At 50.1% G+C, this 43,671-nt stretch carries 48 protein-coding genes, 1 pseudogene and 1 riboswitch; of the genes and pseudogenes, 28 read left to right on the top strand and 21 right to left on the bottom strand.

Annotated features, from left to right (window positions below; genetic code table 11):
• Nucleotides 1-161: pseudogene (locus tag AC0QH1_RS14455) on the bottom strand (photosystem II q(b) protein); the annotation flags it as partial.
• 244 nt (nt 162-405) lie between these two features.
• Nucleotides 406-702 carry an NfeD family protein gene (locus tag AC0QH1_RS14450; protein WP_324631874.1) on the bottom strand — a complete coding sequence of 99 codons (297 nt, stop codon included), beginning with the start codon at nt 700-702 and terminating at the stop codon, nt 406-408.
• A gap of 43 nt (nt 703-745) precedes the next feature.
• Between AC0QH1_RS14450 and AC0QH1_RS14445 the strand changes: the two genes are divergently transcribed.
• On the top strand, nt 746-1,033 hold the full coding sequence (locus AC0QH1_RS14445; RefSeq protein ID WP_324631872.1) for a hypothetical protein: 288 nt from the start codon (nt 746-748) through the stop codon (nt 1,031-1,033).
• 27 nt (nt 1,034-1,060) lie between these two features.
• Here AC0QH1_RS14445 and AC0QH1_RS14440 read toward each other — a convergent pair whose 3' ends face one another.
• Nucleotides 1,061-1,267, bottom strand: coding sequence for a hypothetical protein (locus tag AC0QH1_RS14440; protein ID WP_324631871.1), 207 nt, complete (start codon nt 1,265-1,267; stop codon nt 1,061-1,063).
• Between the two features lie 22 nt (nt 1,268-1,289).
• Between AC0QH1_RS14440 and AC0QH1_RS14435 the strand changes: the two genes are divergently transcribed.
• Nucleotides 1,290-1,430, top strand: coding sequence for a hypothetical protein (locus tag AC0QH1_RS14435; protein ID WP_324631870.1), 141 nt, complete (start codon nt 1,290-1,292; stop codon nt 1,428-1,430).
• A 232-nt stretch (nt 1,431-1,662) separates the two neighbouring features.
• On the opposite strand, the gene AC0QH1_RS14430 is transcribed toward AC0QH1_RS14435, so the two are convergent.
• The 4 genes from AC0QH1_RS14430 to AC0QH1_RS14415 all read right to left on the bottom strand — a co-directional run bounded on the left by AC0QH1_RS14430 (nt 1,663) and on the right by AC0QH1_RS14415 (nt 4,714).
• A complete protein-coding gene (locus AC0QH1_RS14430; RefSeq protein WP_324631869.1) occupies nt 1,663-1,869 on the bottom strand; it encodes a hypothetical protein in 207 nt (68 codons plus the stop codon).
• A 513-nt stretch (nt 1,870-2,382) separates the two neighbouring features.
• The gene (msrA, locus tag AC0QH1_RS14425; protein ID WP_324631868.1) at nt 2,383-3,063 is read right to left on the bottom strand and encodes a peptide-methionine (S)-S-oxide reductase MsrA; all 681 of its coding nucleotides are present in this window, start codon (nt 3,061-3,063) and stop codon (nt 2,383-2,385) included.
• 51 nt (nt 3,064-3,114) lie between these two features.
• Nucleotides 3,115-3,378: a hypothetical protein gene (locus AC0QH1_RS14420; protein ID WP_324631866.1), complete on the bottom strand. Its 264-nt coding sequence runs from the start codon at nt 3,376-3,378 to the stop codon at nt 3,115-3,117.
• Nucleotides 3,379-3,475: 97 nt separating this feature from the next.
• Entirely contained in the window at nt 3,476-4,714 is a 1,239-nt protein-coding gene (locus tag AC0QH1_RS14415) for a permease (RefSeq protein WP_324631865.1), read from the bottom strand.
• Nucleotides 4,715-5,189: 475 nt separating this feature from the next.
• Here AC0QH1_RS14415 and rppB point away from each other — a divergent pair, with 475 nt between their 5' ends.
• On the top strand, nt 5,190-6,548 hold the full coding sequence (gene rppB / locus AC0QH1_RS14410; RefSeq protein ID WP_324631864.1) for a two-component system sensor histidine kinase RppB: 1,359 nt from the start codon (nt 5,190-5,192) through the stop codon (nt 6,546-6,548).
• 153 nt (nt 6,549-6,701) lie between these two features.
• Nucleotides 6,702-6,908 carry a hypothetical protein gene (locus AC0QH1_RS14405; protein ID WP_324631863.1) on the top strand — a complete coding sequence of 69 codons (207 nt, stop codon included), beginning with the start codon at nt 6,702-6,704 and terminating at the stop codon, nt 6,906-6,908.
• Nucleotides 6,909-7,275: 367 nt separating this feature from the next.
• Here AC0QH1_RS14405 and AC0QH1_RS14400 read toward each other — a convergent pair whose 3' ends face one another.
• The gene (locus tag AC0QH1_RS14400) at nt 7,276-7,848 is read right to left on the bottom strand and encodes a DUF981 family protein (protein ID WP_324631862.1); all 573 of its coding nucleotides are present in this window, start codon (nt 7,846-7,848) and stop codon (nt 7,276-7,278) included.
• 140 nt (nt 7,849-7,988) lie between these two features.
• Here AC0QH1_RS14400 and AC0QH1_RS14395 point away from each other — a divergent pair, with 140 nt between their 5' ends.
• Nucleotides 7,989-9,497, top strand: a complete 1,509-nt coding sequence (locus AC0QH1_RS14395; RefSeq protein WP_324631861.1) for a multicopper oxidase family protein — start codon at nt 7,989-7,991, stop codon at nt 9,495-9,497.
• Between the two features lie 74 nt (nt 9,498-9,571).
• Here the strand turns inward: AC0QH1_RS14395 and AC0QH1_RS14390 are convergent, their stop codons facing one another.
• Nucleotides 9,572-10,180: a cytochrome b/b6 domain-containing protein gene (locus tag AC0QH1_RS14390; RefSeq protein ID WP_324631860.1), complete on the bottom strand. Its 609-nt coding sequence runs from the start codon at nt 10,178-10,180 to the stop codon at nt 9,572-9,574.
• A gap of 294 nt (nt 10,181-10,474) precedes the next feature.
• Between AC0QH1_RS14390 and AC0QH1_RS14385 the strand changes: the two genes are divergently transcribed.
• The 4 genes from AC0QH1_RS14385 (at nt 10,475) to AC0QH1_RS14370 (ending at nt 14,018) form a co-directional block, all read left to right on the top strand.
• Nucleotides 10,475-11,038, top strand: a complete 564-nt coding sequence (locus tag AC0QH1_RS14385) for a manganese efflux pump MntP (RefSeq protein WP_324631859.1) — start codon at nt 10,475-10,477, stop codon at nt 11,036-11,038.
• Between the two features lie 144 nt (nt 11,039-11,182).
• Nucleotides 11,183-11,866, top strand: coding sequence for an SDR family oxidoreductase (locus AC0QH1_RS14380; protein WP_324631858.1), 684 nt, complete (start codon nt 11,183-11,185; stop codon nt 11,864-11,866).
• A gap of 70 nt (nt 11,867-11,936) precedes the next feature.
• Entirely contained in the window at nt 11,937-13,106 is a 1,170-nt protein-coding gene (locus AC0QH1_RS14375) for a pyridoxal phosphate-dependent aminotransferase (protein ID WP_324631857.1), read from the top strand.
• Nucleotides 13,107-13,220: 114 nt separating this feature from the next.
• On the top strand, nt 13,221-14,018 hold the full coding sequence (locus tag AC0QH1_RS14370) for a glucosamine-6-phosphate deaminase (RefSeq protein WP_324631856.1): 798 nt from the start codon (nt 13,221-13,223) through the stop codon (nt 14,016-14,018).
• Nucleotides 14,019-14,244: 226 nt separating this feature from the next.
• Here the strand turns inward: AC0QH1_RS14370 and AC0QH1_RS14365 are convergent, their stop codons facing one another.
• A complete protein-coding gene (locus AC0QH1_RS14365; protein ID WP_324631855.1) occupies nt 14,245-14,712 on the bottom strand; it encodes a peroxiredoxin in 468 nt (155 codons plus the stop codon).
• A gap of 179 nt (nt 14,713-14,891) precedes the next feature.
• Here AC0QH1_RS14365 and AC0QH1_RS14360 point away from each other — a divergent pair, with 179 nt between their 5' ends.
• Nucleotides 14,892-15,527: a tetratricopeptide repeat protein gene (locus AC0QH1_RS14360; RefSeq protein WP_324631854.1), complete on the top strand. Its 636-nt coding sequence runs from the start codon at nt 14,892-14,894 to the stop codon at nt 15,525-15,527.
• Nucleotides 15,528-15,650: 123 nt separating this feature from the next.
• On the opposite strand, the gene AC0QH1_RS14355 is transcribed toward AC0QH1_RS14360, so the two are convergent.
• The 3 genes from AC0QH1_RS14355 to AC0QH1_RS14345 form a co-directional block, all read right to left on the bottom strand.
• Nucleotides 15,651-17,609, bottom strand: a complete 1,959-nt coding sequence (locus tag AC0QH1_RS14355) for a heavy metal translocating P-type ATPase (protein ID WP_324631852.1) — start codon at nt 17,607-17,609, stop codon at nt 15,651-15,653.
• 102 nt (nt 17,610-17,711) lie between these two features.
• On the bottom strand, nt 17,712-18,608 hold the full coding sequence (locus tag AC0QH1_RS14350; RefSeq protein WP_324631851.1) for a metal ABC transporter permease: 897 nt from the start codon (nt 18,606-18,608) through the stop codon (nt 17,712-17,714).
• Between the two features lie 29 nt (nt 18,609-18,637).
• The gene (locus AC0QH1_RS14345; RefSeq protein ID WP_324631850.1) at nt 18,638-19,447 is read right to left on the bottom strand and encodes a metal ABC transporter ATP-binding protein; all 810 of its coding nucleotides are present in this window, start codon (nt 19,445-19,447) and stop codon (nt 18,638-18,640) included.
• A 96-nt stretch (nt 19,448-19,543) separates the two neighbouring features.
• Here AC0QH1_RS14345 and AC0QH1_RS14340 point away from each other — a divergent pair, with 96 nt between their 5' ends.
• Nucleotides 19,544-20,584, top strand: coding sequence for a metal ABC transporter solute-binding protein, Zn/Mn family (locus AC0QH1_RS14340; protein WP_324631849.1), 1,041 nt, complete (start codon nt 19,544-19,546; stop codon nt 20,582-20,584).
• A gap of 101 nt (nt 20,585-20,685) precedes the next feature.
• On the opposite strand, the gene AC0QH1_RS14335 is transcribed toward AC0QH1_RS14340, so the two are convergent.
• Together AC0QH1_RS14335 and AC0QH1_RS14330 are read right to left on the bottom strand one after the other, a co-directional pair.
• Nucleotides 20,686-21,075, bottom strand: coding sequence for a hypothetical protein (locus AC0QH1_RS14335; RefSeq protein WP_324631848.1), 390 nt, complete (start codon nt 21,073-21,075; stop codon nt 20,686-20,688).
• 134 nt (nt 21,076-21,209) lie between these two features.
• Complete coding sequence (locus AC0QH1_RS14330; RefSeq protein ID WP_324631847.1) at nt 21,210-21,407, bottom strand: hypothetical protein; 198 nt, start codon at nt 21,405-21,407, stop codon at nt 21,210-21,212.
• A 496-nt stretch (nt 21,408-21,903) separates the two neighbouring features.
• Here AC0QH1_RS14330 and AC0QH1_RS14325 point away from each other — a divergent pair, with 496 nt between their 5' ends.
• The 10 genes from AC0QH1_RS14325 to cobW all read left to right on the top strand — a co-directional run bounded on the left by AC0QH1_RS14325 (nt 21,904) and on the right by cobW (nt 28,316).
• Complete coding sequence (locus tag AC0QH1_RS14325; protein ID WP_324631846.1) at nt 21,904-22,149, top strand: DUF7219 family protein; 246 nt, start codon at nt 21,904-21,906, stop codon at nt 22,147-22,149.
• Between the two features lie 148 nt (nt 22,150-22,297).
• The gene (locus tag AC0QH1_RS14320; RefSeq protein ID WP_324631845.1) at nt 22,298-22,885 is read left to right on the top strand and encodes a Crp/Fnr family transcriptional regulator; all 588 of its coding nucleotides are present in this window, start codon (nt 22,298-22,300) and stop codon (nt 22,883-22,885) included.
• Nucleotides 22,886-23,026: 141 nt separating this feature from the next.
• A riboswitch (cobalamin riboswitch) is annotated at nt 23,027-23,204 on the top strand.
• A gap of 23 nt (nt 23,205-23,227) precedes the next feature.
• Entirely contained in the window at nt 23,228-23,371 is a 144-nt protein-coding gene (locus AC0QH1_RS14315) for a hypothetical protein (RefSeq protein ID WP_324631844.1), read from the top strand.
• Between the two features lie 83 nt (nt 23,372-23,454).
• The gene (locus AC0QH1_RS14310; protein ID WP_324631843.1) at nt 23,455-23,640 is read left to right on the top strand and encodes a hypothetical protein; all 186 of its coding nucleotides are present in this window, start codon (nt 23,455-23,457) and stop codon (nt 23,638-23,640) included.
• Between the two features lie 8 nt (nt 23,641-23,648).
• Nucleotides 23,649-24,425, top strand: coding sequence for an energy-coupling factor ABC transporter permease (locus AC0QH1_RS14305; RefSeq protein ID WP_442957315.1), 777 nt, complete (start codon nt 23,649-23,651; stop codon nt 24,423-24,425).
• Between the two features lie 3 nt (nt 24,426-24,428).
• Nucleotides 24,429-24,725, top strand: a complete 297-nt coding sequence (locus tag AC0QH1_RS14300; protein ID WP_324631842.1) for an energy-coupling factor ABC transporter substrate-binding protein — start codon at nt 24,429-24,431, stop codon at nt 24,723-24,725.
• 49 nt (nt 24,726-24,774) lie between these two features.
• Entirely contained in the window at nt 24,775-25,572 is a 798-nt protein-coding gene (gene cbiQ, locus AC0QH1_RS14295; protein ID WP_324631841.1) for a cobalt ECF transporter T component CbiQ, read from the top strand.
• Between the two features lie 42 nt (nt 25,573-25,614).
• Nucleotides 25,615-26,466 (top strand): energy-coupling factor ABC transporter ATP-binding protein, encoded by an 852-nt coding sequence (locus AC0QH1_RS14290; protein WP_324631840.1) that lies wholly within the window; start codon nt 25,615-25,617, stop codon nt 26,464-26,466.
• A 129-nt stretch (nt 26,467-26,595) separates the two neighbouring features.
• The gene (locus AC0QH1_RS14285; RefSeq protein WP_324631839.1) at nt 26,596-27,015 is read left to right on the top strand and encodes a DUF1636 domain-containing protein; all 420 of its coding nucleotides are present in this window, start codon (nt 26,596-26,598) and stop codon (nt 27,013-27,015) included.
• A 239-nt stretch (nt 27,016-27,254) separates the two neighbouring features.
• Nucleotides 27,255-28,316, top strand: a complete 1,062-nt coding sequence (cobW, locus tag AC0QH1_RS14280) for a cobalamin biosynthesis protein CobW (RefSeq protein ID WP_324631838.1) — start codon at nt 27,255-27,257, stop codon at nt 28,314-28,316.
• 337 nt (nt 28,317-28,653) lie between these two features.
• Here the strand turns inward: cobW and AC0QH1_RS14275 are convergent, their stop codons facing one another.
• Nucleotides 28,654-29,346 (bottom strand): tetratricopeptide repeat protein, encoded by a 693-nt coding sequence (locus AC0QH1_RS14275; RefSeq protein ID WP_324631837.1) that lies wholly within the window; start codon nt 29,344-29,346, stop codon nt 28,654-28,656.
• Between the two features lie 677 nt (nt 29,347-30,023).
• Here AC0QH1_RS14275 and AC0QH1_RS14270 point away from each other — a divergent pair.
• The 3 genes from AC0QH1_RS14270 to AC0QH1_RS14260 are packed head-to-tail and all read left to right on the top strand — an operon-like array spanning nt 30,024 to nt 32,371.
• Nucleotides 30,024-30,338 (top strand): hypothetical protein, encoded by a 315-nt coding sequence (locus AC0QH1_RS14270; RefSeq protein WP_324631836.1) that lies wholly within the window; start codon nt 30,024-30,026, stop codon nt 30,336-30,338.
• Nucleotides 30,301-30,606 carry a hypothetical protein gene (locus tag AC0QH1_RS14265; RefSeq protein WP_324631834.1) on the top strand — a complete coding sequence of 102 codons (306 nt, stop codon included), beginning with the start codon at nt 30,301-30,303 and terminating at the stop codon, nt 30,604-30,606. Before AC0QH1_RS14270 ends, AC0QH1_RS14265 begins: the two co-directional genes overlap by 38 nt.
• 37 nt (nt 30,607-30,643) lie before the next feature.
• Entirely contained in the window at nt 30,644-32,371 is a 1,728-nt protein-coding gene (locus AC0QH1_RS14260; protein WP_324631833.1) for a succinate dehydrogenase/fumarate reductase flavoprotein subunit, read from the top strand.
• A gap of 408 nt (nt 32,372-32,779) precedes the next feature.
• Here AC0QH1_RS14260 and AC0QH1_RS14255 read toward each other — a convergent pair whose 3' ends face one another.
• Nucleotides 32,780-33,694 (bottom strand): tetratricopeptide repeat protein, encoded by a 915-nt coding sequence (locus AC0QH1_RS14255; protein ID WP_324631832.1) that lies wholly within the window; start codon nt 33,692-33,694, stop codon nt 32,780-32,782.
• Nucleotides 33,695-34,627: 933 nt separating this feature from the next.
• Between AC0QH1_RS14255 and AC0QH1_RS14250 the strand changes: the two genes are divergently transcribed.
• Nucleotides 34,628-35,647 (top strand): hypothetical protein, encoded by a 1,020-nt coding sequence (locus AC0QH1_RS14250; RefSeq protein WP_324631831.1) that lies wholly within the window; start codon nt 34,628-34,630, stop codon nt 35,645-35,647.
• Between the two features lie 124 nt (nt 35,648-35,771).
• On the opposite strand, the gene AC0QH1_RS14245 is transcribed toward AC0QH1_RS14250, so the two are convergent.
• The 3 genes from AC0QH1_RS14245 to AC0QH1_RS14235 all read right to left on the bottom strand — a co-directional run bounded on the left by AC0QH1_RS14245 (nt 35,772) and on the right by AC0QH1_RS14235 (nt 38,867).
• On the bottom strand, nt 35,772-36,953 hold the full coding sequence (locus AC0QH1_RS14245) for a homocysteine biosynthesis protein (protein ID WP_324631830.1): 1,182 nt from the start codon (nt 36,951-36,953) through the stop codon (nt 35,772-35,774).
• 151 nt (nt 36,954-37,104) lie between these two features.
• Complete coding sequence (locus tag AC0QH1_RS14240; RefSeq protein WP_324631829.1) at nt 37,105-38,346, bottom strand: AI-2E family transporter; 1,242 nt, start codon at nt 38,344-38,346, stop codon at nt 37,105-37,107.
• A gap of 272 nt (nt 38,347-38,618) precedes the next feature.
• Complete coding sequence (locus AC0QH1_RS14235) at nt 38,619-38,867, bottom strand: hypothetical protein (RefSeq protein WP_324631828.1); 249 nt, start codon at nt 38,865-38,867, stop codon at nt 38,619-38,621.
• A gap of 386 nt (nt 38,868-39,253) precedes the next feature.
• Here AC0QH1_RS14235 and AC0QH1_RS14230 point away from each other — a divergent pair, with 386 nt between their 5' ends.
• The 3 genes from AC0QH1_RS14230 to AC0QH1_RS14220 are packed head-to-tail and all read left to right on the top strand — an operon-like array spanning nt 39,254 to nt 41,897.
• Nucleotides 39,254-39,958, top strand: a complete 705-nt coding sequence (locus AC0QH1_RS14230) for a PspA/IM30 family protein (protein ID WP_324631827.1) — start codon at nt 39,254-39,256, stop codon at nt 39,956-39,958.
• A 14-nt stretch (nt 39,959-39,972) separates the two neighbouring features.
• Nucleotides 39,973-40,902 carry a phosphate ABC transporter substrate-binding protein gene (locus AC0QH1_RS14225; RefSeq protein WP_324631826.1) on the top strand — a complete coding sequence of 310 codons (930 nt, stop codon included), beginning with the start codon at nt 39,973-39,975 and terminating at the stop codon, nt 40,900-40,902.
• A 59-nt stretch (nt 40,903-40,961) separates the two neighbouring features.
• On the top strand, nt 40,962-41,897 hold the full coding sequence (locus AC0QH1_RS14220; RefSeq protein ID WP_324631825.1) for a phosphate ABC transporter substrate-binding protein: 936 nt from the start codon (nt 40,962-40,964) through the stop codon (nt 41,895-41,897).
• 377 nt (nt 41,898-42,274) lie between these two features.
• Here AC0QH1_RS14220 and AC0QH1_RS14215 read toward each other — a convergent pair whose 3' ends face one another.
• Nucleotides 42,275-43,345 carry a C39 family peptidase gene (locus AC0QH1_RS14215; RefSeq protein ID WP_324631824.1) on the bottom strand — a complete coding sequence of 357 codons (1,071 nt, stop codon included), beginning with the start codon at nt 43,343-43,345 and terminating at the stop codon, nt 42,275-42,277.
• Nucleotides 43,346-43,671 lie beyond the last annotated feature (326 nt).

The raw sequence follows: 43,671 nt of genomic DNA, 5'->3' as shown, positions 1-43,671 counted from the left end.
GCGACGAACGCGATGATGTAGCAGACGGTGGCGGTGAGCAGAGTTGGAATCATCAGCACGCCGAACCAGCCGATGTAGAGGCGGTTTTCGGTGCTAGCGACCCACTCGCAGAACCGGTCCCACAGATTGGCGCTTTCGCGCTGCTGTAAGGTGGTCGTCATAGTTCTTATGATTGCTATTTGGTTTTCAAGGTTATGATGTTTCCTATATTAACGAAATTGTGAAGGTTTGTAAAGGGGTTGAGGAATAGTTTTGCTTAACTGTGTCATAAGCAGGACTTATGAAAGGTAGAAGCCCTGAATTGGCAGCATTTGAGTATTCTTTACCATCTGTCCACCCGATCGCCTTTTCTGAGAAGGGGGCGCGGTTCGGGTGGGGAGGAAGCACCCCGAAGCGATCGCCTATTTATAAGGTCTGGCGATGGGGCGGTTCGAACACGCCGAGGGGTTGGACTAATAATGTAATCCCTTCAATCCCCACCACCCGAACTAAATCCCCCGGACCTAAGACGATTTCTTGATGACAACTCGCGGGCCAATAGCTATCGCGAAAATGCACTCTCCCCGGTTTATACGGTCCTTGAATCATTTCATCCACCACCGCAATTTCCCCGGGTCGCCCGATTTTATATTTCAGGTTGGAGTCGGGATAATCGTTGGCTGGGGTACGGGAAGAATCGGGCCATTTGAAAAGACCAAACATACTTTTGATGCTGAACTCTACGATTCCACCCTAAACTTTTTAAATGGCTCAAAGCGAGGGGAAAGTGTCAGTATGTTATCTGGTTGAAACGGGGCGATGTGACTGGGCGATCGCATGGCGCAATGGGCTAAAAGAGTGGACGGTTCTCCATCTGGAAGCCGCGCCCAGGGCGGGTAAGCGCGAACGTGAGAAGGATAGGCAATCTACCCATTGCTGTGGCGATCGCTGCCCGCGATTTTCTCACCGAGGCGATCGGTTTCTAAAGGCGGGAATTCCACCCACCTGGATGGGAAGAAGTGATATGTGCATCGTTCGTTTGGAAAACCGATAGGCGGTAAAGTGAGATGAAAAAACCGCATTACTCCGATTCCTTGCACTCCTCTCCATAGCCAATATTTTGTCCGGTTTCGGTCTGCTGGATGCAATAAACATTCTCCTGGAGTAATGCTTCTACAGCATAATAAATGGTAATCACCCAAAACAGAATGACAAAGGCCAAAAGTCCGAATTGCGCTGGGGTGATGAACTTCCGAAGGGGTTCTCGATCGCCGTTTTTCTTGCTCATTATGTCCCATAGGATAAGAGCGATGGCGAAAAAGTTTCATCCTCCATTGGGATTATGTTTGGCAAAGGATATCCGAGGGGCGTTTTGTCAATTGCGGCGATCGCCTCCCGATTATCCCTTCCGCCACGGGACTTCTGAGGGCGGGGCGAACGGGAAAAATTGAAAAATGGAAACGAGCAGAAATACTTACTCTTAATTGTTCGTTGTTGGGGCTTAATCTGGAATTTTTAATGATTGATGTGCCGTAAGGGAGTGTTTGAAATAACACCGCGATCGCCCGCTATTTTTTCACTCCCCTGTGTTTGCGATCGTCCGATCGCATTTAAGTTCGAGGTTAGGGTAGCGCGATGGAGTGCAAAAACAAATCATCGCCACCCGTCATCGCGTTGCCAAGTTTATTTTTGCAGGGGTGAATTCTCCAACGCAGACAGGAAAGAACGAGGAGACACTCGTTCGGATACCATTTCCCGCTCGCAACGCTGTTGTGGTTTAAGCTTGCTCAACAGTGCCGCCCAGTTCATGGTGAGGATGCGCGGCAAAAACAAGCAGACCGCCGCGTTTAACAAGGTCAATAAAGTAAAATCTACCCAATTGGTTAGCATAGCTTTCCCCCTTTCTTTCTTACAGGATTATCAACTTGTTTTTCTCTCCAACTTAGTATGAAGGCAAAGAGAGGAAAATGGAGAACATCTCTCATTCAAATTACTTTTAGTTCCTATAACTTTTTCTAAATACCCGAGGAAATACTTACTCCGGGTTCGGGGCGGATTTTGGGGGGATTTGATGCCTTTTCATATCCGAGGCGCAGGGTGAATGAAACTGCCGAAGGGCAGAAACACTGGGGTTTGGGAGCGGCTTGCAATTGAGCCGGTATCGCAGACTGTAGCGGCGGGCAAAAACAAATCCCACAATAGTGTACACCAAATGCCACCGATTGCGGTACTCAAATCGATTTAATTTGCTAAGTTTTGTTGAGCTGAGGATTGAGAACCGGCAACGCAGTTGACCCACTGCGGAAAAAACCCCCAGCGCAGCTAGGGGCAGATTTTAATGATGCCGACAAGCCATAAGTGGTTTTACTTATTGAATGGCCGAGATTTAAGAAGCGGGATTGTTTACCCTCGCGAGGCCACAATTTTCTGCAACTTCTGGCGAGCTGTATCAGAAAAACCAAATTCTTTAATTTCCTTTTGCAAAGAAGACAACTGGCCATACCCACTGAGATAGCCGTTCGTTCGAGCGGCGACTGTGGAGTTAATAAACTGGGCATCTGTATAAACGCCCTCGAACTCTTGCATCAAATCGCGATCGCCGCGCAAGCGATATTTTTGATGGTAATCTTCGGCGAGGTAAAACTGCTGGATGGGAGCAATTTCCGTATAAATTTCGCTGTTTTGTTTCTCGGATTCGCGCTTTTTGGTCTCTTCCAGCAGTTGTTTTTGTTCGTCAGAATGATAGAAAGCGGCGGACATATACTGTCGCTTCACGCTGGGACGAGTAGGGTCGTGGTTGAGCCAAAAGATATCGAGCAATTCCGCGTAAGAAAGTTGATTCGGGTCGTAATCGACCTGTACGGTTTCGATATGGTCGCCGAGGCTGTAATAGGTGGGATTGAGCTTCGTTCCCCCCGTGTAACCCACGCGGGTGCGAACTACACCGGGAAGGCAACCAAACCGAGCATCGGGCGACCAAAAACATCCCATACAAAAGGTAGCGGTTTCGGTATTTTCCGGCATTTGGGCATCCAGGGGAAGGGTATTTGCGGGTGCGGCTTGAAGATTTTTTGATGGACTCATGGTGATTTTTATTAATAAATTGAACTGACAGCATTTGTGAGAAAAACAGTGCTACTGGGCTAAAATCCAGGCATAGGTTAAGAGGAGGAGAAAGGCAATGCCGAGAATGGTTTCTCTGCGATCGCTCCACAGATTGCTCCAGTTTTGAAACAGAGCGTTGAAGGCGGCGCGACGTTCTCGCCCTAATTCCCCCATCAGATATTCCACGCGATCGTCTACTTCTTGGAGGGAAACTTCTCCTCGGCGATAGGCGGCTTCGAGTTCATCGAGTTTGCGCCAGTATTTCTGGGTGGCTTGTAGCAGATTCGGTATCATAGAAGATGTAAAATTAGCTTTCGTTAACTTTTGTAAACATTCTAACGAATCTGCTGGGGGAGGGGGGTGAGGAAATCCTCACCAAGATGGATCGGATCTAGACGAAGAAGGTGACAATCAAACCGCCAGCCAACCAGATATAAGAGGCGATCGCCAGCCAAAAAACCACGCGCTCGATAATTCCGCTTTTGCCACCACCACCGTGATGCATTCCCCCCTGCTTTTTGTCGCCAGCAAAACGCAGCCAAGCGAGGATTCCGGTTACGATCGCAAAGGCGAGATTCAAAAAGAAGGTATAGTCGATCGCAAAGCGCTGGGTTTCTGTAGATCCGCCGGTGCCGGTTTGGGGCAATACTCCCAACAGGGAAAAGCCATAGTGCAACGCGATCGCGGAACAGACTAACGATGCCAAAAATACGCCGAGAATGTAAAATGCCATTTTCCAGCCATAATATTTGGCATTAATGCGAATGACGGGAAACACCACCAAATCGCTAAAAATAAAGGCCATAATTCCCGCAAAGCTGACGCCATTGCTAAACAAAACCGCCGCCAAAGGAATATTACCCATCGAACCGATAAAGGTAAAAAATGCGGCAAGAGGACCGACAATCGTATTTTCTAAAATTGCTAAAAAGCTGGGGTTGCTTCCTTCGCCAGACCCGATAAAGAGGGTTTGAAAAAAGGAGCGCGGCACAAATACGGCGATGACACCGGCGACGGTAAAACCAAAGGTGACATCTTTCCAAACCATCTTCCATTCCATAAAGTATTTGCGGGCAACTTGTCGCCATCCATCAATACTTTTGATTTTTTCTTTCCAGTTTGGCACATTTTCCTCATCCCCGGATTCGTCTTCTCCTTCGCGATTTCGCAGTCGCCTGCGGGCTTTTTCGATTAAGGTTTTCGGGCGGGTGAAGCGAACGAACAGCCACATAAACAGGATGAGCAAAATTCCGCCCAGATATTCGCCCACCACAAACTGCCAACCGAGAAAGATAGCAATCAGAAAGCCCAGTTCGACAACTAGGTTTGTCGAGGCTAATAAGAAGGCTAAGGAAGGGACAAATCCCGCACCTTTTTTAAAGAGAGATTTGGTGCCGGCGAGGGCGGCGAAGCTACAGGAACTAGAAATAAAGCCGAAAAATGTGCCGAGGGCAACGCTTCCCCCACCGGCTTTGCCCATTGTCTGCTGCATTCGTTTGCGAGTCACAAAGACTTGAATGGCGCTACTGATAACATATCCCAGTACAAACGCCCAGAGGGCTTTCCAAAAAAAGCTTAGGGAAGTAAGGACTGCTTCGCTATACATTTGCAAAAAATTCGCGTCGTTCATATAGAATACCTACTGTGGTTAAAGGTCAGAAGTTAGCAAAAAATGCCGATTGCGGTTGCCATTGGTTGGATTTAGTCAGCGGGCAAAGGAGAATTAGCACCGCTGAGGCGGCGATCGCGCTCAGATTTCTTACGATTCGGCGAGGGGATTGGATCGGGTAAATGAGCCATGAAGTTGTCCTCCATCGATTGATTACTGTAATGAGTTTAGGAAGTTGGAGGAACAGGCGCGTCTATCTAAGGGAGGAATGCGGGTGAATTTTCCCGGATATCGCGTCATTTCATCCTCATTTCATTTTTGGGTGATAGGCTAAGAAATTATGGCTTTTTTCCATTGCTTGCTCGGAATCGGTATGGGATTATGATGGGTTTAAACGCCGTTGCCTTGACGTCAGCTTTCCCGCCATCGATAGGATTGAGAGTTAATCGGGTAGGGTAAAGAAAGGGGGGCGATCGCGAATACCAAACGAGGAACCATGAACCAGGATCGACTATTTCAACAAACTCGCTTCCGACTCGCTGGTTGGTATGCTGGCGTGATGGGCGTGATTCTGAGCATCTGTGGATTGGGGGTTTACGAGGCGATCGCTCACGCCCATTGGATGACCCTCGATCGCGAAGTGTCTTCGGTGGCGGGCACGCTGCACGATAGTCTGACGCCGTTTCTAAAGCAATCTCCTCGCCTGGAACCGGATTTAAAACGCCTATTACCGGACTTGTGTTGGGTGGGTGCAAAAGAAGAAATTCCCTGTGAGGAATTGAGGGATTTAGAACCGGAAAATCCGCAGGCGATCGGGGCAATTCATCAAGGCAGTTATTACGTGCGATTTATCGATTTGTCGGGGAATGCGATCGCCGTGGCGGGAAGAATGCCTTCGGAATTGCCCCCTGCACCGCTGACAGAACGGTGGCAAACATTAATCGATCCGTCTGGCACTCGTTATCGCCAAATTTCGTTGTTATTGCATACCCGCGATCGGCAAAAGTGGGGGTATTTGCAAGTGGGTCGAAGTCTGCGCGACTTTCAGGATTATTTGGCGTTGGTTAAACTGATTATGATTGTGGGATTGCCGATGGCTTTGTTGTTTGTGGCAATTGCGAGTTGGGGGTTGGCGGGGTTGGCAATGCAGCCAATTTTTCAATCCTATCAGCAAATTCAACAATTTACCGCAGATGCTGCCCATGAATTGCGAACGCCGTTAGCAGCAATTCGGGCAACGGTGGAATCGACCTTGCGAATGAAGGAATTAAGCAAAACAGAAGCGCTGGAAACGTTGAAAATTGTAGACCGTCAAAATCATCGCTTATCTCAATTGGTAAAAGACCTTTTGTGGCTCTCGCGCATGGACAGACAGGTGTTGCCCGTTACCCGAGAAACCTGCTGTTTGAATGATATTATTAGCGATGTGGAAGAGGAGGTAGCCGCCCTGGGGATCGCCGCAGATGTTACCCTCACCACTGAGATTCGCGTCAAAAATTTATTGCAGGTCAAAGGGAGTGAAGAACAGCTTTATAGATTGGTGTTTAATTTAGTGAGTAACGCGATTCAATACACGGAAAGAAGAGGAAAGGTGATGGTCATTTTAAAGCGAGAAAATACCCAGGCAGTTATTCAGGTGGCAGATACGGGAATTGGCATTGCTGCCGCAGATTTGCCGCGTATTTTCGATAGATTTTATCGGGTAAATAGCGATCGCTCTCGCCACAGTGGGGGGTCGGGTTTGGGATTGGCAATTGCTCGGGCGATCGCGGCAAGCCACAATGGTACCATTCAGGTGCAAAGCGAATTGGGCAAGGGCAGTGTTTTTACCCTGTATCTTCCGGCGATCGATTAACTGCACCAACACTAAATCGTGGTCGCAAAAGCGGGGATGTTTTACAACATTTTACAAAAAAAACGCTCGTCAAATAGCAAGTGCGCCGATTTTTTGGCTTCTAGGTGTTAAAATAAAGACAAGCACCAAAAAGTATGGTGACAGGAGGTTCAAATGAGCAAAAAAATAGTAAGTTGGATAGCAGTATGCGGCGCGATCGCTGGGGTCAGTACCATAGCAGCACTGCCGGCGATCGCTCATTCCGCCAACAATTTCCACCACAGAGAAAGCGTGACGGAACAGACCGAAATTCACCATCGCGGTACGCCTCACCGAGGTCGCGGTCGAGGCGGCGGTAACGGGGATTGCCCTCGGTGGTAAACGTAAGGCAAATTAAGCCATCGGGGTGGTAAAAAGCAGTATCTCGGAAAGCGGTAAAATCGGGGGGGTTCCCCTTATCGCGCGGGGCAAAACAGGCGATCGACACATAAAACTCAGCGACCATTTTCCGAGATTAATGGGAACAGTGCTGCTGCGCTTCCGAGGACTCTCTCATCTGGCATTTCTCCTAATTTTGATACTCGATCCATCAGGGCGGGCAATTTCATCCCGATTTCATTTTTACCTGTAACGCTAAGTTGTGGGGGAAAAGGGGCGATCGCGCATTTGAAGGATGACTGAGAACCCCCGAAAAAACAGCGCCTTGCAATTGGAAGACGCCGATAAAGTTAGCAATAATTCAGGAGGTTTATTTCAGAGTTGGAGGTGTCCAATTTTGGTATTCTAGCATGTGACCCCAGTAGGCTTTATAGCCCGTAAATGCCCAAATTAGGGCGGCGATGGCGATGGCGATCGCGCCGACAATGCGGAAGGTTTTGTTGGTTCGCAGATAAAGTGCTGGGGTTGACAGCACGCCCCCCAATCCGGATATAATAAAACCCAGGCCAGAGAGGAACGGTTGGCGGGTCAAACTTAAATTAATGATTCGCAAGCCAATCAACATGGCAGCGGCACCGGCAAAAAAGGCGTAAATCGTGACGGTAATCATTTCCCAACCGGCGGCGAGGGCAATGGCGGCACCGACAAAAACGATGCCAAACAGCACCGACATTTCCCCAAAAGCAATGTTAAAACTGCCCGGAACCGGCCAAGTTAAAATCATGTGAAAGCCAGTTGCAAGGGCGATCGCACCAGTCATCCCAAATCCAGGAATCCAGCGTTTTTGATAGGAATCATTGAGTCCGCGATAAACGTAATATGCCAGGAGAGCGTGCCCTGCCACTAAATTAATTAGCATTAAGGTGATATAATTGATAAACACGATTTACCTCTGTTAGTTACTCAATCGATTGTTTTGGTGGTTTAGACCTGATTACAACAACGATTGGACTCTATTATAGCGGATGTCAGCTCGAATGAAAGTGGAAGCGATCGCATTATAGAAGTTAAGAGAAAAGTGCCATGAAACGCAGACAATTTTTCACTCTTAGTAGTGCTAGTGCGGCGGCGATATTGATGAGCCGATGTGCCGCATCCAATCAGATAAAAGCCCAGCCAACCCTATCGGAAAGCTATGCCAGTAATGGCAGTCTTTTAGAGCTTTCCCTGGATGCGCGCCAGAGTCAGGTATCCTTGGGGGGTACGCAAGCGAATTTGCTGACTTTCAACGGACAAATCCCCGGGCCGCGATTGGAAGCGCGGGGGGGAGATACGGTGCGAATTCGCTTTTTGAATAATTTACAAAATCCGAGCAATTTGCACTATCACGGATTGCACGTACCGCCTACGGGAAATGCGGACAACGTGTTTTTAAGCGTACCGCCCGGGGAACGTTTGACCTATGAATTTACCCTACCAAAGAATCATCCGCCGGGGACGTTTTGGTATCATCCCCACAAACATGGGTTTGTAGCGGATCAAGTGTTTGGCGGTTTGGCGGGTTTATTTATCGTGCGCGGGGAACTGGATGAGATTGCGGAAATTAAAGCGGCGCGGGAAGAATTTGTGGTTTTAAAAGATTTTTCGATCGGGCAAAATGGGCAACTTTTGCCGCCCAATCCAATGGAAAAAATGCACGGGCGCGAGGGAAATTTGGTGACGGTAAACGGTGAAGTGCGCCCGAGATTTTCGATACCGGAAAAAGGACTGCTGCGCTTGCGTTTGCTTAACGCATCCACCTCTCGGTTTTATCGGTTGTCCCTGGAAGAGCATCCGTTTTATATCATAGCTACCGATGGAGGTGCGATCGCCGAACCGGTGGAAACAAACGAAGTGCTACTCACCCCGGGAGAGCGAGTGGAAGTGCTGGTGAAAGGCGATCGCCCGCCGGGAGAATATCGCTTGTTAGACCTGCCCTACAACCGTGGCGGAATGGGAATGATGGGTGGCGGTCGAATGGGGCCGGGTGGCAGAATGGGACCGGGTGGCATGATGGGAGGCGGAATGATGGGTCGCGGGAACATGAGGCGCGGTTCCGGGCAGGGGAATAATGGGGAGACTCGCACATTAGCTACCCTGCGCTATGGCGATCGCGCGCAACCTGAAGTGCCTTTACCGAAGCAATTAATCCCGGTAGAAACCTTACCGGAACCGAATGGCGTGAAGCGCTTTACCCTGAATCACGGTATGGCCCCGGGAAGGGGGATGATTTTCTTAATTAATGGCAAAGCATTCAAGGGCGATCGCATCGATACCCAAGTGCAACTTAACCGCATTGAAGACTGGGAACTGACCAGCACTGGCACGATGGATCACCCCTTTCACTTGCATACAAATCACTTTCAAACTATCAGCCGAAACCAGCAACCGGAACCCTATCGCGCGTGGAAAGATACGGTATTAGTGCGGCGCGGCGAAGTGGTTCGCATCCGCGTTCCCTTCCGGGATTTTCCCGGAAAAACGGTTTATCACTGTCACATTCTCGACCATGAAGATTTGGGAATGATGGGCAATATTCAGATGCAAGCGTAGGAGCAAAGGGTGGTTTTTTGGGCAGTTGTCGGTTTCCTGGCTTTTTCCGACAACTGCTCGATGAATTTGCCCGATTAAAACCTCGGGCGGCGCAACCACTGGCGAATTTTATGCGGCCATAAGCGAGGATGCTCGTCCGGACGATATTGCCTGTCTATCATGGAAATAAAAAGCGGGACGCCTCCTACTTTTGCACTCATTAAGAGATGGATGGCGATCGCCACCAACAGGATGACCCAAGCGATGAGATGGAGGAAGTACCAGAGGCGATCGCTTTCTCCTTGGGGAAGCCAATTTTCATCCTGAAATTTACCAGAAATCACCGCTAAACCCGCCGCAAATAACATCGCCGTATTGGTCAAGCGATGCAGACTGTACCACCAAATCGGTTTTCCCACTAAGCGTAATTTTTCCCAAGAATCCGGCTGAATCAAGCGTTTTTTGCCGATTCGGATACTATAAAAAGCAAAGGCCAAAAAGATAAAAAATGCAAAAAAACCAAAGGTGCCGTGAATGTCGATTAAGCTGCGATTGGCTTGGGAAAGAGCAAGTCCGCCAAATTGGCGGTCCCAACTGTCATAAACCAAAAATCCCGTAATCAGGGCACCGATCGCCAAGAAGGCATTGAGACCGTGCAGTAGGCGCAGCAGCAATGGCTGATAAGGTTTCGTGCGAGGAGACATATTCCGTTTTTTTAACCCAACCCTTTGATTGTAGGAGATTTTGAGGTAGAGGTGAATTGAACGCGATCGCAGGTTTTCCATGCTTGCGGTTTATATCATCCCTTGTCCCTCTAGCAGGCTGGGTGACAGTTTGAAAAATGATTTAAAAATGAAAAATAGCCGCAAAACCGACGATTCCGATAGCAGTATTTCTGATATTTTGTTCATATTTGATTCATATTTAAAAAATGTTGCAAACAAATATTTTTTCTGTTATCTTTGCAAAGATAAACTATGTAATTGCAGGCAAGGCCGGTGAGTGTACTAACGATTCTGCTGACATCTTTCGGATTGGCAATGGATGCCTTTGCGGTGTCTATTAGCAGTGGCATCACCTTGAAAAAAGCAAGAATAGAAGATGCGCTGCTGGTGGCGACATTTTTTGGGGGATTTCAGTTTTTGATGCCCTTAATCGGTTGGGTAGCCGGACTGGGGTTAAGAGGGTTTATTGCCAGTGTAGACCACTGGATTGCCTTTGCGCTGCTGGGGTGGATCGGATGGCAAATGATTGTGGAATCTCGGGAAGTCGGATGCGAAGCAAAAGGAGAGAATCCGAGAAATTTGTATGTGTTATTGGGATTAGCGATCGCGACGAGTATTGATGCCTTGGCAGTGGGATTGAGCTTTTCCCTGCTCAACAGTGCGATCGCCGGGTTAGTGGTAGCGATTGGCATCGTCACATTTGTGCTTTCCTTTTCTGGAGTTTTTATTGGCAATAAATTTGGCTGTGTATTTGAAAGCCAAGTGGAATTAATCGGCGGAATCATCCTGATTGGGATTGGATTCAAAATCCTCATTCAAGATTTAATGTTACTCTAACTGTCTCTGGCGTGGGCATTCCTGTGCATTTGCATTCCCCAGAAAAAGTGGCGCTGTAGGGGGAGACGCTGGGAATTGCGGATGGTGCTTGTTATCGGTTAAACTAGAAACCAATGCAGGGATAATCAGCATCAGATAAATGCCATGAAAAAGTTAATTGTTATCGCTGGCGTGAGTCGCGGGTTGGGTCGAGTAATGACCGAGAAATTTATCGAATTGGGGCATACCGTCTGTGGTTGCGCCCGATCGCCGGAAGCGATAGAACGCCTTTCCCAGGAATTCGGGAATCCTCATTCTTTTGCCACGGTGGATATTGCCGATGACGCGCAGGTGAAAACCTGGGCGGAAAGCGTTTTAGCGCAGCATTCGCCGCCGGATTTGCTGATTAATAATGCGGCATTAATCAACGAACCGGCCCCGCTGTGGGAAATTAGCGCTGCAGAATTTTCTCAATTAATCGATGTAAATATTAAAGGGGTGATGAACGTAATTCGCCACTTTGTTCCCGCTGCGATCGCGCGCCAAAGTGGGATTATTGTCAATTTCAGTTCCGGTTGGGGACGGTCCACTTCGCCGCAAGTGGGGCCGTATTGTACCTCCAAATGGGCGATCGAAGGACTAACGCGATCGCTGGCCCAAGAATTGCCCCCCGGGATGGCAGCGATTCCGCTAAATCCGGGTATCATTCATACCGAAATGCTCGACACTTGCTTGGGAAAAGAAGCTGAAACCTACATTTCTCCGCAACAATGGGCGGAAAAAGCCGTGCCGTTTTTGCTTCAATTAAAACCGAAAGATAACGGAAGTCCCCTCACAGTTCCCGCATAGTCGGGCAATCTCGTTTCCTTCACTTGCTGTTATTTGATAAATTGAATGCAGTGTACTGAGGAAACGAGAAATGGAAACCCCTTTTTCGCGAATGCAGGCGGTCCAGTCGCCGATTATTCCGGTGGTGGGGGAATTGATTCGCAATTCTCCCGGAACTATCTCTCTCGGACAAGGGGTGGTGTATTATCCGCCCCCGCGAGAAGCATTCGATATGATTCCGCAATTTTTGGCCGATCCGAACCAGCACAAGTATAAAGCGGTGGAAGGAATTGCGCCGTTACGAGAGGCGATCGCGGCAAAACTGGAAGCGGAAAATCAGATTCCCATCGATGAAGACAACTGCATTGTGGTGACTGCTGGGGGAAATATGGCGTTTATGAATGCCATTTTGGCGATTACTTCCCCAGGGGATGAAATTATTATCCAAACCCCTTATTATTTCAACCACGAAATGGCGATCGCGATTGCCAGTTGTAAAGCGGTGTTAGTAGGTACCGATGAAAATTACCAGCTTCGTCCCCAAGCGATCGCCGATGCGATGACCGAAAAAACCAAAGCGGTGGTGACAATTTCGCCCAATAATCCCACTGGGGTTGTTTACCCGGAATCCACATTGCGCCAGGTAAACGAACTGTGCCAAAACCATGACATTTATCATATCCATGACGAGGCATATGAATATTTTACCTATGGCGACGCCCAACATTTTTCCCCCGGGTCGATCGCCTCGAGTCGCGATCGCACCATTTCTCTGTTTAGCCTGTCTAAAGCCTATGGATTTGCCTCTTGGCGGATTGGCTACATGGTCATTCCCTCTCATTTGCTAGTCCCGGTGAAAAAAATTCAAGATACGATTTTGATTTGTCCGGCGGTAATTTCTCAGTGGGCGGCGTTAGGGGCTTTAAAACTGGGTCGCGCGTATTGTGAGGAAAAAATTAAAGCCATTTCCGAGGTGCGAGAAATCGTTCTAGACGCCCTCTCGGAATTAACGGATTTCTGCACCATTCCCGAAGCCAACGGGGCTTTTTATTGCTTCTTAAAAACCCAGACAGCGTTACCGCCAATGGAAGTGGTGGAACGATTGATTAAAGAGTATAAAGTGGCCGCAATTCCCGGCACTACATTTGGCCTCGAAAACGGCTGTTATTTGCGCGTGGCTTATGGGGCGCTGGAAAAAGAAACTGCCGCCGAAGGGATTAATCGGTTGGTTCGAGGTCTGAAAGCGATTGTACGGGCTTAAATCGGAACTGTTGTAGAGACCCTCGCATTTTGGGTCTCTGCATCATTCACCTAACAGTTAGCTATAATAAAAGCAGTCAATGAAGCGTAAATTTCAAGGCAATATACTACAATTATGTCCTCTCCATCCAATTCCTCTCCAGGTTCTCAACCCCGGCAAATTTTTTCTGTAGATAACCTCACCGTGCGGCTTTATGAAAAATCAGCCGAATTGGCACGTGACGCCGGGAAAATGGCAGGGGATTATTTGCAAGAAATCCTGGTTCAGCAGGGGGAAGCGCGGGTTATTTTAGCCACGGGAAATTCGCAAATCCCGTTTTTAGAGGCGTTCACATCTCGGGAAATAGATTGGTCGTGCATTACATTTTTTCATTTGGATGAATATCTGGGAATTGATGGAAATCATCCCGCGAGTTTCCGGCGCTACCTGCGCGATCGCGTGGAAAAGCGGGTGAAGCCGGCAGCATTTCACTACATCGAAGGGGATGCAATAGAACCTTTTGCGGAATGCGATCGCTATGGGCAATTGTTGTTAGAAAAACCCATCGATTTGTGCTGTTTGGGAATCGGAGAAAACGGTCATTTAGCGTTTAACGAACCTTCGGTGGCCAATTTTGCCGATCGCGAAGCGATTAAGCTGGTTAAATTAGATAGAGCCACGCACCAACAACTGGTCAATCAAGGGCATTTCCCCGAGGCGGAATCCGTGCCCAAATATGCGTTTACCCTGACAATTCCGACGATTTGTGCGGCAAAAAAAATCATTTGTCTCGCGCCGGAATTGCGAAAAGCAACCGCCGTGAAGCAGATGTTAAGGGGAAGCATCGCCCCAGAGATGCCGACGAGTATTTTGCGATCGCAATCCCAGGCAATTTTATTTTTAGATAAAGAATCGGCGAGCAAACTCGGATAGCAAGAGGGGAGAGTTGCCAAAGCATTGGTGGGGTTGATTTGACTTGATTTTAAATGCTTGCAATTTCGGAAAAATTTGGTATAATAGGGGAAATTTTAGCCAAAAACCAGAACCCACGCGATCGCCGGATGGAGACAGGGGATAACTGAGTGGAAGTGGCGGGCAAAAACAGAGGGATACGACGATTGTCGCATCCCGCGCGATAAACCAAGCAAAGGTTTGCGGTTTAAACCGTTGCGCTTTCAATTTCGCCCAAGGTTTTGAGGGATTCTTCCACGTGAGCGTTAAAATTCATCATCGAATTAAAGATGTGGCGGACGATCCCCTGTTTGTCTATCACATAAGTGACCCGCCCGGGAAGGATCGCCAGGGTGGAAGGAACCCCATAGAGTTTGCGAAGTTTTTGCCCGCGATCGCTCAATAAAGTAAAGGGCAAATTGTACTTGGCGCTAAAGTTTTGGTGAGATTCCACCGAGTCGCTGCTGACGCCGAGGACCTCCGCGCCGGCTTGCTGAAACTGTTCGTAGCGATCGCGGAAGGCGCAAGATTCTTTCGTGCATCCGGGGGTGTCGTCTTTCGGATAGAAGTACAAGACGACGCTTTTTTTGCCGATAAAATCGCTGAAACTGACGGTTTCGCCGGTGTGGGCGGGTAAGGAAAAGTCCGGCGCTTTGTCTCCAACTTGAACTGCCATAACGGTGACTTGTCTAAACGCTGAGTAAAATGTTAACTTTTGTTATAGTAGCGCCATTGGCATCAGTAATGAAGCGCGATCGCCGTGGAAGTTGAGATCGCGAAAAGCTTGTTCCGGATCGCCCTCTGGTTTGGCAACTCACACAAGTTCCAGCAGTTGCGTCGGAGAAGCATACTTAAGTGATATCAATCGACTCGTTTATTTTGCCGATGCGACAATCCCTCGCGATTGGCGTCTCGGCGTGCTGTCTCACCTTAGTTAGTCAGCCGACCCTCTCCCGGGAAACGCCACCCTTGGTGCAACAGAGAAACCCATCACCGAGTCCCACAGATCTGCAAGAGGCAGAAGTTTACAATAACCTCGGGGTAGATTGGGCGAGTCAGGGAAGATTTATCGAAGCGATCGCCGCATTTCAGCGAGCGATCGAACTCTATCCCGACTATGAAAATGCCTACAATAACCTCGGCATTGCTTACGCCTCCCTCGGCGACTTTTCCGCAGCAGTTGATGCCTTTGAAAGCGCGATTGAAATCAATCCGCGCAATTGGGAAACCCATAACAATCTCGGCAGCGCTTTCGGTTCCTTGGGTCGATTTCCCGAAGCGGCAGATGCGTTTCAAGAGGCAATTTTTCTCAATCCCAATATTCCGGATTGCCATTATAATTTTGCTTTAGCCTTGTTAAACCAAGGGAAACTTTCCGAAGCGATCGCGCCTTTGAAAAAAGCCCGAACCTTGTACCTACAGCTCAATAACCGCCCCGCTGTAGATGAAATCAACCGCCTTTTGCAGCGAATTGAAAACCAACAGTTTTGAATAATTTTGCTTAGTTTTGATGGGGAAGCAAAGCCTCGGTAAAAGCATTTTCATCCTCTGCCTAGGCGGACGAATGCCTTTGCCTCGGCGCGATTTTAATTGCCCGCTTTTTATGATTTTTCCTTACTTCAATTTCAACAATCGCATGGCATTGAGGATTGCCAACAGTGCCACCCCCACATCAGCAAAAACCGCCGCCCACATGGAGGCTAAACCCACCGCGCCCAAGGCGATAAACCCTGCTTTAATTGTCAGGGCAAAGGCGATATTTTGCCAGACAATTTGGCGCGTTTTTCTGCCGATTTGCATAGCTTCTGGTACTTTTGATGGTGCATCAGTCATCATCACCACATCTGCGGTGTCAATTGCCGCATCGGAACCTAACGCGCCCATTGCGATGCCGATATCCGCTCTCGCGATCGCCGCTGCATCATTAATTCCATCGCCGACAAACGCCAGTTTGCGGTTTGTATCCCTGGTGGATAATAGCTTTTCGATCGCCTTTACTTTTCCTTCGGGCAATAATTCGGCATAATAGGAATCTAACTGCAATTGCGATGCCACTTTCTCCGCCACGGTACGATTGTCCCCGGTGAGCATCATCACGCGATCGACCCCTTGACGTTTGAGCCATTCAATCGACGCCGCCGCATCTTCTTTAATTTCATCCGCAATCACCAGATATCCCGCATAGGAATTGTCCACCGCCACATGCACCACGGTTCCCAAACTCTCTGGCGAGGAGCAGGCAATTTTTTCTCGCGCCATCAACCGCGAATTGCCGACGAGAATGGTGCGATCGCCAACCAACGCCCGAATCCCCTCGCCGGCAATTTCTTCCGACTTGCTTGCCCGATCCGGATCGAGAGTTTTGCCATAAGCATCGCGGATGGATTTCGCTACTGGATGATTGGAATGTAACTCTGCGTTAGCAGCAATTTCGAGCAATTCTTCCGCGTTCCAATCATTTTTCGGCACGATTTCCTGAACTTGAAATACCCCTTTCGTCAGGGTGCCGGTTTTGTCAAAGACCACCGTACCGATTTGGGTTAAACTATCTAAAAATGTCGAGCCTTTCACTAAAATTCCCCGTTTCGCCGCCGCGCCAACTCCGCCAAAATATCCCAAGGGAATACTAATCACCAATCCGCAGGGACAAGAAATCACTAAAATCACTAATGCCCGGTAAATCCATTCCTGGGAAGTTGCGCCGGGAATGAAAAGCGGCGGTAACAGTGCGGTGAGCAGAGAAATCGCCACTACCACGGGGGTATAGTAGCGGGCAAATCGGGTGATAAATTTTTCGGTTTTCGCCTTTTTACTTCTGGCATTTTCCACTAATTCTAACATCAGGGAAATGGAAGATTCGGCGAAGGGTTTGGTAACGCGAATCCGCAGGGTGTTGGATTGATTGACCATGCCGGCTAAAACCATTTCGCCTTCGCGCACTTTCCGGGGCACCGATTCCCCGGTTAAGGCGGAAGTTTCCACTTGAGAGATGCCCTCGAGAACTTTGCCATCTAAGGGGATTTTTTCCCCAGGTTTGACGAGAATAATGTCGCCGATATCCACTTGTTCTGGGGAGACTTCTTGCAGTTGTCCGTTCTTCTGAAGGGTGGCGCGATCGGGACGAACTTCTAGCAAGGATTTAATCGACCGACGAGAGCGACTGACGGCTTTTTCTTGGAAAAATTCTCCCACTTGATAGAATAACATGACGCCCACCGCTTCGGGTAATTCATGGATGGCGATCGCGCCTAAAGTTGCCACCGTCATCAAGAAATTTTCATCAAAAATTCGCCCGCGCCGAATATTGCGCCCCGCATTGCACAAAACGTTCCATCCGCTAATAAGATAAGCGGGAATAAAAACCAGATATTCGCCAATATGATACGGAGTCTCCTGTAACGTTTCTCTCCAGATTAACCCCAACAGGAATAAACCCACCACCACTCCGATGGAAAGTGCTTTTCCTTGCAAGTCTTCTTCTTTTTCTTGGGTTTGATTCGGGTTAGCCGTTTGATTGTCTGTCTCCCCACTGCAACTACAACAGCCAGATTTGGCAGAACTGCGATCGCTCATTTTTTTACCGATATATTACAATACATGAATAAACTTTCAGGTATGATAGCAAAAAAACAGCGGCACTGGGTACCGCCGGGAAAACCTTATAAAATTTTAAGACTAACGCTGATGCTGAAATAACCCTTTGATTTCGCGCCACAACGCCGACTCGCCGGTATTCGCCTGGGGATGAGTCAAAATTCCTTGACTGGGACTAAATAACAGTGCCAGCAGGAAAAAACTGGATGCCACGAGGACGATCGCCGGACCGGAGGGAATGTTTTGATAGTAGCTCAGATACATGCCGCTAATGCTCGAAAGCATCCCTACCCCTGCACCCACAACCATCACTTGATGCAAGCGCGGCACCAACAAATAAGCGGTGGCGGCGGGAGTAATAATTAAGGATAACACCAGCACCACTCCCACGGCTTTCATACTAGCAACCACCGTCATGGCAATCAAAACCATTAAGCCAAAATTGAGCAAATTAACCGGTAAACCTGCCGCTTCCGCACCCAAGGCATCAAAACTGTAAAATAACAGTTCTTTGTACAACAGAATCACCACCAGCAAAATCACTACAGCAATGATGGCAGTTTCGCGCACTTCCCCCGCCGTCACGCCGAGAATGTTGCCGAATAAAAAGTGATTGAGGTCGATTTTATTATCTTTTTGGATGAGGGTAATCAGGGTGATGCCGAGGGCAAAAAATGCGGATAAGACTATGCCCATTGCGGCATCTTCTTTGATAGGCGATCGCCGCCGAATCCAGGCAATAATGCCGGTACTGAGTACCCCGGCGATAAAGGCACCGACAAAGATATTAGCACCCACCATAAACGCGATCGCCAATCCGGGTAGTACCGAGTGGCTAATCGCATCGGCTAATAATGCCAATCGCTGCACCATCAGATAGCTGCCAACCACCGCACAAATTAAACCCACCAGAATGGCGACAATTAGCGATCGCTGCATGAAACTATATTGCAGGGGTTCGAGTAATCCGTCTAGCATAAGCGGGGAAAATAGAGAATCAGGCTACATTAAGCGGCGACATCGGAAAAGAAAGAAACTTGTCCGCCATAGGCGCGGTACATATTGTCTGGGGTGAGGACTTGTTGGCGGATGCCACAGGCAATTAACTCGCGATTGAGCAAAATCAAATCGTCAAAATGGGTAATCGATTCGCCTAAATCGTGATTGACCACCAGGACGATTTTGCCTGTGGCGGCAAGTTCGTGAAAAATATCGAAGATAACCGCTTCAGTTTTTTGGTCGATGCCGACAAAGGGTTCGTCAAAGCAGTAAATATCTGCTTCTTGGGCGAGCGATCGGGCGAGAAACACGCGCTGTTGCTGACCCCCGGAGAGTTCGCCAATTTTGCGATGTTTAAAATGGCTCATGCTCACCCGTTCTAATGCCGTGGCGGCAATCCGGCGACTGACGGCGCTGTAGCGACGGAACCAGCCGATTTTTTTCACTCTTCCCATCATTACCACATCCCACACCGTGGCGGGAAAGGTCCAGTCAATTTGCGATCGCTGGGGCACGTATGCTACCCGATTTCGTTGGTTCATTAGGGGTTGGGCGCGATAAAGCACCGATCCGCGAGTTACGGGGGTTAATCCAAGCATGGCTTTCATTAAGGTGCTTTTGCCCGCGCCATTCGGACCGATGATGCCGGTGAGTCGCCCGGGGCGGATCGTGCAGTTCACATCGGCGATCGCGGTGACTTGGCGGTAGGCGACCCCCAGATGACTGATGCCGATCCCTTGGGAATCTCTGGGGCGAGAAGTTCCCAGGTCGAGTCTTTGAGTGGCGGGGGTTTTGGGAGATAAAGGTTTGATGTTCATTTGAAAAATTTAATGGGGTCTTCTATCCCAGCTTATGACAAAAATGAGCAAAATATGAGATAAATATGAAAGAAATGTGAAAAGAAATGTGAAGCAATGATGAAAGCGATCGCTCACCGGAAGAGTTCCGATGCACAATTGGGGTCTAGCACTGATTCGAGATTCTCCCCTTCTGCTTTTTATTTTCAACCCCCGAAAGCCTTGTGGCATCTAGCAGTGGGGGTATTTCTCGGGTGGTGGTTAACCAGTTGCACGGAACCGCAGGTCAATTCTGGCGCGCAAACAGGCGACGAGGATCCGCAGGTGGTTTCCACCAGCACCATCCTCACCAACTTAACTGAGGCGATCGCCGGCAACGAAATCCAACTGACAGGCATTCTCGAACCCGGTGCGGATCCCCACATTTACGAACCCGTTCCGGAAGACTCGATCGCCTTCGAGGAAGCGGATTTAATTCTCTATAACGGCTACAATCTAGAGCCAGAGCTGATTAAGCTGATGAATGCGGCGGGAGTGGGTGCGGCAAAGTTAGCCGTGGGAGAGCAGGTGCCCTCTCTGGAAATGGAATACGTTGGGGCCACCGAACCGGATCCCCACGTGTGGGGCGATGTGGAAAATGCGATCGTCATGGTTAACGCCATTCGCGATGCCTTAATTGAAATTTCCCCGGAAGATGCGGAAGTGTTTGCCGAAAACGCCGCGCAATACAAGGCGAGATTGCAACAGCTCGATCGCTGGATTGTCGAGCGAATTGCCACCATTCCGCCGCAGAACCGCTTACTGGTGACTACCCACGATGCGTTTGCATATTATTCCCAAGCCTATGGACTCGAAACCCTCGGCACTTTAATTGGCATCAGCACTGAGGAACAACCCAGCGCCCAGACAGTGACGAATTTGGTGGAGAAAATCGTCCAGGCGCAGGTGCCGACTATTTTTGCCGAAACCACTATTAATCCGAAGTTGATTGCTACTGTAGCGGAAGAAGCAAATGTTAAATTAGCCGATCGCGAATTGTATTCGGATTCGATTGGTTCCCCAGGTAGCGAGGGGGATTCCTATATCAAAATGATGGTGTCCAATACCCGCACTTTGGTGGAAAACCTCGGGGGTACCTACCAGCCTTTTGAGCCATAAACACCGATAAGATTGGGGGGAAGCGGTAAGGCGAGAGAGGCGTTCCCCCCTGGGGGGAACGAGTTAACATCCATTTTGAAACATGGGAGAAAACCGAGTTTTTAGCGTTGGATTGGGGATGATTTGAAGTAGCCGGCGGATGCGGCTTTTTTGGCTTTTTGGTTTAACAGCAGTTCCCCTTGTTGGTTCACACTAAAATCGATTCCGGGCATGAATCCTTTGCCAATTAATTGTTTGTAGAGAGAATGGCGCGTTAGGGTTTGGATTTCCCGGGTTACATCTTGAGGAATTGCATTTTCGATCGCCCAGGAAACCGTCTCGGGTTCAAACCACACCAAGCGCTCGATACTGACGAGCATCACACCGATGAAATCGGCGGGACTCATCTGGGTTTTCAGATGTTGGATCGCGTCAGCGGCGATCGCCCGGTTGCGGGTCATTATCGCGCGAACTATTTTGCCGGTTTGTCGTTCTAGCTCTAAATTATTCATTCGCGATGGTTGCTTTGCGTTTATCTCCAGTCAGCGCCCACGGATGGGTGAGCGATCGGACAATCTCCGTATAGGCTAATTCTACCCTGAGATAGATGAAAGTCTACCGGTCTGATGATGTAAAATATTTAGATTTATGGGATAATCAAACGGAAATCATCTACAGTTGCAGCGGTGGGCAAAACGGCCAAAGTGCCTGCATGCAACTGTTTTGCGTTCCGAGACGGCTCGTTCCCGAGGGCGATCGCCCACCCCGAGGGGAAATTCCCAAGGGACGGAATGAGCGATCGTTTGGTGACAGAGTGAATGTCTCTGGCACCAGATGGATCCACCGAAACCCCCTTTCACCATCAGGGTGTTCTGTCTTAGCCGCCGCGTGGGGTTTCCCCCGCGCGATCGCAATTCTCTGCCTCGGAATGCTATTGTGGGTACCTCTTTGCTCTCAAATTGCAAATCCTTTACAAAAATGTGAAAAATACGTAACACCCGCAAGCTACTGAATAATCTACCTTTTGATTGATTTTAAATCGATTCCCGTGAGATAAATTGAGAGGAAATCAGACAGTATCAGGAGGTTGTGCGATGTAAATTTCACTGACAGTCGATTGACTTTTTTGTTAGATGAAGGCAAGAACAATGGAATGCAATGAGCAACCGAATCGCCAAACCCCCCGAGGCGAGATCCGCAAGGGCGATCGCTCGCGGTTGTTGCTAGATGGAACCTTTTTCCCCCATTATTGAAATGGTGGCCGGGTTACTTTATCGGTGAATTCCGGTAGCCGTCCTGATTTTCCAGTAGATAGAAAGGGACAAGGTTGGAGTAAAGCCATGACAGACAAGTTTAACTTTTTACATCCTAGAAGTCGCTACTATGGCGAATTCACCCCAGAAAACATGATGTTTAATGCCAATTTGCAGGAATTTGCCCATCGGGTGAGTTTGATTAGCGGCCTGGAAACGGGGGGAAAGTTAGCGCCGGAAGAGGCGTACCAAGAAATCAAAACGCTTTGGAAAAACCTGAAAAAAACGAAAAAACAATTGGGAATCGGTCAGAACTCGACGCCGGGAGAATAAATACCCCGAGGACGAGAGGGAGGCGGGGTGGGATTGCCGTAGCTGAAAAAACGGATCCCAGTTGACCCAGCAAAATCGATTGCAGTTCGCCTCCTGCGATCGTGACCGAACCTGACAATTTCGAGATAACTTATCAAATCACAGTTTTATGATGACCATTGCATCTTTGGCTTCCGTTTCAGCTCTACCGGCGCGGCGAACCTTTAGCCGCAAAGACTTGATTCCCCTATGGAAAGACGTGCTGTGGAAAATCGAACGTGGCATTGTCCGCAGCATGACTTGGAGTGAAGAAGGTAGCGCGATCGCCACCGGCTATTGGGGACCGGGGGATGTGGTGGGACAACCCGTGTCTTGCATCAAAGGCTATCAACTCGAATGCTTAAGCGATGTGGAAGTCAGCATGATTTCCGCCCAACAGTGGCCCCAATCCTTAGACGCCATCCGCACCCACGCCCAGCAAACCGAACAACTCTTGAGCATCATTCATTCCAAACAAGTGGATCGCCGCTTACTGCAATTTTTATTTTGGTTAGGGGGCAAATTTGGCCGTCCTGTGGAAGGGGGGCAGTTAGTTGAGGTGCCCCTGACGCATCAGGAAATCGGCGAAGCGATCGCCATCTCGCGCGTCACCGTCACCCGCCTCCTGCAGCGATTCGAACGGGAGGGGGTTCTGCATCGCCCTCGCCGCAGCGCCTTTATATTGTACGATCGCTTCACCCTGCAGCCCCCGGCGTAGGGATTTAAAAGCACTCAGAAAAGCGAGGATACAGGCGAACCCGGCGTTCGCCTTTTTTTTGCCCGTCTCCATCCAGCACACCTGCAGCACCCCCTCAAAAAAATTGATAGAGCGCTCTAGAAAAATCGCCTCGGTATGATAAGATATGTTCTTAATGTCGGTTCTGATGGGGGTCAGCCATCAGACAACAGGGGGAAAGTCCGGTGCAAAGTCCGGCGCTGTCCCGCAGCTGTAATGAGAGGGATGGGTCTGAACGTCAAACAGCGCGCTTCCCATTCGGTCTCTGAGTCAGAATACCCGCCGACAGGATGGTAAACTTTTGAATTCATCTGCGAGGTACGGATGAGAATGGAATCGCGACAGCAAAAATGGGTAACGGCGATCGCGGCACTGGCTCGTGATGGTGCCTCGTTTGACATGCATCGGATTTTTCTGACCCCAGGGCAGTTTTTTTTTGTGGTAAAAAAGCGCGTTTTTGGGGCTTAAATATAACTGATTCGGACAGCATTCGTTCCCTGTGGGGGCAGTAGGGCAGAAAAAATATCTGTCGCCACGGGTGAGATTTGGCGATGCCTATCGGGAAAGCCCTCACAAAACTCCCGCGTTTCAAACTCCCCCCACAACCATCCGTCGAGGCGATCGCTCGATTGTTTGAACTCAAACTCACAATGGATCCGCCGTTCGTGGGTCGGGGAAATCCGGGCAACCCAAACCCGGATTACGAACCTGCACTTTCTCTCTCTTTGAGCCAGTAAGCAACAACATGAAGCAAAAGTTAGCGTCTGTTTTTAACCCCCGGGGTTTCGCGCAATTCCTCCTATTCGGCGTGGGATTTGGCGTCACGGTTTTGTATCCAAAACCCGCCCAAGCCATGCATATTATGGAAGGATTTTTACCCGTAGGCTGGGCAATTTTTTGGTGGGTCGTGTTTCTGCCATTTTTCGTTTTAGGGTTGCGATCGCTCAACCGCATAGTACGAGAAAATCCGGAAATGAAACTGCTCCTCGCCCTCGCCGGTGCATTTACCTTTGTCCTTTCCGCCTTAAAAATTCCTTCGGTGACGGGAAGCTCTTCCCACCCCACCGGTACCGGATTGGGAGCCATGTTATTTGGTCCGCTAACAATGGCAGTTCTCGGCACGTTAGTCTTGTTGTTTCAAGCCCTACTATTGGCGCATGGGGGCTTAACCACCCTAGGAGCAAATGCCTTTTCAATGGCAGTAGTCGGACCGTTTGTCGCCTATGGCGTTTATCGCGCGATCGCCACCAGCACCGGTAAAAATCAGGTGGCCATTTTTCTCGGTGCAGCACTGGCTAATTTGACTACTTATTTGGTCACTTCCATTCAACTGGCCCTGGCATTTCCCGCTCCCGTGGGAGGCATTTTTGCCTCATTTCTCAAATTTGCCGGCATCTTTGCCCTGACGCAAATTCCCCTGGCAATTAGTGAAGGATTGCTCACCGTAATGGTGTGGAATTGGTTAGAATCTTATAACCGAGAAGACCTGGAAGTTTTGAAACCCATCAAACGAGGAGGATAAGCCGTGAATGCTTCAAAAACCAGATGGAATAATTGGCTATTGCTCGCTGGCGTTATCCTGCTTGCCACCATTCCATTGATTGTAATTCGCGATTCGGAATTCGGCGGAGCAGATGGACAAGCAGAAGAAGCGATCGGCGAAGTTAAGCCCGAGTACGAGCCTTGGTTTGGCCCGATTGTCGAACCGCCCGGAGGCGAAACGGAAAGTCTGTTATTTGCCTTGCAAGCGGCAATTGGCGCGGGAACCATCGGCTATGCGATCGGAGTATTTAAAGGGCGATCGCAACATCGGTTAAAATAAAAGTTCTCGTGATGACACTCACCGACTCTGGGGCAGTAAACTCGGCAGAATGCATCTGGAAATCGATACCCTCGCTTATAGAAATCGTCTGTCTAGTTTGCCACCAGAACAGAAGTTAATTTTCGCAGTAGTGTTGTTGGCAATTGCAGCGATCGCCCATCCTCCCACTCAAATTGCGATCGCGATTTGGATGGCACTGTGGATATTGGCCTATGCGAGAATTCCCCCGCGAGTGTATTGGAAACTGATGGCAGTCATGTCGGTATTTCTGTTAATGAGCTTGCCCGCTTTGGCGGTGCAAATTGTGTCCTCGGCGCAGATAAAAATCATCGCCAGCGATGCCTGGAAGGGAGCCAACTTCGGGCAATGGTACGTTTATATCAGTCGCAGCGGTATCGGACAAGCCGCTTTAATTGCCATCCGCAGTTTGGCGAGCATCAGTTGCTTGTTATTTCTGCTGTTAACCGTGCCGTTTGTTCAATTGTTGCAGACCTTCCGCCGCCTGGGAATGCCCGCCCTGCTGGGGGAATTGTTGTTATTAATGTACCGTTTTGTGTTTATTCTGCTGCAAACTGCTTATCAGTTAAAAACCGCACAGGAAGCCCGGGGGGGATACCGCAGTTGGACGCGATCGATGCACAGCATTAGTTTGCTCGTCAGTCAATTGCTGGCCCGCAGTTTGCAGCGCTATCAACAGTTTTCTTTGGGCGTCGCCGCCCGAGGATTTGAAGGCGAATTTCGGGTTGAATCCCTCCGGCAATCGTGCTATTCTAAACGATATGCTTTAGAAGCGGCGATCGGCTGTATTGTATTAGGGGGATTGGAGGTCTGGATGCGTGTCAGTTAATATCGCATATTCGGTATCCACCGCGCGTCAGATTAAGGCAAAATGATGAACCATCCGCTGCTAAAATTTGAGGAGGTTTACTACCGCTATCCCGGGGGAGAAACCCCTGCCATAAACGGACTCAGCCTGTCGGTACCGGCGGAAAAAAAAAGTGCGTTGGTGGGACAAAATGGTTGTGGTAAATCCACCTTGTTATTGCTAGCGGATGGGTTGCACAAACTGGAAAAGGGAACGATTGCATGGCGCGGGGAAGCGTTGACCTACGATCGCCACCGATTAAAGCGCTGGCGAGAGCGAATCGGACTGGCGTTTCAAGATCCAGAACAACAATTAGTTGCCGGTACGGTGGCGGAGGATATTTCCTATGGATTATGTAACCTAAAATTAGCGCCAGCAGAAATCCACAAAAGGCAAGAACGAGCGATCGCGGATTTTGGCTTGCAAAGCTTAGGCGATCGCCCCTTGCATCACCTGAGTTTAGGACAAAAACGCCGCGTCGCCCTCGCCGGCGTCATGGCCCTGCAACCGGAACTATTATTACTCGACGAACCCACGGCGTATTTAGATAAAATGCAGACGCGACATCTGATTGCCCAACTCGATCGCATTCATGCAGCCGGCACCACCATTGTGATGGCCACCCATGACTTAAATTTAGCCTATGAATGGGCCGATTGGATATTTATCTTGCATCGGGGTCAATTGGTGATGGAAGGAGAAGCAACCGATATCTTCGATCGCCGCGATATTCTGGAACAATTGCAACTCGGTTTCCCGATTTTATGGGAAGTTTGGCAAGCGTTACCCCCGCAGATGCGGTTGCGCTATGGTACTCCCCCGAAAACCGTTCGAGAATGGCAAGAAAGAATGTCCCAACTGGAGGAATGGAGATAAAATTACCGACTCCCCGGAGAAAGGCGATGAATCGCCTCTTTACAACCCAACCCCAGTGAGTCAACCCAATAAGCTATAAATTTTCTTACACTTGTTAACCCGTTGATTTTTATTAGGAAAAGTCGAGCCATGAATCAAACCCATACTGTGTTTGTTTGTACCACCTGCGCCAGCACGTGGAAAAACGGGCAGCGAGTCGGCACCAGCGGCGGCGAACAACTGCTCGCACAGCTCACTACCCTGCACGAAAAGTGGGAATTGCGCGATCGCGTTTCCCTGCAACCGGTCGCCTGCATGAGCGGTTGCACTCACGCCTGTACCGTGGCCTTTTCTGCCCCCGGGAAATATACTTACCTGTTCGGCGACTTACCCGCCACGGAAGAGTGTACCCCCACAGCAGTGTTAGCCTGTGCCGCACAGTATGTCGCCAAACCCGACGGACAACTTCCCTGGTCCGAGCGACCCGAAGCTTTGAAAAAAGGGGTGTTGGCCAAAATTCCGCCCCTCTCGTCGGTGACGGTTGCCTCGCCAACTGCCGAATCGGTTTAAGTGAGGTATTCTCGCTACAGGCTAGCCTTTCCCAGGTGGGTTCGATTAGTGAGAGAAACGCCCCCGATTCGTTTCGTGGTGAAAGCGATGGGTGAATTTTACTGTATCGACGCCGATTTATTGCGTTTTTACTTGATGTTACCCAGAATTTTCAACGAGAGGCCATCAGACAGATAGGGGATGGTGGGCATTGCCCACCCGACAAATCAGGTTTATTGTTATCCTCAGGAGGAATATCGATGCACAAATTACCCGTTACGGTCATTACTGGATTTCTCGGCGCTGGCAAAACTACCGCCATTCGTCACTTACTGCAAAACACTCAAGGGCGGCGCATTGCGGTCCTCGTCAACGAATTTGGCGAAGTGGGCATTGATGGAGAGTTTCTCAAATCTTGCCAAGTGTGCGAAGAAGAGTCAAGCGCAACCGGCGAGGGGAACATTGTGGAGTTGACCAATGGCTGCCTGTGTTGTACCGTGCAAGAAGAATTTTTGCCCACCATGCAGGAATTGCTAAAGCGCAAAGACCAACTGGATGCGATTTTGATCGAAACCTCGGGGTTAGCGTTACCCAAACCCTTGGTGCAAGCCTTCCGGTGGCCGGGAATTCGCACCGGTGCCACGGTGGATGGCGTCGTGACGGTGGTGGATTGTGAGGCGATCGCCGCCGGAACCCTGGTGGGGGATATCGAGGCGATCGAGCAAGCGCGCCAAGCGGATCCGAACCTGGAACATGAAACCCCGATCGAGGAACTGTTTGAAGATCAGCTCGCTTGTGCGGACTTGGTACTGCTGACCAAAGTAGATTTAGTCAGCGCCGAAACCCAAACCAAAGTTATCCACTGGTTGCGAAGTCAACTGCCCCCCAGCGTCAAAATCGTGCCCTGCGAAAGTCGCGATGTGAGTGCGGATTTGCTGCTTGGCTTCAATGCTGCAGTGGAAGATAATTTAGAAACTCGTCCCAGCCATCACGACACCGAGGAAGAGCACGAACATGACGATGACATCACCTCGGTGAATGTGAGTCTCGATCGCAGCTTTGACCCGAAATCCCTGGTGGCGCAGTTACGAGAACTGGTGCAACAGCAGGAAATTTATCGGATTAAAGGGTTTGTTTCCGTGCCGAATAAACCCATGCGCCTGGTGGTACAAGGGGTAGGCAACCGCTTTGAATATTTCTACGATCGCCCCTGGCAAGCCGAATCAGCCCGTCATACGCAACTGGTGTTTATCGGTCGCGCTTTAGATGGGACGCAGATCGAGTCTCGCTTGTCCGCCGAACCATCGCTGAGTGCTGTATAACCCATATCTTGCACCAGTTGCAACACCCAACGGGGGATAAATCCCCCCATCTCACAACATTGCATTCGGTTGAAACCGACTGAAATGCTTTTACTGCAAGTCGTAGGGTGGGCAACTCGTTGCCCACCCCCCCTGCAACAGAAGAGACGCGCCTCGGCGCGTCTCTTTAGGGATTTGGAAAATGGGCATTGTCGAGGGTGGATTTGCAATTAGATAATAATTGAGAGAACTCCCCTTGGATGTCATGTTGTGTTGTGCAGGGAGTTAACCATCGCCCACCCACATGTTATCGGTTTGGAGTTCCCAGTTGCACTCATATTGGCTTCCTCAAGTATTCTTAGGCGAGGGAATTGAATTTTCCGAACGTGCTTTCCGAGAGTTCTACGGCTTTATCATAGGCTTGCGTGTAGCAATCCCCCGCTTCGTGGAAGCGATTTAACTTCGACCAGGCAATTCCTTCCATTTCCAAAATATGAGGCGAACCCATGCCATTGGGGCACAAGGCTAAGGCTTGCTTGTAGGCAAAAATCGATTCTTCATATTGTTCGAGGGTGAATAGCAATGCCCCTAAACCATTCCAACCTTGGTAACGCGAAATCGGATTGGCACTGACTTCAATAGCTTTGCGATAAGAGGCGATCGCTTCTTCGTACAGTTGCAATCGCTTCAGCGCCTCACCCCGCTGTTGCCAGACATAAGACGCATTGGGTTTGAGGATCAATGCGCGTTCGTAAGCGGCGATCGCCGGAATATAGGCTTTCTGCAACCGCAAGCGATCGCCTTCTTGCTTCCACTCTTCATAAGTCCCCGTCGGTTTTTCCTCCCTCGGCTCGCTATATTCGATTTTATCCGATTTATCCGACTCCGTGGCAGTGGCAATTCCCGAGACTAGATTCGATTGCGGCGATGTCACAGACAAGCGATCGCTCGCTTCTATCTCAGGCGCGATCGGGGCGCAAGGCTGTTCGTTGAGGCTTAAAGCCCAACAAACTACCGCGATTAATGCTACTGCAGCTATGACTGGTTCCATAGGACATTTTCTCTCAACCTGCTTGCTTCTTACCTTATCCCAACTTTTCTATCCCTCCGGGTTTTCTTAGGGAAAATTTTATAGTTCCGAGTTTTTTGTAATTTTAGTTAACTTTCCTTAACAGAGTTGCCGAATTGGCGATGGAAATCACCTGCTTTTTTATAAATTATTGCGGCAAAAATTCACTGTATTTTGTAATATAGCTTACATTTTTAGCCCCTAGATCTGCTAGCTTTTTTTCCGGCGATCGCCGAAACCTTGCACCCTCGAACTCCCTTTTTATAACCTTCAAACCCTCTTCTTCCGGTGGATCGGCCAGTTGCCGAGCACTCATTGCGGCGCAAACAACCCACAACCACGCCGTAAAATCCCCCAACCCTGAAGCAACGCCGGAATGGATGTAAAATTTTGTAACAATTAAAGGGCGATCGCGACTCCCGAGAAAGGCTTTTTTCGAGCCAATTTTGCCCCTGTCATCCCCCAGCTCAAAAGCGGGCAAAGCCTCTCGCTTAAAGGAACCAAGCCCCTCGCAATCCCCGGATATTTCTCGAGGCAGCAAAGATAAGCCAATTGTAAAGTGATGTTGCAAATCCGTTAAAAATCTTTAGACATCGATGCAAATTGCGTCAAAATAGTACCTTAGTATCTGACAATTAGCATTTGAGAGGCAATGATTTATGAAAAATCTGCAAAAATACCGGCTTAGCTGCACCCTAACCTTTGGGGATATCTACGGACAAATCATCATTTGGTTAATCGTGATTTTCCTCAGTTTGGCCTCCGCATTAGCATTATGGAGTACCGAGCGCCAAATCTACGCCCTCGCCACCGTAGGACTGATTCTCGTCTTATCCTTGCCATTTCTGGTGTTTGCCTTTGTCACCACCTTGCTCAATCACATCGAACTCAACCCGGTAGACAGCGCCACCCAACCCGCCGGATCCGAATCTAGAAATGTTCCCAGCAGTAATCCCGCCCAAGCACCAAGCTAAATCCGAAAAGCACCCGGGAAGGAAAAAACGCAGCGCGATCGCCGCCGACTCCGAGCAAACCACAACCCCCGGCGGACATCTCAATGGATTGTGCCGCCAGAAGCGGCGATCGCCAAACCCAAGTAAAAACTCCTCGCCCTTGGGTGGGGAATTTTTTTTGAGCGCACAAACCGGCGATCGCATCTTGACCGGCACTGGAATAGAGGGTGAAAAATGTTGTACCCTCGAAACGAATCCCTTTCCCCGGATTGAATTTCAATTCAATTAAACGTGGGTTAAATAAAAGAAATAGAACCGACACAGAAATGCTAGAACACGACGTTATTATCGTAGGTGGTGGACTTGCCGGGTGTCGCGCCGCCGTAGAAATCGGGCGTATCGATCCCAGCTTAGATGTAGCCGTAGTGGCCAAAACCCACCCGATTCGGTCCCATTCCGTAGCGGCGCAAGGCGGGATCGCAGCCACCCTAAAAAATGTAGATTCGCAGGATAGCTGGGAAGCGCACGCTTTCGATACCGTCAAAGGATCCGACTACCTCGCCGACCAAGATGCGGTAGAAATTCTCACCAAAGAAGCGCCCGATGTAGTCATCGACCTAGAACACATGGGCGTGATGTTTTCCCGGTTGGCCGATGGACGCATTGCCCAGAGAGCCTTTGGCGGACACAGCCACAACCGCACCTGCTACGCCGCCGATAAAACCGGGCATGCCATGTTGCACGAATTGGTGAATAACCTGGGGCGGTATGGGGTGCGGATTTATGACGAATGGTACGTCATGCGCCTGATTTTAGAAGACGGAGTGGCCAAAGGGTTGGTGATGTACCGTCTGGTGGATGGTCATATCGAAGTAGTGCGCGCCAAAGTGGTGATGTTTGCCACCGGGGGGTACGGACGAGTGTTTAATACCACCTCCAATGATTTTGCCTCCACCGGCGACGGGTTAGCCATGTCAGCGTTAGCGGGAGTGCCCTTGCAGGATATGGAATTCGTGCAATTTCATCCCACCGGGTTGTATCCAGTCGGGGTGTTAATTTCCGAAGCAGTGCGCGGGGAAGGGGCGTATTTGATTAATAGTGACGGCGATCGCTTCATGGCGAATTATGCCCCCAGTCGCATGGAACTCGCCCCGCGCGACATTACCTCCCGCGCCATCACCCGGGAAATTCGCGCCGGTCGCGGGGTACATCCCGACGGGGGGAGTGGAGGCCCTTGCGTATTTCTCGACCTGCGCCACATGGGACGGGAAAAAATTATGGACCGGATTCCGTTTTGTTGGGAAGAAGCGCACCGTCTGCTGGGGATCGATGCGGTACATGAACCCATGCCGGTGCGTCCCACCGCCCATTACTCGATGGGGGGGATTCCCGTCAATACCGAAGGACAGGTGCGTAGCGGTCCGGATGGATTGGTGGAAGGGTTTTTCTCGGCGGGGGAAACCGCTTGCGTGTCCGTGCATGGGGCAAACCGCCTGGGGAGCAATTCCTTGCTGGAGTGCGTGGTGTATGGAAAACTCACCGGGGCGGCGATCGCCCGCTACGTGCAAAACCGCAAACTGCCCTCGGTTAACGAGCAACGCTATCTGAAAGACGCCCACCAAGAAATTCAATCCCTGCTCGATCGCAACGGTTCCTCTCGCATCGGCGAAGTCCGCCAAGCGTTTCAAGACTGCATGAGCGAATATTGTGGCGTATTTCGCAGCGAATCTCTGATGCAGACGGGGTTAGAGAAGTTGCAAGAGATTCAGCAGCGCTACGAACAAATTTATTTAGATGACAAAGGGAAGTTGTGGAATACGGAAATTGTGGAAGCGTTAGAACTTCGCAGTTTGACCATTGTCGGTGAGTTGATTTTGACCAGCGCTCTGAATCGCCAGGAAAGTCGCGGTGCCCACTGTCGGGAAGATTATGGCGATCGCGATGATGCCAATTTCCTGAAGCACTCTCTTGCGTATTATTCTCCGGCGGGGGTGGATATTCGCTATCGCCCAGTGACCATCACCCAGTTCGAGCCAAAAGAACGCAAGTATTAAGCGCTGAAACGTTTAAATTGCACATTTATTTGGCGTGGGTTATCGGAAAATTCGGGCATTGCCATTCGGGTCAGCAATGCCCAATTCCCCCAGTCGTCTTTAGACGACTTCAGCTATGAGGCGGGGACTTTCAGTCCCCGTCTCCTTCGGTAAGCAAGGGTGCAAATTATTTTGTTGCACATTGATTGGGGGGGAGGCGGAGCCTTGGGAGGGACGTTCCCCCCTGGGGGGAACGAGTTAAACGAGTTAACGAGTTAAAACGTGCCAATTATTTTGCATGATTGAAACTTGCAAATTAAATGTGTCAAAAGGCGGGAAACCCGATCGCAAAATGCCATTAAAAATGGGTGGGTCACTGCCCACCCAGGCTCAATTGAGCCGTGAAGCGATCGCGCTTTGGCGGATAAATTACTCTGCAGCCTCAGTTTCCGGTTCTGGGGAAGCGGCTTCTTCCGACTCGGGGGAGGGGCTAGCTGGGGGTTCAGCCGAAAGCTGTTCGGCTTGTTGGTTAATTTGGTCGCGATACTCTGGCGGGGCCAATTGTGCGGCGGTATCGAACAGGGGTTTTGCTTCTTCAGATTTGCCTTGACGTTGCAGGACGATCGCCTTAGCAAATATCGGGCGAAAATCCTCGGGATCGGCTTTAATGGCTTCATCATAAACCGCCAGGGCTTCTTCAAAGCGTTGGCGATCGGCGTACACCTGCCCTAAAATCACCTGCACCGACACCACATCCACACTTCCGGGTTGCAGTTGATTGGCTTGTCCCGCCTTTTGCAGGGTATCTTCGAGCAAACCGATCGCCGCTGAGGGTCGATCTTGTTGTAGCAGTAAATTCACATACCCTTGCAACCCATTGATATTGCCCGGTTGCGATTTAATAATCGAGCGATAAACTTGCGCCGCGCCCTCAAAATCTTGAATTTGTTGCTTTCCTTGGGCCAGCAGCACCGCATAATCGGTACGTTCCGGCTTCAGTTCCACTAATTTTTCCAGCGCCGCCACTGCCCCGGGGAGATCTTGCAGTTGCAGCTTGGTTTCCAACAATCCCCGCAACGCCGTCTCATTTTCCGGTTCCCGTTCCAGCACCAGTTCGTAACCCCGAGCTCGCGCCTCGAGATCCCCCTGCTGCGGATTAGTTGTCTGCTGGGTGGTTTCAGCCGCAGGGGTCTGACTATTGGCTTGAGTGGTCTCGAGCACTCCATTGACCACGGGATAGAGTCCTATCCCCAAAAAGGCGACTAGCCCAACCGCCATCACCAGCTTCACCATCCAACGCCCGCGCTTTTCCGACACAATATCCCCTTGAACTCTAATTGCCATTTTAGTCCATCCTAACGCTCGATGACAGTTTTGTGAGCGTTTCTCCCCCAGCAAATGTCAGGGGATCCGATGTGGGCGGTGAGTCGTTTAGGGGCCAAAATTTGCCTCGGTTGTCACAGAACCCCGAGGGAATTTTTACCTGGGGATTGTAGAGAGGTCAGCGGCCCCATTGCCCCGCCGCATCTACTTTCTCCCCTAACCGAAAAGAATCCCCCAGGAATTCACGAGCGGATCCCCCCAACCCCCCGATGAATTGGGGGGCTGAGTTGTTTCCCCCGTGAGATAAACATTTATTCCTCTCGCCTCCCCCTCTTTTTAAGGGGCACGGGAGGGGGATCCAAGGGGGAGCGACGGGGGGCATCCTAACGGTTTCGTTGTTAAATAAAAATGGTATTAGCTCTCTCAAAGCAGCAAGCCTCTGTCATCCGCGATCGCCTTATCCTCTTGTCAATCCATATCCCCTGGCCCATTCTGGGGGAAAATGCAAAAAAATCAATTGCCAGTGCAATTAAATTCTTGACTAGGAATTTAGCGGCATCGAGAAATGGCAACCCAATAGAATGTAGCGATGGGATTCCCTCGACTAGAGTGAAGGGCACTCGCAAACACTCTCGATGTAACAGAGTGTTTCGCGCGTTGCTCACCGAGACGCTCTGAAACCGAGTAGATTCCACGGGTGCAAGTGTTTTCCCGGGCTAGAGGTCCACCGAGAAACAATGCGGATTTTTCCCTAGCCTCGTTGCATTCTAGGTAAAATAAGCAGACATCAGCGCGATCGACCCCCCCTTGAGGGGTTGAATTTGTTATTTGATGGATTGTCGATTGCCATATCATCAGCGATTTTGCAAGAACCTGCCAACCAGCAGGTTTAGAATTTTATCGCGTTTTCTGATTTAGCCCTATCCGGATGTGTCTCCGCCGCAAGGAGGTTTTATGAATTCCTCTCCCAATCAGTTTTCCCAATCACCCAACACGCCCGATCCCACTCAGTCTCAGCCGCCTGAGCCAGTCCAGTCCTCCGAGTCAGAGTCGCCACCGACTCCAGCAGCAGCAGAACCCACCAGTGGGAATCATGCTGCCACTAACGCCGAGGGTACCACCGAGACAGACACCGCCCCCCAGGCGGAGGTCCAAGACATGCGACAACAGCCGATTCCGCCTCCGTCTGAACCCAGACAGTACCGGGCGATCGGCTTAGTAGAAGGTCGCTATCAGCCCTCGGACGAACAATTCACGCGCGGAAACCTGGTGACGCAAGATGGAACCCTCATCGATGCCGTATTGTTGGGTAAAGTGATGAGTTTGGTGAAAAACCACCTCAACTTAGAAGAAGATCACCTGTGGGTGGTTTATCCGAGAACCAGGCAAAAAGAGCAAAATTTACACGCTCAAATCATGGGGGTTTGGGAGCCAGAAAAACTCTCAACCGCTGTGGAGAAATTTGCCCGTCGCGATCGCTCATCGGAGTCAGCCACCAGCACCCCGGACTCAGCTACCCCACCTTCCCCGGACACCTCTGAGGAAAGTGTCATAGCTGAAGCCATGAGTCCCAATATGCCCGAGGGCTATTTTTCCGTTCGAGGTGAGGTGGTCTATCAATCCCAAGACCAGGAATATATCGTTGTCAAAATCAAACAGAGTCGCAAGGATTCTGCCAAAGCGAAGTTTTTCAAGTTGCAACTTCAAGGAACCTTACCGGGAAAAGCCGTGGGTCACTTTTGGGATTTGCACGTGGAACGCCAAGGAGATATTCTCAAAATTAGCCAAGGCAATGATATGGGAATGATTCCCTCGAAGCGGAAGAAATTTTCCTCGCGCAAACCACAAGGCAAAAGGTATTCCAACCGTCCCAAACGCTCTGGAAAACCACCGTCTTACTCGTCATCTTCGCGCAGCGGTTCCGCTTCGGGTCCGGTGAAGCCCAGTAAGCCAAAACCGAAAGAGGAGGGATAAAGAATACTCGCGCCCGGAGGAAGGGTCAAGCAGAAATGGGGAGATGATTAAATTGCCCCGGTTTCTCTTTTCATTTCCTCCGCAAAGCGTTTCGGTTTCCACATCGAGCCGAGTAATGATTTTCCTATTCCAAATTCATTTGAGACCCCCACATATTTTGGGGTAAAAAAGCGCGATCCATTGGAATTGGGCCAACCGATTCGGTGAGGGTAAATTCCCCCGCTTCGATCCACTGCTTCAATTCCAATGCCACTTGACGGGATAAGAAAATACTCGCCAGGGGCGCGGCGCGCACGGATTTGCCCTCGATGGTGATTCGCCCGGTTTTCAGTTGGGCGTAGCTCACCAACCCAAAGGTGGGGCGCACTCGGCGAGGAATCGCGAAATCCACCACGGGGGCTACAATGTCTTCATCTTGCACGGCACATCGCAAGACTACTTCTTCTTGCAAAACCGGCAGGGGAACCCCGACGCCGAGCATTAATGACGGACCGTAGTTTTTGAAGTAGCACCCGCGCACCCAGCGCGGGTTCATTTGTTTGGCATCCCCGATTAAGGCTAAGGTTGCCGCCGGACCAATGGGGGTTTTATTCGGTAAGCGCTTTTGTTTGGGAAAATGCTGGGTGCCTTCCCAGATGATATAACCGGTGCCTCCGCCGAGAAAAATCCGCGTCCCCATGCCGATCGCCTTCAATTCGGGGTCGTTGAGCAATGGGGAGAGTGCGCCGGTATTGCAGTAAACCGCATTGCCGAGATTCGGTTGCAACGGTCCGAGATAGGTAAACAGGGGGCGATCGCCGCCATTCACCCCCACGATAGAATTTTGATATAAACTTCGGGGATTGAACAAGTAAAACTGATTGATTGTGTCCCGGGTAATCGTGGTTTCAAAAGACCCCCGGGGATAGCAATGAGTCATCTGCCCGATCGCTCGCAAATGAATCGGTTTGCCGGCAATCAAATCTTCAATCACATGACCCCCACCCCGTTCTTTGGCATCTTCTCCCTCTTGCGCTTCGCAAATTTCGGTTGCTCCGAGATACAAATCTACGCTGCCAAAACCGGCATAGGCACAGACTCCATCTAACCAACACCGACGTATTTTAATCGGCGGATCCGTGTGACCCAGATTAATCATCGCCCCAGATGATTCCATCGGTTCAAAGGTGCCGGTGGTAATCACATCCACTTCCTTCACCACTTCCGTTACGCCCCGTTCGGCAACTTGGGCTTTAACTTCTTCTACCGTTAGCACCACCGCTTCTTTGCGGCTGATTTTGTCGTTAATTTCGCCAATCGTTCGCATATTCGCTATTACATCTCGAGAGAAACTCTTTCAGGTTTGGCCAATCGCACTGCAGGCTTTGATACCGGGTAAACCTGTGGCGATTCGCCGGGAAAAACCTGCAATATTTTAAACCATCATTGCTCGGATGATTGCCGATTCTAGTTCGGTTTTAAGAGCTGCTTTGTTCGCCAATTCTATTATCTGGATTTGGCGAGCGATCGCTCTTTGACTGCTGATGTTTATCCTCGCGATCGCTGTTATCTCGCTCCCCTATATTCTCCGGCATCGATTCTTCTTCTGCTGGGGGTAAAGCGGCGGTTGGTTCTTCCGCTTCTGACTCGCCTTCTATCAGTTCTGGAGGATTGACTTCCTCCCCTTGGTAGTGATGATGGATGCGCCATGCATCCAACACATCTTTTATCAATACTTCTTGCAGCCAAACTTGAACTACCACGGTCAGCGGCAAGGCTAAAAATAACCCTAAAAACCCAAAAAATGAGGCAAAAAACACTTGCGCGAGTAACGTCACCGCAGGCAACAGTGCAACTTGTTCCGCCATCACGTAAGGGGTGAGGAAGTTACTTTCCCCTTGCTGAATGACCACGTACAAAATCAACACGGCTAGGGATTTCCAGGGGGCATCTAAGAGGGCGATCGCCATCGGGGGAATCACACTCAATGCTGGCCCAATATTCGGAATAAATGTCAGCAATCCCGCCAATACTCCATTCGCCAGCGCTAAGGGCACGCCCAAAATGGATAAGCCAATCCAGCTAAATACGGCAATCACCATCATGTTAAACAAAATCCCAATTAACCACCCCCCTAATGCCACATCGCATTTATCTAAAATTCCATCCACTCGTCGCCGATAAAATGAGGGAAACATCCGCACAAATGCTTTGCGATACGCTTGCGGATTCGTCACCATCATCAGGGACAAAACTAACACCAATAAAAAGCTCAGCAGCACGCCCAAGGTTCCGCCCACTACCGCACCAGCGCCGCCCACCAGTTGATTGACTAACGGCTGGAGTTGTTGGAAAATACTGTTCAGGTCGGGCAGATATTGCTTCAACTGCGGCGGCACTACGATTCTGACGCGATCGAGCCACTCGTTTAATTCCTGAAATCCTAAGTTCAGCAGTTGAATGAGTTGCTGAAACTGTGCGGCAAATGGCGGCACGATCAGCCAGAAAAATCCCACCAAAATAATCAGTAAAATCGCGATGGACATCGCCACTGCCCACCCGCGCTCGATTCGCAAATTTTGCAACCGCCGCGCCAGTCGATTCAGCGCCGTTGCCAATACCACCGCCGCAAAAACGAGCAGGACAATTTCGCGAATCTGCCACAGAATATATAACGAAATGATGATGGTTAGTAAGCCGAGCCACTGACCTAATGTCACGATATGAATTCCCTCCTCTCCTGCCCGTTTAAGCTCCCCGATCGCCCGGTGGCTTTTTCTCTCCCTTTCACGCTCATTTCTCCCCCCCTTGCCCCCGATCCGTCTGTGCCCTATCCTGGCTTTTCATCCTGCGTCTTCTCCCTGAATGACTTACCTACCCTATCTTTTTACCGGGCAGTTGCCCACTTGGCCCTCAATTCACCAAGGCAGCGATCGCGAGTCTCTCTTCAGACAGTAACGCATGACAAATCACCAACCATCAACTCGTTATTTTACTCGGATTGGTTTGGGGTGTGGCGCTGAAAATACAGCCGCCGGGCAAACACCGCCAGCAAAACGAGGGTGGGGAGAACAACGCAGATGCCAGCGATCGCCGAAGTCGGGGGAATGGACAAATACGGTCCGAGGTACTTGATCGCCGCCGAAAGTACCCCTGAGGCGATCGCCACTTTGAGAACAAATCCAATATTACTCTCCATAGTCATTCCGGGTTTGGGTTCGATGCTCGATTGTTGACTCATTATCGCGACAGAATCAGCAGATTTTCAAGCACGCCCACCCGAAGCGATCGAACCGTCAATTACATCCAACAAATTTGACTCAATCTATTGACAATTTAAAAAACTTATGCTAAAGCAGTCTACAAAGGGCATCGGTTGGGGGATTCCGGGATGAGCGATCCATTCTCAAAACCACAAAAAAAGCACATCCATGCAAACAAGGCTTCGGTAACCTCCCTCGCCTCTGTGTTGCCATCAATTCGCTCGGCTCAAATCTCCCATCAATTTTCATTGCATAACGCTATTTTACTCACAGGAGTTAAAAACGGGTTAAGAAACGGATCGCCACCAGATTGCTGATGTACAATCGGCTAAAAAACTAGCAAACCGTAGCGGGTTGAGGGCTTATGAAAAAAGCAATTTATTGGTTATTCGGCGAAAAAGCCGGCAGAACCATTGTGGGCACTTGGAACTGGTTGTGGGGCATCCCGGTAGAATCCGGGGGCAAAGTTGCCGTAGCAGTGGCGGAAGAATCCTTGCGATCGATGCAAGAATCCGTCGAAAAACTGGCACAAGCCGTCGCCACTCAAGTTGCCGCCTATCAGCGAGCCAAGCAAAAATACGAAGCCAAAGTTAAAGAAATGCAAACCTTCGAGCGCCAAGCGCTGACGGCCCAAAAAAATGGCAATCGAGCAGCCGCGCGCTTGGCGATGTCGAAAGTGATTCAAATCGAGCAACTGCTGCCACAGCTCGAAACGCAAGTAAAACAAGCCGAAGAATATGTAAACGCTTCTCAAGATAAACTCAATCGCGAGCGAGCCAAACTCGAAGCCTACAAAACCGATATGCAAAACATGAAAGATATGTCGGAAATCAATGAAGCCCTCGCGGCGATGGCGAAAGTCAATAGCGACCTGAATATCGATTCGGCGCGATCGCAATTTGAATCGGCGAAAGGCGCAGTAGAGCGGCGCAATCTCGAACAACAGGCGTTGGCAGAACTCTCGGAAAACGAAAACGAAAAACTGCAAGCCGACTTAGAAAAAATGAGCTTAGACGACGAAGTAGCGCGCCGCTTGCAACGGTTAGAAGGGTCTACAAACGAACCATAAGGCACAGAATCATCATGGCAAAAAAAAGCGGACCTCCTCCAATTGTATATATTCTCATCATTCTGATTCTCGCGGCACTGGGATACTGGTTTTTTACCCGCAACCAAGGCTCAGAATCGATAAATCCGATGGGAACTTCTGAGACGCAACAGACGCCCCCCGCCGCACCCCCCGCCGCACCCACGGCGAGTTCCGGAGAGAATTTTTCCATGCCCACCTCCGTGCCGGCAGGGACTACAGCGAACATTGATGGGTCTACCAGTATGGTAACCATCAATCAAAACCTCAAACAAGGCTTTGAGGGACAATTTCCCGGCACCACTGTGGCAACCACAGCCAATGGCACGGACAATGGAATTCAAGCGGTGCTGTCGGGAAATGCAGATATCGCAGCGATTTCGCGCCCGCTGACGCCGGAAGAACAAGGGCAAGGGTTGGCGGCGGTGGCGATCGCCTCGGATCGAATTGCCGTGGTGGTGGGGGCAGACAATCCCTATCGCCAGGGGTTAACCCGGGAGCAAGTGCGGCAAATTTTCCAAGGAGAAATCACCAACTGGTCTGCAGTGGGCGGACCGGATAGGGAAATCCGAGTCATCAATCGTCCGGCGGTGAGCGGAACCCATCAGGCATTTCAGGAAATGGTACTCGATGGGGGCAATTTTGGCACCACGCCAAACATTACCACGATGCCCCGGGACGAAACCACCGGGTTACTGCGCGAATTGGGGGATAATGGTATCGGCTATGCCACCTACGCTCAGGTGGCCAACCAGCAAACGGTGCGGGTGGTGCCGATTGGGGGGATGACCCCGGAAGCGGCTAACTATCCCTTGCAACGCATTCTCTATTATGCGTACAAAACCCCGCCGAATCAAGCAGTGCAATACTTCTTGGGATATGCCACTTCCCCGGAAGGACAGCAAGCTATGTTGTCGGGGAATTAACTGTTTTAGGCTTAAGCCTTGACTAGGATACAATAGCTGCAATTGTCACAGAGAGTTTGATGGCTAAAAGCGGTGGCATTCCTAGCATTGTTTACGTTTTACTGATTCTCGCCTTGGAAGGTGGGGGCTACTGGTTTTTTTTCCGGGAATCCCCACCCCAACGGCGGGATGTGGTAACGCCAGGGGATTTGCCCAGCGCCCCCCTGCCCCAGGCACCTCCGCCCTCGGGGTCTGGGATTGACCCGCCCAATGCTTTGCCGGCGGGTACCACGGTGCGGATCGAAGGGTCTACCACGATGGTGACGATTAATCAGCGGTTCAAAGATGGGTTTGAAAGTCAGTTTCCCGGTACTACCGTCACCGCTCGAGCCACAGGTTCGAGTGAGGGCATCGCGGCACTGCTCAGAGGCGAAGCGGATATTGCGGCATCCTCTCGACCCCTGAGTGAGACCGAAAAAAGTCAGGGGTTGATGGCAATGCCTGTGGCAACGGATGCGATCGCGGTGGTGGTGGGTCGCAACAATCCCTACCGTCGCAGCTTGACTCCGGAACAAGTGCGGCAGATCTTTCAGGGGAAAATCACCGATTGGTCTGCAGTTGGCGGAAGTGCCGGTGAAATCCGGGTCATCAATCGCCCCCCGGTGAGCGGTACCCATCAGGTGTTTCGAGAATTGGTGCTCGATGGGGCTGAATTTGGCACCACCCCCAATATCGCTCAGATGGACCGGGATGCTACCACCCCCCTGCTGCAAGCTTTGGGCACCGATGGAATCGGCTATGCTACTTACGCTCAGGTTGCCAACCAGCAAACGGTGCGGGTGGTGCCGATCGCCGGCTTGACCCCAGAAGCAGCAAACTATCCCTATCAGCGTCAGTTATTTTACGTTTACTCCTATCCCCCCACTGCGGCAGTGAAAGCTTTTTTAGGATATATAAATTCTGCAACAGGGCAAGCAATTATCGAGGATAAGTCATTTAAAATAGAGAATAAATAACTAAGAATAGATAAAAAGTTAAATAGCAAACGTCTTTTTTGCGCTAATAAAATAGCGAAATAACGTAGGGAAAAAGCATGGCTCTGTCCTTATACCATTTGCCCGGGTCTCCCCTTTCCAGGCTCCTGTCTGACTGTGAGGATGCACGATAATTTGCTGGCCGAGGGACGAGATTTGGTATAATTGATTACGGATGGAATGGGGGGGACGGTGTATGCGATCGCCCCCGGTGGCCAATTTCCAAGGGCGATCGCAAGTCCCACTGGGAAATTTTTGGCTCCCACAAAAAAGCCGCCCGAATGCAACAGCTACAAAGCATCAGCATTCAAGGCGGCGATGACACCAGGGAGAAATGTTAGTTTACACCAAACCACGCATTAGCGACTGATGTAGTGAACCCAAAACTGGCCATCGGGCAGACAAGTGCGGCGAATCAGATTGTAACTGTAGTGCAGATATTTGCCCCGGTTTTGATTCCCGGGTTGGTTGCGCCAATATCCGGAGGAGAACCATTCGCCATAAGGGTCGTGGACGATAAAGCCCTTTTCATCAAACCCGACCAGCACAATAATGTGACCGAAGCTGGTAAAATAGCCGTGAATCACACAAGGGTTCCCGCCGCGCAGGTGGTCCTGACAGCGCTCGATGGTGCCCCAATAGGTGAAGTCATCGGTGCGGTGGTAGTCACGCACCACCTGGGCTAAATCTTCCGGATGGTGACGGCTATACCCTTTATCCAGACACCATTGATATAACTCGTCCTCTAACTGGCGAAAGCGGTTATCGTATCGCGGGACACCCAGATACTCCAAGCACATGGCCAACGAGGTGACGTTGCAAGACCCACTGGGATTATACCAGTTATCCATTTGCGACTTATACGGCACGTTTAAGCGCACGGAACTGGCAAGCTGTTGCGGTCGAGACATCGGTTGGTTGTCGGAGAGCAGTTCCACATGCTCCTCGAAGGCATACCAAATGTATTGGTTTTGGATGGCGTCTTGCAAGGTAATGCGATAGTGACGGCGATGACCCCCTTCGTAATTCGCCAGGGCAAAACCTTGACCCCCGTCTACTTTAAATTGTTCGTGGGGACTTAAGGTGGAAGATTGCAGGGGACGGGTTTTAAAAATGGTTTCCCGGCGGGTTCGCAGGGCGATCGCAGGTGAGGGCAAATTATCCGGGGTGTAAGTCAGCAGCGCCGCCACAGTTTTCGGACCCAATGCTTCTGACTCTCCTTTAATCCCCGCCAAAATTTGAAACCGTTGCAAAGATGCGGTGGTTAGCGGACCGAATTTGCCATCTACCGGGGGGTCGAGTAATTTTAACTCGATCAATCGCTCTTGCACGTCCCGGGTGAGAATTTCATTCTGTGCCACTTGCGAGAGCGGTAAAATCTTATCTTGTGCTTGAAGAACCGCGAGCGTGTTTTCTTTGACGACAGACATAATGTTAAGAGTGGGGCAAACAATAGGGCAAATAGAACGCTACAATCGAGGTTTAGCGTCTAAAATTTATTGCGAGCAAAATTGCGATCGCTCCGGAAAATTCCTTCGAGTTCCCCCGGTGGGGAAATACAAACCCAAATTCTCCATTCCTTCCCCAGAGTTAACCGCCCCCGCCTCCCCCTTCTCTCCTCGGTGGGGATTTCCTTGCTATCTTGGAAAAGATTATCCTGCTAGAACATCCGATCGCGAACTTGTCAGCACCCCGCTCTAAAGAGACGGGGCTTCTAGCCCCTGACTTTAGGTAGCTGACCAGCCTAAGCCCTACG

The sequence above is a fragment of the Phormidium sp. CCY1219 genome (genome assembly GCF_055795085.1).
Note: the sequence above shows the minus strand (reverse complement) of the source record. Positions and strands in the feature narration are given on the sequence as shown.

Coding starts and splice junctions, on each gene's coding strand:
- AC0QH1_RS14405 (WP_324631863.1), top strand. CDS start 6,702: ATGAGCAAAAAAATAGTAAGTTGGATAGCAGTATGCGGCGCGATCGCT.
- AC0QH1_RS14380 (WP_324631858.1), top strand. CDS start 11,183: ATGAAAAAGTTAATTGTTATCGCTGGCGTGAGTCGCGGGTTGGGTCGA.
- AC0QH1_RS14225 (WP_324631826.1), top strand. CDS start 39,973: ATGGCAAAAAAAAGCGGACCTCCTCCAATTGTATATATTCTCATCATT.
- AC0QH1_RS14335 (WP_324631848.1), bottom strand. CDS start 21,075: ATGAATAATTTAGAGCTAGAACGACAAACCGGCAAAATAGTTCGCGCG.
- cbiQ (WP_324631841.1), top strand. CDS start 24,775: ATGCATCTGGAAATCGATACCCTCGCTTATAGAAATCGTCTGTCTAGT.
- AC0QH1_RS14365 (WP_324631855.1), bottom strand. CDS start 14,712: ATGGCAGTTCAAGTTGGAGACAAAGCGCCGGACTTTTCCTTACCCGCC.
- AC0QH1_RS14285 (WP_324631839.1), top strand. CDS start 26,596: ATGAATCAAACCCATACTGTGTTTGTTTGTACCACCTGCGCCAGCACG.
- AC0QH1_RS14290 (WP_324631840.1), top strand. CDS start 25,615: ATGATGAACCATCCGCTGCTAAAATTTGAGGAGGTTTACTACCGCTAT.
- AC0QH1_RS14235 (WP_324631828.1), bottom strand. CDS start 38,867: ATGAGTCAACAATCGAGCATCGAACCCAAACCCGGAATGACTATGGAG.
- AC0QH1_RS14420 (WP_324631866.1), bottom strand. CDS start 3,378: ATGATACCGAATCTGCTACAAGCCACCCAGAAATACTGGCGCAAACTC.
- AC0QH1_RS14305 (WP_442957315.1), top strand. CDS start 23,649: ATGAAGCAAAAGTTAGCGTCTGTTTTTAACCCCCGGGGTTTCGCGCAA.
- AC0QH1_RS14430 (WP_324631869.1), bottom strand. CDS start 1,869: ATGCTAACCAATTGGGTAGATTTTACTTTATTGACCTTGTTAAACGCG.
- AC0QH1_RS14395 (WP_324631861.1), top strand. CDS start 7,989: ATGAAACGCAGACAATTTTTCACTCTTAGTAGTGCTAGTGCGGCGGCG.
- AC0QH1_RS14315 (WP_324631844.1), top strand. CDS start 23,228: ATGAGAATGGAATCGCGACAGCAAAAATGGGTAACGGCGATCGCGGCA.
- msrA (WP_324631868.1), bottom strand. CDS start 3,063: ATGAGTCCATCAAAAAATCTTCAAGCCGCACCCGCAAATACCCTTCCC.
- AC0QH1_RS14310 (WP_324631843.1), top strand. CDS start 23,455: ATGCCTATCGGGAAAGCCCTCACAAAACTCCCGCGTTTCAAACTCCCC.
- rppB (WP_324631864.1), top strand. CDS start 5,190: ATGAACCAGGATCGACTATTTCAACAAACTCGCTTCCGACTCGCTGGT.
- AC0QH1_RS14345 (WP_324631850.1), bottom strand. CDS start 19,447: ATGAACATCAAACCTTTATCTCCCAAAACCCCCGCCACTCAAAGACTC.
- AC0QH1_RS14260 (WP_324631833.1), top strand. CDS start 30,644: ATGCTAGAACACGACGTTATTATCGTAGGTGGTGGACTTGCCGGGTGT.
- AC0QH1_RS14230 (WP_324631827.1), top strand. CDS start 39,254: ATGAAAAAAGCAATTTATTGGTTATTCGGCGAAAAAGCCGGCAGAACC.
- AC0QH1_RS14355 (WP_324631852.1), bottom strand. CDS start 17,609: ATGAGCGATCGCAGTTCTGCCAAATCTGGCTGTTGTAGTTGCAGTGGG.
- AC0QH1_RS14245 (WP_324631830.1), bottom strand. CDS start 36,953: ATGCGAACGATTGGCGAAATTAACGACAAAATCAGCCGCAAAGAAGCG.
- AC0QH1_RS14250 (WP_324631831.1), top strand. CDS start 34,628: ATGAATTCCTCTCCCAATCAGTTTTCCCAATCACCCAACACGCCCGAT.
- AC0QH1_RS14270 (WP_324631836.1), top strand. CDS start 30,024: ATGAAAAATCTGCAAAAATACCGGCTTAGCTGCACCCTAACCTTTGGG.
- AC0QH1_RS14370 (WP_324631856.1), top strand. CDS start 13,221: ATGTCCTCTCCATCCAATTCCTCTCCAGGTTCTCAACCCCGGCAAATT.
- AC0QH1_RS14435 (WP_324631870.1), top strand. CDS start 1,290: ATGGCGAAAAAGTTTCATCCTCCATTGGGATTATGTTTGGCAAAGGAT.
- AC0QH1_RS14320 (WP_324631845.1), top strand. CDS start 22,298: ATGATGACCATTGCATCTTTGGCTTCCGTTTCAGCTCTACCGGCGCGG.
- AC0QH1_RS14265 (WP_324631834.1), top strand. CDS start 30,301: ATGTTCCCAGCAGTAATCCCGCCCAAGCACCAAGCTAAATCCGAAAAG.
- cobW (WP_324631838.1), top strand. CDS start 27,255: ATGCACAAATTACCCGTTACGGTCATTACTGGATTTCTCGGCGCTGGC.
- AC0QH1_RS14350 (WP_324631851.1), bottom strand. CDS start 18,608: ATGCTAGACGGATTACTCGAACCCCTGCAATATAGTTTCATGCAGCGA.
- AC0QH1_RS14325 (WP_324631846.1), top strand. CDS start 21,904: ATGACAGACAAGTTTAACTTTTTACATCCTAGAAGTCGCTACTATGGC.
- AC0QH1_RS14275 (WP_324631837.1), bottom strand. CDS start 29,346: ATGGAACCAGTCATAGCTGCAGTAGCATTAATCGCGGTAGTTTGTTGG.
- AC0QH1_RS14375 (WP_324631857.1), top strand. CDS start 11,937: ATGGAAACCCCTTTTTCGCGAATGCAGGCGGTCCAGTCGCCGATTATT.
- AC0QH1_RS14415 (WP_324631865.1), bottom strand. CDS start 4,714: ATGAACGACGCGAATTTTTTGCAAATGTATAGCGAAGCAGTCCTTACT.
- AC0QH1_RS14220 (WP_324631825.1), top strand. CDS start 40,962: ATGGCTAAAAGCGGTGGCATTCCTAGCATTGTTTACGTTTTACTGATT.
- AC0QH1_RS14340 (WP_324631849.1), top strand. CDS start 19,544: ATGATGAAAGCGATCGCTCACCGGAAGAGTTCCGATGCACAATTGGGG.
- AC0QH1_RS14445 (WP_324631872.1), top strand. CDS start 746: ATGGCTCAAAGCGAGGGGAAAGTGTCAGTATGTTATCTGGTTGAAACG.
- AC0QH1_RS14215 (WP_324631824.1), bottom strand. CDS start 43,345: ATGTCTGTCGTCAAAGAAAACACGCTCGCGGTTCTTCAAGCACAAGAT.
- AC0QH1_RS14450 (WP_324631874.1), bottom strand. CDS start 702: ATGTTTGGTCTTTTCAAATGGCCCGATTCTTCCCGTACCCCAGCCAAC.
- AC0QH1_RS14440 (WP_324631871.1), bottom strand. CDS start 1,267: ATGAGCAAGAAAAACGGCGATCGAGAACCCCTTCGGAAGTTCATCACC.
- AC0QH1_RS14390 (WP_324631860.1), bottom strand. CDS start 10,180: ATGTCTCCTCGCACGAAACCTTATCAGCCATTGCTGCTGCGCCTACTG.
- AC0QH1_RS14255 (WP_324631832.1), bottom strand. CDS start 33,694: ATGGCAATTAGAGTTCAAGGGGATATTGTGTCGGAAAAGCGCGGGCGT.